The organism is Streptomyces sp. Tue6028 (genome assembly GCF_002300165.1).
Lineage (GTDB): Bacteria > Actinomycetota > Actinomycetes > Streptomycetales > Streptomycetaceae > Streptomyces > Streptomyces siamensis.
In genome coordinates, this window is sequence record NZ_MLCE01000005.1 from 1 (window position 1) to 56,128 (window position 56,128).

Annotated in this window: 53 protein-coding genes and 1 pseudogene (1 of these 54 cut by a window edge); 36 read left to right on the forward strand and 18 right to left on the reverse strand. The window is 72.2% G+C overall.

Features of this window, described 5'->3' with window-relative positions; all coding sequences use genetic code 11:
- Positions 1–85: 85 nt before the first annotated feature.
- The 4 genes and pseudogenes from BKI49_RS03755 to BKI49_RS03770 all read right to left on the reverse strand — a co-directional run bounded on the left by BKI49_RS03755 (position 86) and on the right by BKI49_RS03770 (position 5,766).
- The gene (locus tag BKI49_RS03755) at positions 86–289 is read right to left on the reverse strand and encodes a hypothetical protein (RefSeq protein ID WP_095932753.1); all 204 of its coding nucleotides are present in this window, start codon (positions 287–289) and stop codon (positions 86–88) included.
- 129 nt (positions 290–418) lie between these two features.
- Positions 419–943 (reverse strand): hypothetical protein, encoded by a 525-nt coding sequence (locus BKI49_RS03760; RefSeq protein WP_095932754.1) that lies wholly within the window; start codon positions 941–943, stop codon positions 419–421.
- A 19-nt stretch (positions 944–962) separates the two neighbouring features.
- A pseudogene (locus BKI49_RS03765) lies at positions 963–2,606 on the reverse strand (MFS transporter).
- 475 nt (positions 2,607–3,081) lie between these two features.
- Complete coding sequence (locus BKI49_RS03770) at positions 3,082–5,766, reverse strand: winged helix-turn-helix domain-containing protein (protein WP_095932755.1); 2,685 nt, start codon at positions 5,764–5,766, stop codon at positions 3,082–3,084.
- A gap of 217 nt (positions 5,767–5,983) precedes the next feature.
- Between BKI49_RS03770 and BKI49_RS03775 the strand changes: the two genes are divergently transcribed.
- The 9 genes from BKI49_RS03775 to BKI49_RS36285 all read left to right on the forward strand — a co-directional run bounded on the left by BKI49_RS03775 (position 5,984) and on the right by BKI49_RS36285 (position 14,127).
- A complete protein-coding gene (locus tag BKI49_RS03775; protein WP_179332327.1) occupies positions 5,984–6,649 on the forward strand; it encodes an SDR family NAD(P)-dependent oxidoreductase in 666 nt (221 codons plus the stop codon).
- A gap of 154 nt (positions 6,650–6,803) precedes the next feature.
- On the forward strand, positions 6,804–7,886 hold the full coding sequence (locus tag BKI49_RS03780) for an NADH-quinone oxidoreductase subunit B family protein (protein ID WP_095932757.1): 1,083 nt from the start codon (positions 6,804–6,806) through the stop codon (positions 7,884–7,886).
- A gap of 50 nt (positions 7,887–7,936) precedes the next feature.
- Entirely contained in the window at positions 7,937–9,718 is a 1,782-nt protein-coding gene (locus BKI49_RS03785; protein WP_095932758.1) for a nickel-dependent hydrogenase large subunit, read from the forward strand.
- Positions 9,719–9,740: 22 nt separating this feature from the next.
- On the forward strand, positions 9,741–10,649 hold the full coding sequence (locus BKI49_RS03790; RefSeq protein WP_095932759.1) for a NifU family protein: 909 nt from the start codon (positions 9,741–9,743) through the stop codon (positions 10,647–10,649).
- On the forward strand, positions 10,646–11,326 hold the full coding sequence (locus BKI49_RS03795; protein WP_257004607.1) for a DUF5947 family protein: 681 nt from the start codon (positions 10,646–10,648) through the stop codon (positions 11,324–11,326). The genes BKI49_RS03790 and BKI49_RS03795 overlap by 4 nt, the downstream gene beginning before the upstream one ends.
- The gene (locus BKI49_RS03800; RefSeq protein WP_095932760.1) at positions 11,323–11,964 is read left to right on the forward strand and encodes a DUF6084 family protein; all 642 of its coding nucleotides are present in this window, start codon (positions 11,323–11,325) and stop codon (positions 11,962–11,964) included. The genes BKI49_RS03795 and BKI49_RS03800 overlap by 4 nt, the downstream gene beginning before the upstream one ends.
- A 1-nt stretch (position 11,965) precedes the next feature.
- Positions 11,966–13,486: a hypothetical protein gene (locus tag BKI49_RS03805; protein WP_095932761.1), complete on the forward strand. Its 1,521-nt coding sequence runs from the start codon at positions 11,966–11,968 to the stop codon at positions 13,484–13,486.
- Positions 13,483–14,004, forward strand: coding sequence for a hydrogenase maturation protease (locus BKI49_RS03810; RefSeq protein WP_095932762.1), 522 nt, complete (start codon positions 13,483–13,485; stop codon positions 14,002–14,004). Before BKI49_RS03805 ends, BKI49_RS03810 begins: the two co-directional genes overlap by 4 nt.
- 18 nt (positions 14,005–14,022) lie before the next feature.
- Positions 14,023–14,127, forward strand: coding sequence for a DUF6893 family small protein (locus tag BKI49_RS36285; protein ID WP_373557516.1), 105 nt, complete (start codon positions 14,023–14,025; stop codon positions 14,125–14,127).
- On the opposite strand, the gene BKI49_RS03815 is transcribed toward BKI49_RS36285, so the two are convergent.
- Positions 14,103–14,741 (reverse strand): helix-turn-helix transcriptional regulator, encoded by a 639-nt coding sequence (locus BKI49_RS03815; RefSeq protein ID WP_095932763.1) that lies wholly within the window; start codon positions 14,739–14,741, stop codon positions 14,103–14,105. The two genes, BKI49_RS36285 and BKI49_RS03815, sit on opposite strands and share 25 nt — an antisense overlap.
- A gap of 88 nt (positions 14,742–14,829) precedes the next feature.
- Here BKI49_RS03815 and BKI49_RS03820 point away from each other — a divergent pair, with 88 nt between their 5' ends.
- The 8 genes from BKI49_RS03820 to BKI49_RS03855 all read left to right on the forward strand — a co-directional run bounded on the left by BKI49_RS03820 (position 14,830) and on the right by BKI49_RS03855 (position 23,060).
- A complete protein-coding gene (locus BKI49_RS03820; protein ID WP_095932915.1) occupies positions 14,830–15,267 on the forward strand; it encodes a hydrogenase maturation nickel metallochaperone HypA/HybF in 438 nt (145 codons plus the stop codon).
- Positions 15,251–16,219 carry a hydrogenase nickel incorporation protein HypB gene (gene hypB / locus BKI49_RS03825; protein ID WP_095932764.1) on the forward strand — a complete coding sequence of 323 codons (969 nt, stop codon included), beginning with the start codon at positions 15,251–15,253 and terminating at the stop codon, positions 16,217–16,219. The genes BKI49_RS03820 and hypB overlap by 17 nt, the downstream gene beginning before the upstream one ends.
- A complete protein-coding gene (gene hypF / locus BKI49_RS03830; protein WP_095932765.1) occupies positions 16,216–18,594 on the forward strand; it encodes a carbamoyltransferase HypF in 2,379 nt (792 codons plus the stop codon). The genes hypB and hypF overlap by 4 nt, the downstream gene beginning before the upstream one ends.
- 36 nt (positions 18,595–18,630) lie before the next feature.
- The gene (locus tag BKI49_RS03835) at positions 18,631–19,023 is read left to right on the forward strand and encodes a HypC/HybG/HupF family hydrogenase formation chaperone (protein ID WP_257004609.1); all 393 of its coding nucleotides are present in this window, start codon (positions 18,631–18,633) and stop codon (positions 19,021–19,023) included.
- Positions 19,020–20,138, forward strand: coding sequence for a hydrogenase formation protein HypD (gene hypD, locus BKI49_RS03840; protein ID WP_095932766.1), 1,119 nt, complete (start codon positions 19,020–19,022; stop codon positions 20,136–20,138). Before BKI49_RS03835 ends, hypD begins: the two co-directional genes overlap by 4 nt.
- The gene (gene hypE / locus BKI49_RS03845) at positions 20,131–21,201 is read left to right on the forward strand and encodes a hydrogenase expression/formation protein HypE (RefSeq protein ID WP_095932767.1); all 1,071 of its coding nucleotides are present in this window, start codon (positions 20,131–20,133) and stop codon (positions 21,199–21,201) included. Before hypD ends, hypE begins: the two co-directional genes overlap by 8 nt.
- Positions 21,202–21,398: 197 nt before the next feature.
- Entirely contained in the window at positions 21,399–21,755 is a 357-nt protein-coding gene (locus BKI49_RS03850) for a DUF779 domain-containing protein (protein WP_095932768.1), read from the forward strand.
- A gap of 75 nt (positions 21,756–21,830) precedes the next feature.
- Complete coding sequence (locus BKI49_RS03855) at positions 21,831–23,060, forward strand: phosphodiester glycosidase family protein (RefSeq protein WP_257004610.1); 1,230 nt, start codon at positions 21,831–21,833, stop codon at positions 23,058–23,060.
- Positions 23,061–23,082: 22 nt separating this feature from the next.
- On the opposite strand, the gene BKI49_RS03860 is transcribed toward BKI49_RS03855, so the two are convergent.
- The 6 genes from BKI49_RS03860 to BKI49_RS03885 form a co-directional block, all read right to left on the reverse strand.
- Positions 23,083–23,277: a hypothetical protein gene (locus BKI49_RS03860; protein WP_095932770.1), complete on the reverse strand. Its 195-nt coding sequence runs from the start codon at positions 23,275–23,277 to the stop codon at positions 23,083–23,085.
- A 315-nt stretch (positions 23,278–23,592) separates the two neighbouring features.
- Positions 23,593–24,456, reverse strand: coding sequence for a phosphatidylinositol-specific phospholipase C/glycerophosphodiester phosphodiesterase family protein (locus BKI49_RS03865; RefSeq protein WP_095932771.1), 864 nt, complete (start codon positions 24,454–24,456; stop codon positions 23,593–23,595).
- 181 nt (positions 24,457–24,637) lie between these two features.
- The gene (locus BKI49_RS03870) at positions 24,638–25,732 is read right to left on the reverse strand and encodes an acyl-CoA dehydrogenase family protein (RefSeq protein WP_095932772.1); all 1,095 of its coding nucleotides are present in this window, start codon (positions 25,730–25,732) and stop codon (positions 24,638–24,640) included.
- Entirely contained in the window at positions 25,729–26,910 is a 1,182-nt protein-coding gene (locus BKI49_RS03875; protein WP_095932773.1) for an acyl-CoA dehydrogenase family protein, read from the reverse strand. The genes BKI49_RS03870 and BKI49_RS03875 overlap by 4 nt, the downstream gene beginning before the upstream one ends.
- On the reverse strand, positions 26,907–27,884 hold the full coding sequence (locus BKI49_RS03880; RefSeq protein ID WP_095932774.1) for an NADPH:quinone oxidoreductase family protein: 978 nt from the start codon (positions 27,882–27,884) through the stop codon (positions 26,907–26,909). Before BKI49_RS03880 ends, BKI49_RS03875 begins: the two co-directional genes overlap by 4 nt.
- A gap of 118 nt (positions 27,885–28,002) precedes the next feature.
- A complete protein-coding gene (locus tag BKI49_RS03885) occupies positions 28,003–28,599 on the reverse strand; it encodes a helix-turn-helix domain-containing protein (RefSeq protein WP_095932775.1) in 597 nt (198 codons plus the stop codon).
- A 77-nt stretch (positions 28,600–28,676) separates the two neighbouring features.
- On the opposite strand from BKI49_RS03885, the gene BKI49_RS03890 reads away from it, so the two are divergent.
- The 5 genes from BKI49_RS03890 to BKI49_RS03910 all read left to right on the forward strand — a co-directional run bounded on the left by BKI49_RS03890 (position 28,677) and on the right by BKI49_RS03910 (position 33,608).
- Positions 28,677–29,615: an NAD(P)/FAD-dependent oxidoreductase gene (locus BKI49_RS03890; protein ID WP_095932916.1), complete on the forward strand. Its 939-nt coding sequence runs from the start codon at positions 28,677–28,679 to the stop codon at positions 29,613–29,615.
- Positions 29,616–29,873: 258 nt separating this feature from the next.
- The gene (locus BKI49_RS03895; RefSeq protein ID WP_095932776.1) at positions 29,874–31,412 is read left to right on the forward strand and encodes an ATP-dependent DNA ligase; all 1,539 of its coding nucleotides are present in this window, start codon (positions 29,874–29,876) and stop codon (positions 31,410–31,412) included.
- Positions 31,409–31,873, forward strand: a complete 465-nt coding sequence (locus BKI49_RS03900; protein ID WP_095932777.1) for an NUDIX hydrolase — start codon at positions 31,409–31,411, stop codon at positions 31,871–31,873. Before BKI49_RS03895 ends, BKI49_RS03900 begins: the two co-directional genes overlap by 4 nt.
- Before the next feature lie 75 nt (positions 31,874–31,948).
- Positions 31,949–33,343: an NADP-dependent succinic semialdehyde dehydrogenase gene (locus BKI49_RS03905; RefSeq protein ID WP_095932778.1), complete on the forward strand. Its 1,395-nt coding sequence runs from the start codon at positions 31,949–31,951 to the stop codon at positions 33,341–33,343.
- A 25-nt stretch (positions 33,344–33,368) separates the two neighbouring features.
- Entirely contained in the window at positions 33,369–33,608 is a 240-nt protein-coding gene (locus tag BKI49_RS03910) for a DUF6213 family protein (protein ID WP_028800367.1), read from the forward strand.
- A gap of 37 nt (positions 33,609–33,645) precedes the next feature.
- Here the strand turns inward: BKI49_RS03910 and BKI49_RS03915 are convergent, their stop codons facing one another.
- The gene (locus BKI49_RS03915; RefSeq protein WP_095932779.1) at positions 33,646–34,413 is read right to left on the reverse strand and encodes a transcriptional regulator; all 768 of its coding nucleotides are present in this window, start codon (positions 34,411–34,413) and stop codon (positions 33,646–33,648) included.
- Positions 34,414–34,533: 120 nt separating this feature from the next.
- Here BKI49_RS03915 and BKI49_RS03920 point away from each other — a divergent pair, with 120 nt between their 5' ends.
- Genes BKI49_RS03920 through BKI49_RS03930 form a run of 3 tightly spaced genes read left to right on the forward strand, consistent with a single transcriptional unit; the run spans position 34,534 to position 37,398 of the window.
- The gene (locus tag BKI49_RS03920; protein WP_257004611.1) at positions 34,534–35,649 is read left to right on the forward strand and encodes a type III polyketide synthase; all 1,116 of its coding nucleotides are present in this window, start codon (positions 34,534–34,536) and stop codon (positions 35,647–35,649) included.
- Between the two features lie 5 nt (positions 35,650–35,654).
- A complete protein-coding gene (locus tag BKI49_RS03925) occupies positions 35,655–36,869 on the forward strand; it encodes a cytochrome P450 (RefSeq protein WP_095932780.1) in 1,215 nt (404 codons plus the stop codon).
- Between the two features lie 7 nt (positions 36,870–36,876).
- A complete protein-coding gene (locus tag BKI49_RS03930) occupies positions 36,877–37,398 on the forward strand; it encodes a cupin domain-containing protein (RefSeq protein WP_095932781.1) in 522 nt (173 codons plus the stop codon).
- Here the strand turns inward: BKI49_RS03930 and BKI49_RS03935 are convergent.
- Positions 37,395–38,621, reverse strand: coding sequence for an acyl-CoA dehydrogenase family protein (locus BKI49_RS03935; RefSeq protein ID WP_095932782.1), 1,227 nt, complete (start codon positions 38,619–38,621; stop codon positions 37,395–37,397). The genes BKI49_RS03930 and BKI49_RS03935 overlap by 4 nt on opposite strands.
- Positions 38,622–38,790: 169 nt before the next feature.
- On the opposite strand from BKI49_RS03935, the gene BKI49_RS03940 reads away from it, so the two are divergent.
- On the forward strand, positions 38,791–39,438 hold the full coding sequence (locus BKI49_RS03940; RefSeq protein ID WP_095932783.1) for a TetR/AcrR family transcriptional regulator: 648 nt from the start codon (positions 38,791–38,793) through the stop codon (positions 39,436–39,438).
- Between the two features lie 271 nt (positions 39,439–39,709).
- On the opposite strand, the gene def is transcribed toward BKI49_RS03940, so the two are convergent.
- Positions 39,710–40,249, reverse strand: a complete 540-nt coding sequence (gene def / locus BKI49_RS03945) for a peptide deformylase (RefSeq protein WP_179332328.1) — start codon at positions 40,247–40,249, stop codon at positions 39,710–39,712.
- Between the two features lie 154 nt (positions 40,250–40,403).
- Between def and BKI49_RS03950 the strand changes: the two genes are divergently transcribed.
- The 7 genes from BKI49_RS03950 (at position 40,404) to BKI49_RS34630 (ending at position 49,169) form a co-directional block, all read left to right on the forward strand.
- On the forward strand, positions 40,404–41,642 hold the full coding sequence (locus BKI49_RS03950) for a MurT ligase domain-containing protein (RefSeq protein WP_095932785.1): 1,239 nt from the start codon (positions 40,404–40,406) through the stop codon (positions 41,640–41,642).
- A gap of 19 nt (positions 41,643–41,661) precedes the next feature.
- The gene (locus BKI49_RS03955; RefSeq protein WP_095932786.1) at positions 41,662–42,390 is read left to right on the forward strand and encodes a type 1 glutamine amidotransferase; all 729 of its coding nucleotides are present in this window, start codon (positions 41,662–41,664) and stop codon (positions 42,388–42,390) included.
- A 284-nt stretch (positions 42,391–42,674) separates the two neighbouring features.
- Positions 42,675–43,700: a 6-phosphofructokinase gene (locus BKI49_RS03960; protein WP_095932787.1), complete on the forward strand. Its 1,026-nt coding sequence runs from the start codon at positions 42,675–42,677 to the stop codon at positions 43,698–43,700.
- A 181-nt stretch (positions 43,701–43,881) separates the two neighbouring features.
- On the forward strand, positions 43,882–44,835 hold the full coding sequence (locus BKI49_RS03965; protein WP_095932788.1) for a cytochrome c oxidase assembly protein: 954 nt from the start codon (positions 43,882–43,884) through the stop codon (positions 44,833–44,835).
- A gap of 261 nt (positions 44,836–45,096) precedes the next feature.
- Entirely contained in the window at positions 45,097–46,623 is a 1,527-nt protein-coding gene (locus BKI49_RS03970; RefSeq protein WP_095932789.1) for a DUF6777 domain-containing protein, read from the forward strand.
- Between the two features lie 37 nt (positions 46,624–46,660).
- The gene (locus tag BKI49_RS03975; RefSeq protein WP_095932790.1) at positions 46,661–48,904 is read left to right on the forward strand and encodes a serine/threonine-protein kinase; all 2,244 of its coding nucleotides are present in this window, start codon (positions 46,661–46,663) and stop codon (positions 48,902–48,904) included.
- 106 nt (positions 48,905–49,010) lie between these two features.
- Positions 49,011–49,169, forward strand: a complete 159-nt coding sequence (locus BKI49_RS34630; protein WP_107469315.1) for a hypothetical protein — start codon at positions 49,011–49,013, stop codon at positions 49,167–49,169.
- 106 nt (positions 49,170–49,275) lie between these two features.
- Here the strand turns inward: BKI49_RS34630 and BKI49_RS03980 are convergent, their stop codons facing one another.
- The 4 genes from BKI49_RS03980 to BKI49_RS03995 are packed head-to-tail and all read right to left on the reverse strand — an operon-like array spanning position 49,276 to position 53,393.
- Positions 49,276–50,481: a sensor histidine kinase gene (locus tag BKI49_RS03980; protein ID WP_095932791.1), complete on the reverse strand. Its 1,206-nt coding sequence runs from the start codon at positions 50,479–50,481 to the stop codon at positions 49,276–49,278.
- Positions 50,482–50,506: 25 nt separating this feature from the next.
- On the reverse strand, positions 50,507–52,264 hold the full coding sequence (locus BKI49_RS03985; RefSeq protein WP_095932792.1) for a sodium/solute symporter: 1,758 nt from the start codon (positions 52,262–52,264) through the stop codon (positions 50,507–50,509).
- 3 nt (positions 52,265–52,267) lie between these two features.
- Positions 52,268–52,627: a hypothetical protein gene (locus BKI49_RS03990; protein ID WP_095932793.1), complete on the reverse strand. Its 360-nt coding sequence runs from the start codon at positions 52,625–52,627 to the stop codon at positions 52,268–52,270.
- 10 nt (positions 52,628–52,637) lie between these two features.
- A complete protein-coding gene (locus BKI49_RS03995) occupies positions 52,638–53,393 on the reverse strand; it encodes a LytR/AlgR family response regulator transcription factor (protein WP_095932794.1) in 756 nt (251 codons plus the stop codon).
- Positions 53,394–53,492: 99 nt separating this feature from the next.
- Here BKI49_RS03995 and BKI49_RS04000 point away from each other — a divergent pair, with 99 nt between their 5' ends.
- The 3 genes from BKI49_RS04000 to rocD form a co-directional block, all read left to right on the forward strand.
- Positions 53,493–53,996, forward strand: coding sequence for an Lrp/AsnC family transcriptional regulator (locus tag BKI49_RS04000; protein ID WP_095932795.1), 504 nt, complete (start codon positions 53,493–53,495; stop codon positions 53,994–53,996).
- Positions 53,997–54,119: 123 nt separating this feature from the next.
- A complete protein-coding gene (gene ddaH / locus BKI49_RS04005; RefSeq protein WP_179332329.1) occupies positions 54,120–54,932 on the forward strand; it encodes a dimethylargininase in 813 nt (270 codons plus the stop codon).
- Positions 54,929–56,128 carry the 5' portion of an ornithine--oxo-acid transaminase gene (rocD, locus tag BKI49_RS04010; protein ID WP_095932797.1) on the forward strand. 39 nt of this gene lie beyond the right edge of the window, so only the first 1,200 of its 1,239 coding nucleotides appear in the window; the start codon lies at positions 54,929–54,931; the stop codon falls past the right edge of the window. The genes ddaH and rocD overlap by 4 nt, the downstream gene beginning before the upstream one ends.

The window sequence follows — 56,128 nt, forward strand, 5'->3', positions numbered from 1 at the left end:
GCTGGAGTCACCGCCCTGCTCCCGGGTCCTCCGGGGCTGGAGTCACCGCCCCTCCAGGGCGCGGACGACGCGCCTCGCGGGCAGGTCACTCCGTCTCCGGCAGCGGGCGCATCTCCACGACGCGCAGGCCCAGCGACTGACAGCGGGCCAGGAGCGCGTACAGATGTGCCTCGTCGACGACGGGGCCGAACAGCACGGTCTGACCGGACATCACCACATGGTCCAGCTCGGGGAAGGCTTTGGTCAGCGTCTCCGACATGTGTCCTTCGACGCGGATCTCGTAGCGCATGAGCTGCTCTCCCGCATGCGGCCTGGGGGCAGGCGGACGGCGCCCTTCCATCGATCCTCCTTCCCGGCGCCCGGTCCGGCCTCACCCGGTGCAGGTGATACGAGGACCGGCTCTTGTGTGCGCCGCACGTCAGTGGGTGAGGAACAGCTTGAGCGAGATGATCACGAGGCCGAGCACCAGATTGACCGAGGCGCTGACGGCGACGAGGTTCCACGAGGCACCGGCGCGCCGTGCCGCCGTCGCCGACCAGCCGACCTGACCGGCCACGGCGACGGCCACGGACAGCCAGATGGCGCCCTGGACGCCCAGCCCCAGCAGCGGGCTGACGGCGACCGCGACGGCCGGTGGCACGGCGGCCTGGACGATCGGCCACTCCTCGCGGCACACCTCCAGGACGACACGGCCGTCGAGGCTGCGCTGTGCCAACCGCGCCCCGAACAGCTGGGCGTGCACATGGGCGATCCAGAACACGAGACCGGTGAGCAGGAGCAGCACCACCAGCTCGACGATGGGGAAGTCTCCGAGGGTGCCGGCTCCGATGACCACGGACGCCGCGAGCATGGATCCGTAGACGGCGCCCGTGTAGTTGGCGTGGGCCCTGCGCTCGGCTCTGCGGGCGCGGCGGGCTGCGGAGGGTTGGCAGGTCCTTGGCATGCAAAGTCTCCCGTGGGCATCAGCTCGTGGGGCTCGGAGTGCCGTCGCCGTGCCGCCGCGGACGGCGCGAAGCACCGGCGTCCCGCGCACCGCCGGACCGTCCGGCGGGCAGGTGCGGGGTGACGAGGAAACTGGCCAGCGTGATGCCCCCGGTGGCGAGGATCGCCGCCCGCAGGCCGTCCAGCTGCGCCGCCGCGTACGAGTCCGTGACCGCGTCGACCTGGCCCGGCGGCAGCCCGGCGTCCTCGGCCGCCGCGTGCACCTGGGCGGTGGAGACGAAGTTGACCCCGGCTTCGAGAGCGACACCGGTCTACCGGCGGGCCTCGTCGGACAGCCGCGGATTCTCCTGCACCTGTGTGGTGAAGGCGTGTGCCAGGGCGCCGATGAGGATCGAGCCGATGAGCGCGGTGCCGAGGGCCGACCCGAGGTTCTGGGCGGTGAACTGGAGTCCGCCGACCTCGCTGCGTTCCTCCTCCCCGGCGCTGGACTGGACGACGTTGCCCAGTTGCGACGCGAGCAGGCCCATCCCCACGCCCAGCACGGCCATGGCCCAGGCGAACTGGGCGTCGTCGATGGCCGGGTCGATGGTGGCCAGCAGCCAGACGATGGCCGCCGCCAGTGTCGTCAGCGCCAGCCGGACCACCAGGCGCGGACCCGCCACCCGTGCGAACGGTGAGCGGCACAGGGAGGCCACCAGCATGGTGGCAGACACCGGGAGCAGGCGCAGTCCGGTCTCGAAGGCGTCGAAACCCTGCACCACCTGGAGGTAGAGCGGGATGGTGAAGAACAGTCCCAGGAGGATCAGGTTCTGGCTCAGCAGCGTGAGCAGACCGGCGCGCAGCACGGGGCGGCGCAGGAGCGCGAGATGCATGAGCGGGTCGACGCCGAGGGCGTCCCGGCGCCGCTCCCAGCGGACGAAGACTGCCAGGACGGCCACCCCCGCTCCGACGACGAACAGCGTCGGGGCGAATCCGAGGACGGTGAAGGGCGGGTTGCGCGGCTGCACCCAGCCCCACGAGCTGCTCTGCAGCACCCCCAGGACGCCGAGCGCCAGCCCGGCCGCCGACAGTGCGGCGCCGACGCCGTCCAGCCGGGGCCGATGGCCGCTCGGTGCGGGCTCGGTGATGACCCGGTAGGTGCACAGGACGGCCGCGACGACCACGACCTCGCCGGCGAAGACGAGGCGCCAGGTGAGGTACGTCGTCACCCATCCGCCGAGGAGCGGGCCGATCGCGATGCCCGCCCCGGCGAGCCCTCCGATGACGCCGTACGCGACGGCGCGGTCGGCACCGCGGTAGGAGGCCGCGACGAGGGCCGCCATGGCGGGCAGCACCAGGGCGGCGCCGAGGCCCTCGATGATCGACCAGCCTAGCGCGAGGACCCACAGGGTGGGCGCCAGGGCGGTCAGGGCCGAACCCGTCCCGTAGACGACCATGCCGATGACGAACACGCGGCGGCGGCCCAGGATGTCGCCGAACCTGCCGCCGATGATCATGAAGGCGGCCATGACCAATGCGTACAGGGTGATCACCGCCTGGATGGCGGTGACCTCGGTGTCGAAGTCCTCGACCAGCCGGCTGATGGACACGTTCATGACGGAGGTGTCCAGGACCATGAGGAACTGGGCCGTCCCCAGCACGATCAGCGCTCGCCAGCGTCTCACTGTGTCCACCTCACCGACTCGGCCCGGGGCTCCGCGGAGCGGGCCGGGCGGCGGCCGGTGTGTACCGTGCCGTGCTCCCATCGCACCGGATGAACGCGCCCTCCGCCTCACCCGCCGCGGGCGACGGTGCGGCGCCCGGCTCGTCGCCTCCCACCTGCGGCGGGACCGCGCGGGCGGGTCGGACCGCCTCCCTGCCCCGCGCCACCACCGCGAGGGAGGATCCGACCGTCCCGCCCGACCGGCGCCACCGCCGCGGGACCGAACGCACCCGTCCGCCCGCCCGACGGCGGCAACGCGGCGAGACCGGGCTCGGCGGCCGACGGCGCCCACCCACCGCGAGAGCGCACCCGACCGTCCTCCCTCACCGGCGGCACCACGGCGAGGGACCGATCCGGCAGCCGACACCCACTGGTGTGCACCATCGCGAGACCGGGCCCGGCCTCCGGCGGCAGGTCCGCGGCGCCGGACTCCGGGTTCACAGCAGGCGCAGTTCGCGGGCCCGGCGCACGGCCTCGCCGCGCCGGTTGACGGCCAGCTTGCGGTAGACGCTCTTGAGGTGGGTCTTCACCGTGTTGACGGAGACGAACAGGTCGGCGGCGATCTCCTCCGTCGACATCATCTGTGCCAGTCGCCGGAGGACATCGAGCTCACGGGCGCTCAGGTCCTCCACGACCACCGAGGCGGGGGCGGGTTCGGCTCTCGGCGGCTCACCCGGGCGCGACGCGGCCGCCGTGAGCCAGCCCGCCGACAGTTCCTGGAGCGGAGCGGACTCCATCAGGCGCCGTACCCAGGGTCCGGCTTCGAGGAAGGGGCGCCGCAGCCGTTCGCGGCGGGCCTTGAACAGCGCCTGGGCCACCAGTCTGCGGGCGGTGTCCACGTCTCCGGCCGCCTGGGCGGCCTGTGCGCGCACCAGTGTGGCGCGGACGGTCACCGCAGGACCGGTGCGGCCCTCCGCGTGCAGGCCGTCGAGCATGTCGAGCGCCGCGCCCGGGTCACCCACGGCGAGCTGGACCCGCGCCGCCTCCACGGCGCACGCGGGCTGGTCGTCGGGCGCCTGCCGCAGCACCTGCGCCGCGGTCTCCGGTCTGCCCTCGGCCAGGTGCGCGGCGGAGGCGACGAGCGCGGCGTGGCCCTCGGCCCACGGGGACAGCACGTCGGCGGCGACGCCCGGTCCCGCCGCTTCCAGGGCGGCCCGCGGATTGCCGCGGGCCAGCAGCAGGCGCGCCGTGACCATGGCCCTGCCCGCCGCCATCACGGGGTCCTCCCGCGGGGGACGGGAGTCGGCCGCCTCGTCGAGAAGAGCCTGGGCCTGCGCGAGTTCGTTGCGGTCGACGGCCACGGCGGCCAGGACCAGCCGGCCCATGCCGGACGCGGACGGCCGGGACAGCCCGAACCGCTCGGTGTCCGTCGCGGCCTCCAGCGCCTTGCGTTCCGCCCTGCCGATCCAGCCGTCCAGGTAGTCGATCAGCGCCAGGTGGCACAGGGACTCCTCCCTGGGCAGGGCCGTGGACGCCCCGCCGGTGCTCCCGGTCACCGTGGTCAGGGCGGCGCGCGCGTCCTCGAAGCGGCCGGCCCACAGCCGTGTGGCTCCCAGGTGGGTGAGGAGCAGGGCGGCGAGTTCGGGGTGCTTCTCCACGAGGTGAGCGGGGACTTCGTGCCGCCATTCCTCCGCGGTCTCCGCCGCCTTCTCCGCGCGTACCGGCGAGCCGGTCAGCCGGGCCACGAGGGCTTCCAGCAGGGCTCGGCTCAGCTGGGCCGCCGCCAGGTCGGGCATGTCGGCGGCGAGGGCCTCCTCGGCGTGATGCAGGTGGACCAGACCGCGGTCGAGGTCGCACTGGGACAGGTCACGGGCCGCCCGTACGAGGTCGGTGGCGACGCTGGTGGCCTCCGGTCCCATCCGTGAGAACAGTTCGTCCAGTCCGTCGGAGCTCAGGCCGGTGAACAACTGCCCGATCGCCAGGTCGTCGACGAGGGCCCGCGCGGTGAACTCCCAGTCGCCCGCGGCGGCGCCGTGCGCGAGGGTCTCCTGGAGGGACCCGGAGTGGCGCAGCCACTGTGCGGCACTCCGGTGCAGTTCCGGTTCGAGTCCGGGCGAGCGCACCCGCAGATGGGCGCGGAGGATCTCCCCGAACAGGGGGTGGAGCCGGTACCAGGAGTGCCCGAGGTCCTCGACGAAGGCGTTCTCGCGGTGCAGTTCGGCCAGGATGGGTTCGGCGTCGGTCCGCCCGGTCAGCGCGTTCGCCAGGTCGGGGCAGAAGCGTTTGAGGACGCTGACGCGCAGCAGGAGGTCCTGGGTCTCCTCCGTCTGCCGCTTGAGCACCTCGGCCAGCAGGTAGTCGGCGACCGTACTGCGCCCGGCCTCGAACTCCTTCAGGTAGACGACCGGATCGGGGCTCTCCTGGGCAGCCAGGGCGCACAGGCGCAGCCCGGCGGCCCAGCCCCGGGTGCGGTCCACGAGGGAGGCCGCGGCGTCCACTGGCAGGCTCAGGCCGTGCACCTCCAGGAGTTCGGACGCCTCTTCGGGGGTGAAGGCGAGTTCCGCGTCGCGGATCTCGGTCAGGTCGCCGGCCGCCCGGTAGCGGTGCAGCGGCAGCAGCGGTTCGGTGCGGGTGACGATGAGCAGACGCATGCCGGACCCGGCGTGGTGCAGGACGAATTCCAGCTGCTGAGCGATCTCCGGGTCGGTGACGCGGTCGTACTCGTCGAGCACGACGATCGCGGGCCGGTCGCGGCCGCTGAGACCTGCGGCGAGCCGGGCCAGCAGGGTGTGGTCCACGCGGCTCGCGTCGGCGGGGAAGCCGACCTCCGCGGGCACCGGTACGCCCGAGACCCGGAGGGCCTGGAGCAGGTAGGCCCAGAACACGCCGCGCCGCTGGTCCGCGGAGTCGTTGGTGAGCCAGGCGACGGGCTGGCCGAGGCCTGCGGCCCAGTCGGCCACCAGCAGGGTCTTGCCCGAGCCCGCGGCTCCGTTGACCATCGTCAGGGGGGTCAGCAGGGCCTGGTCGAGGTGGCTGACGAGGCGCTGCCGCCGCAGGAACGTGTCGGGTCTCGCCGGGAGGGCGAACCGTGTCCGAAGGAACGGGTCACCCAGGGGATCGACACACGGAATGCCGGACCCCGCCCCCTCCTCGTCGATCGCAGCCATCGCGCTCACCACCATCGTCCGTCAGGGCATGGGCAGCGATACCCCCCTCAGGATCCCAGCTTTCCGCCGCACCCGCGCGCCGCGCAGTCGGCCGGGCACACACGGCAGCGGGCCGGCGCCGGACGCCGACGCGTCCCGCAGCGGGCCCACACCGGAGTGCCGACGCGTCCGTGAGCGGGCGCCGAGACGCGCGCGCTGGTCCTCGTGCGCGTCGTAGGGAACGCTGGGAGCCATGACGACCATCGCCATCATCGGAGCCGGCCCCGGTCTCGGCTCGGCCGTCGCGCGGCGGTTCGGCCGTGAGGGGTACGACGTCGCCCTCGTCGCCCGCGACCAGGGCCGCCTCGACGCGCTGGCCGACCGGCTCGCGGCCGACGGTGTGCGTGCCCGCGGCTTCGCCGCCGACGTGCGCGATCCGAAGGCCCTGGCGGCCGCCCTGGACGCGGCGACCGCGATGGTGGGACCGGTCGAGATCCTCCAGTACAGCCCGGTTCCGCACCGCGACTTCATGCGGCCGGTGCTGGACACCGGCCCCGAGGACCTCGTCGGGCCGATCGAGTTCTCGCTGTACGGACCGGTCACCGCCGTCCGGCAGGTGCTTCCCGGCATGCGCGCGCTCGGGAGCGGGACCGTCCTGTTCGTGAACGGCGGATCCGCCGTGGTCCCGCACGCCGAGCGCGCGGGCACGTCGATCGCGTTCGCCGCCGAGGGCGCGTACGCGCGGCTGCTGCACGACACGCTGGCGCCCGAGGGCATCCACGTGGCACAGCTGATCATCCCGGGCGCGATCGTCCCGGGGCACCACCGCAAGGACCCGACCGTGCTCGCCGACACCCTGTGGCGCCTCCATCATGAGCGGCACGGTTTCCGGCACTTCGCCGACGACCTGGATTCCTGATGCCCGGGGCGGGCCCACTGCGGGGCCCGCCCCGGGTTGGTGCGGCGGGCCGATAGGGCCGTCGCGCACTTACCGGCGAGGCGACCACGCCGTCACCATGAAAGAGGCAGTTTGGCCAGTGATGCCTTAAATGCGTTGATCCTTAGGAGGGCTCATGGACGCCCCGACCGCCACAACGGCAGACGCCGCCCCGCGGGACGACGTACAGGAAGAGCCGACCGTACACATCCTCTGGATCAACGCGGGGCTGAGCTGCGACGGGGACTCCGTCTCGCTGACCGCCGCGAGCCAGCCGAGCATCGAGGAGCTGGCGCTGGGCGCCCTGCCCGGACTGCCCAAGATCGCGGTCCACTGGCCCCTGATCGACTTCGAGTGCGGGCCCGCGCAGGGTGCCGACAACTTCGTCGACTGGTTCTTCAAGGCCGACCGCGGCGAGCTGGAGCCCTTCGTCCTCGTCGTCGAGGGCTCGATCCCCAACGAGCGGGTCAAGCCCGAGGGGTACTGGTGCGGCTTCGGCGACGACCCGGAGACGGGCCAGCCGATCACCACCAGTGAGTGGCTGGACCGGCTGACGCCCAAGGCGCTGGCCGTCGTGGCGATCGGCACCTGCGCGACGTACGGCGGCATCCACGCGATGGCGGGCAACCCCACCGGGGCGATGGGCGTCCCGGACTACCTGGGCTGGGAGTGGAAGTCCAAGGCGGGCATCCCGATCGTGTGCGTCCCGGGCTGCCCCGTGCACCCCGACAACGCCTCCGAGACCCTGCTCTACCTGCTCTACCAGGCGGCGGGCGCTGCCCCCATGATCCCCCTGGACGAGGAGCTGCGGCCGTCCTGGCTGTTCGGCGCCACGGTCCACGAGGGCTGCGACCGGGCCGGCTACTACGAGCAGGGCCAGTTCGCCACCGAGTACGGCTCTCCCGAGTGTCTGGTCAAACTCGGCTGCTGGGGCCCGGTGGTGAAGTGCAACGTGCCCAAGCGCGGCTGGATCAACGGCGTGGGCGGCTGCCCGAACGTGGGCGGCATCTGCATCGCGTGCACCATGCCCGGCTTCCCCGACAAGTTCATGCCCTTCATGGACGAGCCGCCGGGCGGCCATGTGTCGGCGACGGCGAGCGGCATCTACGGCTCGGTCGTCCGACGGCTCAGGCACATCACGGAGAAGACCGTCGAGAAGGAACCGAAGTGGCGCGGCAAGGGCGAGAAGCTCACGACCGGCTACAAGGCCCCGTGGTGACACCGGTTCCCCGCTGAGGAAGACACCCGACAGGAAGGCGGCACGGCACCATGGCGACGGCGACGAACAAGCCGGCCGGTGACGGCCTGATGGAGATGTCGTGGGACCCGATCACCCGCATCGTGGGCAGTCTCGGCATCCACACGAAGATCGATTTCGCCGCGAAGCGCGTCGCGGAGTGTTACAGCACCTCGTCCGTCTTCCGCGGCTACAGCGTGTTCATGCGCGGCAAGGACCCGCGGGACGCGCACTTCATCACCAGCCGGATCTGCGGCATCTGCGGCGACAACCACGCCACCTGCTCCGTCTACACCCAGAACATGGCCTACGGCGTCGCGCCCCCGCACCTCGGCGAGTGGATCATCAATCTCGGCGAGGCCGCGGAGTACATGTTCGACCACAACATCTTCCAGGAGAACCTGGTCGGCGTGGACTACTGCGAGCGGATGGTCCGCGAGACCAATCCGGGCGTGCTCGAACTCGCCGAGCGCACCGAGGCCCCGCACGCGGCCGATCACGGCTACCGCACCATCGCAGACATCATGCGCTCGCTCAACCCGCTGGAGGGCGAGTTCTATCGCGAGGCGCTCCAGGTGAGCCGCTACACGCGCGAGATGTTCTGTCTGATGGAGGGCCGCCACGTGCACCCCTCCACCCTGTATCCCGGAGGCGTCGGCACCGTCGCCACCGTGCAGTTGTTCACCGACTACCTCACCCGGCTCACCCGCTACGTGGAGTTCATGAAGCGCGTCGTCCCGCTCCACGACGACCTCTTCGACTTCTTCTACGAAGCGCTGCCCGGCTACGAGGAGGTCGGCAAGCGCCGTGTGCTGCTGGGCTGCTGGGGCTCGCTGAACGACCCCGAGTACTGCGACTTCCGGTACGCGAGCATGGAGGACTGGGGCCGGCGGATGTTCGTCACCCCCGGCGTCATCGTGGACGGCAACCTGGTCACCAACAGCCTCGTCGACATCAACCTCGGCATCCGCATCCTGCTCGGCAGCTCCTACTACGAGGACTGGGCGGGCATGGAGAAGTTCGTCGAGCAGGACCCCCTGGGCAACCCGATCGACGAGCGGCACCCATGGAACCAGCACACCGTCCCCGCGCCGCAGAAGCGCGACTTCGACGACAAGTACAGCTGGGTCATGTCGCCGCGCTGGTTCGACGGCACCGACTACCTGGCCCTCGACACCGGCGGCGGCCCGCTCGCCCGGCTGTGGTCCACGGCCCTGTCCGGACTCGTCGACATCGGCTACATCAAGGCCACCGGCCACAGCGTGCAGATCAACCTGCCGCGGACGATGACCAAGCCGGAGATGTCGCTGGAGTGGCGGATCCCGCAGTGGAGCAACGCCATCGAACGCAACCGCGCCCGAACCTACTTCCAGGCGTACTCCGCCGCCGCGGCCCTCCACTTCGCCGAGCAGGCCCTGGAGGAGGTGCGCGCGGGACGGACCCAGACCTGGGAGAAGTTCGACGTGCCGGACGAGTCGATCGGCTGCGGCTTCACCGAGGCGGTCCGCGGAGTGCTCTCCCACCACATGGTGATCAGGGACGGCAAGATCGCGAACTACCACCCGTACCCGCCGACTCCGTGGAACGCCAGTGTGCGCGACAGCTACGGCACACCGGGCCCGTACGAGGACGCGGTGCAGAACACGCCCATCTTCGAGGAGAACCCGCCCGAGAACTTCAAGGGCATCGACATCATGCGGGCCGTCCGCAGCTTCGACCCGTGTCTGCCGTGCGGCGTGCACATGTACGTCGGCGGCGGCCGGACCGTCCAGCAGACGCACATGCCGACGGGGCTGAGCGGCCTGGCCGTCTGACCTTCCGAGGAGAGGGGATCCGATGGCCGGACAGGAAACGGGTGAGCGGATCGCCGCGCTCCTCGACGAACTGGCGCGGCAGGCGGGACCTGAGGCGCGTGACACCGCGGACGAACTCGTGCGCTGCATCGTGGAGTTCTACGGCGAGGGACTCGCGCGGACGGTACGGCTGCTGCGCTCCGCACCGGACGGCGCGGATCCCCTTGCCGTCCTCACCGCCGACGAACTCGTGAGCGACCTGCTGATCCTGCACGACCTGCACCCCGAGAACACCCTCACCCGGGTGGGCCGCGCGCTCGACAGGGTGCGGCCCTACCTCGGTTCGCACGCCGGCGACGTCGAGGTCGCGGGGCTCGACCCGGAGGGGGCGGACGGGCCGACGCTGCGGCTCCGGCTGCGCGGCAGCTGCGAGGGCTGCCCGTCGTCCACCCAGACCGTGCGCTGGACGATCGAGGAGGCGATCGCCCGGACCGCTCCCGAGATCGCGCACATCGAGGTCGAGGGGATGACCGAGGACACCCACGAGGCACCCCTGCTGCAGATCCTTCCGCACCGCCCGGACGACGCTCCCGGCGGTTCCTTCTCCCCCGCAGCCGACGGCCCGGCGCACTGGTACACCGTGGGCCCGCAGGCCCTGCCCGCGCACGACCGGGCCACCCGTGCGACGCGGGTGGCCGGGCAGGCCCTGCTGCTCGTACGGCTGCCGGGACAGCTCTACGCCTACCGCGACCGCTGTCCGGCCTGCGGCACTGGCCTCGCCGACGCGGCCCTCGACGGCGAACGGCTGCGCTGCTCGCAGTGCGCCGCGGAGTTCGACGTCCGGACGGCGGGCCGCGGCGCACTCGGACACCTGGAGCCGGTACCGCTGCTGGAGGAGAGCGGATCGGTGCGGGTGGCGCTGCCCGGTGAACTGCTGGGGGCGGGGCCGTGACCGCGGACGTGCTGCGGCAGTTCACCCGCCGGCCGCCGCCCCCCGGGGAGCGGTGCGACCTGTGCGGGGAGCCGCTGCCCGCCGAGCACCGCCATCTCGTCGACACGACCCGGCGGTCCCTCAAGTGCGCCTGCCCACCGTGCCATCTGCTCTTCACCCGGCCCGGCGCGGGACTCGGCCGCTTCCGCGCCGTCCCCGACCGGTACCTCACCGACCCGGACTTCGCCCTCGACGAGGGCGACTGGACCCGGCTCCAGATCCCCGTGGGGCTCGCCTTCTTCTTCCGCAACTCCGCCGTCGACCGGCTCGTGGCCTTCTATCCGAGCCCGGCGGGCGCGACCGAGAGCGAACTCGATCCGCAGACCTGGGACGCGGTGCTCGGCCGCACCCCGCTGACCGGCCTGCTCGAACCCGACGTGGAGGCGCTGCTGCTGCGCTACGAGCGCGGCGGCCCGGTGTCCTGCACCCTCGTGCCGGTCGACGTCTGTTACGAACTCGTCGGCCGGATGCGGCTGCACTGGAAGGGGTTCGACGGCGGCGCGGAGGCACGCGCGGACATCGACGCGTTCTTCCGCCGGATCGCGGCCGCGGCCAGGCCCCTGGACGCGGAGTCCCCTGCCACCCCGTCCCCCGCGGCGCCCGGCGACCCGCCCCCGGAGACCGGGGGCGCACCATGACGGACCTCCACTTCCAGTGCACCGGCGTACGGCCGGAGCCGTTCGGCGCCGGGCCCACCCTGCTGTTCGGGCTGCGGATCGAGGAGGCCGACCATCAACCGGTGCACGCCATGGCCCTGCGCTGCCAGATCCGCATCGAGCCGGCCCGGCGTCAGTACGAACCGGAGGAAGTCGGCATGCTGGGCGACCTGTTCGGTGAGCCCGACCGCTGGAGCAGCACCCTCAAACCGCTCCAGTTCGCCCACGCCTCGATCACGGTGCCGGGCTTCACGGGCACGACGCACGTCGACCTCCCGGTGCCCTGCACCTACGACACGGAGGTCGCGTCCGCGTCGTACTTCCGGGCGCTCTCCCGGGGCGAGGTCCCGCTGCTCCTGCTCTTCTCCGGCACGGTCTTCACCGGCCGCGACGGCTTCCGCGCGGAGCCCATCCCCTGGCACAAGGAGACGTCGTTCCTGATGCCGGTGGACGTGTGGCGGAGCATGATCGAGCAGTACTTCCCGCACACGGGCTGGCTGCGGATCCGCCAGGACGTGCTGGAAGCCCTGCGGCGCTACCGCTCGGCACGTGCTCTGCCGTCCTGGGAGCAGGTCTTCGAGGAACTTCTCGCCACCGCCGACGCGAAGGGGGGCGAGTGAGATGCGCAATCCCCTGGAGGACGGCTTCGGACAGGCCCGCGCGGTCGCCGACGCCGTCCTGTTCGAGGGGTACGTCCTGTACCCGTACCGCGCCTCGTCCGCCAAGAACCAACTGCGCTGGCAGTTCGGCGTCCTGGTGCCACCCGCCTGGGCCGCCACCGGCGGGGAGCACGCCGTCCAGCGCACCGAGGTCCTGCTGGAGCCCCGGTCCGGTGACCGGCTCCACGCCGAGCTGCGCTTCCTGCACGTGCGGCGGCGCACGGTCGAACGGCTCGGTTCCGACGGCCGCTACACGGAGGTGGCCGAACTGGAGCTGCCCGACCGGGTGCTGGTCCCCTGGGACGAGGGCCACGAGGAACGCGTCCTGATCCACGCGCCCTTCGACGAGCTGACGGAACCTCAAGCAGCCGCCCGCGTGGTGAAGTTCGACCTGCCGCCCGCCACCGAGCGCGAGCCCATCACGGACGCCGAGGGCCGGACCGTGGGCCGGCTCGTCCGGCACCGGGAGCGGCTGTCCGGCGAGCTGCGCCCCCTCGTCGAGGAACTCCCTGGCCCCTACCGGGTGTTGCGGCTCACGGTCGGCGTGCACAACACCACGGACGCCGACGTCGCCGACCGTACGGAGGCACTCGCCCACAGCATGATCGGCACCCATCTGCTGCTCGGCGTGCCCGGCGGACGGTTCCTGTCGATGACGGACCCGCCGGAGTGGGCCCGCCCGGCCGTCGCGGAGTGCCACAACGAACACACCTGGCCGGTGCTGGCGGGGCCGCCCGGCGCGGAGGAGATCATGCTCTCCTCGCCGATCATCCTGGAGGACCATCCGGCCCTCGCCGACGAGAGTCCGGGCCCGCTGTACGACGCCACCGAGATCGACGAGATCCTCTCGCTGCGCACGGCCGCGCTCACCGAGCGGGAGAAGCGCGAGGCACGTGGCACGGACGCGCGCGCCGCCGAGGTCGTCGACCTGGTCGACAGCATGCCGCAGGCGGTGCAGGAGCGGCTGCACGGGGCGATCCGTGGTCTGCGCGAGGTCACGGGGGAACCCGGTCCCGAAGAATTCGCCCCGGCCGGGCCGGTCCCCGCGCGGGCCGGGCCGGGCCTCGCGACGGCCGGTGCGAGCTCCGGAGCCGCCGATACGTACCCGGCGCCGGCGGAACCGGGATTCTCGCCCGCCGCGACCGGCCTGACCCTGCCGGACGGCCCCGGACACCCCTGGTGGGACCCCGCGCAGGACCCCGCCGAGGAGGAGGTGCCGGCCGCCGTCGTCATCGACGGCCGGACCGTGCGCGCCGGAAGCAGGGTGCTGCTCACGCCGGGCACCCGGCGCTCGGACGCCCAGGACGAGTTCCTCTTCGGCCGGCGCGCCACGGTCGAGGCGGTCGTCGGAGACTTCGACGGCGAGACACATCTCGCGGTGGTCGTGGACGACGACCCGGGCACCGACCTGCGCCGCGCACAGGGCCGCTTCCTGTACTTCCGGCCCGACGAGGTGGCCCCGCTGGAGGAGGAGACACCATGACCGAGCCGGACAGGACACGCCGGATCCTGGTGGCGGGAGTCGGCAACGTGTTCCTTCAGGACGACGGATTCGGCGTGGAGACGATCCGGCGGCTCGCGGACCGTGCCGGTGAACTGCCACCCGGCACCGAGCTCATGGACGCCGGCATCCGGGGTGTGCACCTCGCGTACCGCCTGCTGGAGGGCTATCACACCCTCGTGCTCGTGGACGCCGTCAGCCGTGGCGGCCGGCCCGGCACGCTGTACACCGTCGACGTCGGACCCGAGCCGCCCGCCGCCCCGTCCGCGCCGATGGACAGCCACGCCATGGACCCCGCGAGCGTCCTGGCGCTGCTGCACGACCTGCACGCCGGTGCGGGCGGCACCCTCCCCGAAGCGGTCTACGTCATCGGCTGCGAACCGCGCGCCACGGACGAGGGCATGGGTCTGACCGCGCCGGTGGCCGAGGCGGTGGAGACCGCCGCGGACCTGGTGCTCGACCTGGTGCGCCGCGACACCTCCGTACCCCAGAGGAGCTGACGAACGATGGAGGCAACCATGGAATGGACATGGGTGGGCGTCGCCGCGGGCCTCGTACTGGCCTACGGAGTCGCCAGGAACCTGCCGGACATGCGCCGTTACCTGCGCATGCGGCGCATGTGATCCCTGATCAGCGCCTCGGTCTCCCGCAACTGCCCGTCGGTGGGCCGCGATCCGTCGACGGGCCGGGGACCACCGGGACGCGATCCGTCGACGGGCCGGGCACCATCGGCGGGCCGGGGGCCGTCGGCGCCCCGCGTGCCTCGCGCGCGTCCGTCGGCCGCCGCCCCGGGCCCGCCCGCACCCGGCGCCCGCCGGCCGGTACCGGACCCGGACGCGTCGGCGGACGGCCGGCGCGCGGCGGGGCCGGGGGCTCCACCGCGCCCGTCCCGGCCGCCGACGTCCTCAAGCTGCACATACCGTTCGAGGAAGAGGTGGAGGGTGCTGTGCAACTCCCCCAGGCGCACGAACCACAGCGCGAGGTCCATCGCACCCTGCTGGGTGATCGCGTAGACACGGCGCGCGGGACCGCTCGCGGAGGCGTGCCAGCGCGAGGTGACCTCGCCGCTGCTCTCCATGCCGCGCAGCAGCCGGTACACGTGTGCCGGATCGGTGTCGGCGCAGCCGAATCCGCCCAGGCGTTGCACCAGCTCGTAGCCATGGCCTTGACGCTCGGCCAGGAGCAGGAGAAGCACCGGGGTGAGCAGAGCGCGCCGTTCGACGTCATGCCCAGTCATGGTCCTCTCAGCCTAGCCAGCCGGGCGCGACCCACAATTTCGCAGAGCGCGCGGCCGGCCCGCGCAGGGACCCGGGCGGGTGTCGCCGGTGCATGAGCTCTCCATCGCCGTCGCGGTCGTCGAACAGGTCGAGGAGGCCCTGCGGGGACAGGGCTCCGCGGTCGAGTCGCTGACCCTGCGGATCGGCGAACTCGCCGGTGTGGTGCCTGAGGCCCTGGACTTCTCGTTCGGGCTCGCCACGGAGGGAACCGCGCTGGCGGGGGCACGGCTGCTGATCGAGACTGTTGAGGCGCGGGCGCGCTGCGACGGGTGCGGCCGCGAGGCCCCCACCGGGATGCCTCCCGTGCTGTGGTGTGCCGACTGCGGGAGCACGCTGACCCTGCTCGGCGGCCGGGAGCTGGAGATCGTCCGGGTGGTGGTCGCCGACGGAAGCCCGGACGGTGGAACCCCGCGCGGCGGGCCGCGGGCCACCCCGGCGACGGACCGGACGGACGACCAGGAGACGAGCCATGTGCCGCACCGTTGACCTTCATCAGGCCGTCCTCGCCAAGAACGACGAGAACGCGCTGACCCTGCGGGGCTATCTGGGCGACCGGGGCACCACCGCGGTGAACCTGCTGTCCAGTCCCGGCAGCGGCAAGACGGCCCTCCTGGAGCGGCTGTTGGCCCGTGCCGTGGCCGAGGGCACTCCCGCCGCGGCGGTCACCGCGGACCTGGCCACCGAGAACGACGCGACCCGGCTCGCCCGTTCGGGTGCCCCGGTGCGGCAGATCCTCACCGACGGGCTCTGTCATCTGGAGGCGGGCATGCTCCAGCGGCAGCTGGACGGCTGGCTGCCCGAGGGCACCCGGATCCTGTTCGTCGAGAACGTCGGCAATCTCGTCTGCCCCGCCTCCTACGACCTCGGCGAGACCCTGCGCATCGCGCTCGCCTCGGTGACCGAGGGCGAGGACAAGCCCGTCAAGTACCCGACGGCCTTCGGGCTCGCGCATCTCGTGGTGGTGACCAAGACCGACATCGCGGACGCCGTCGGCTTCGACCGTGAGGCGTTCCTGCGCGGCGTCGAGCAGGTCAATCCCGGGGTGCCCGTCCTGGAGACCTCCGCGCGCACGGGCCGGGGCGTCGACGCGCTGCTGGCCCACGTGCTGCGCTGCGCGGCCGGCGACGCGCCGCACACGCCCGTGCTCGCGCGGGAGCACGCCCGGCACCTGCACAGCCACGAGCACGAAGCCGGACCCGCACAGTCGAACGGACACCACCCGCAGACGGCGGGGCAGCCGCCGTCCGGCCCTGGGCACTCGCACCCGACGGATCACGGGCCGCACGGCCCTGAACACTCGCGCGCGGACAATCACCGGCCGCACAGCTCTGAGGCCCCGCACCCGACGGATCACCACGCGTCCGGCCCGGGAGACCCGCACACCGCGGACCACCCCGTCGGCCCGGGACGCCCGCACGAGCAGGAGCCCGCCAGGTGAGTCCGTCCCCGGGGCGCGAGCGCAGGCACATCACCGTCAGGGGCGTCGTCCAGGGAGTCGGCTTCCGGCCGTTCGTGTACACCCTCGCCGAGCAACTCGGCCTGACCGGCTGGGTCACCAACAACGCGCAGGGCGTCGAGGCCGAGGTGGAGGGGCCGGCCGCCGCCGTCGCGGAATTCTGCGAGCGCGTCGGGACCCGGCCCCCGCCGCTCGCCGTCGTCGAGTCGGTCGAGCAGCGTGTCGTGCCGCCGGAGAACGACGGCTCGGTGTTCACCATCCGGCCCTCCGCCGGCGGCCCGGGCCGCACACTGGTCTCTCCGGACACGGCCACCTGCGACGCCTGTCTGAGCGAGCTCGCCGACCCGGCCGACCGGCGCCACCGGCATCCGTTCATCACCTGCACGCACTGCGGTCCGAGGTTCACCATCGTCACCTCGCTGCCCTACGACCGGGACCGGACCACCATGGCCGGGTTCCCGATGTGCGCCGACTGCGCGGGCGAGTACACCGATCCGGCCGACCGGCGCTTCCACGCCCAGCCGATCGCCTGCCCGGCCTGCGGCCCGCGGCTCACCCTGCGGACCGGGCCGCACGACGTCGACGGGCCGCGCGACGCGGCGGCACTGGCCGAGGCCCGCCGGATGCTGGCCGAGGGCGCCGTGGTCGCGGTGAAGGGGCTCGGCGGCTACCACCTGGCGTGCGACGCGGGCGACCCCTCGGCCGTGCGCACCCTGCGCAAGCACAAGAACCGGGGCGACAAGCCGTTCGCCGTGCTGGCGGACTCCCTGGAGACCGTGGAGCGGCTGGCTCTGGTGGGCGACGCCGAGCGGGAGTTGCTGCTCGGGCCGCGCAAGCCGGTCGTCCTCCTGCGGCGCCGGACGTCCGCGTGCGCCGACGTGGCCGCGGCGGTCGCCCCCGGCAGCCCCGACCTCGGGGTCATGCTGCCGTACACGCCGCTGCACCGGCTGCTGCTCGGGCTGCCCGGAGATCCTCCCGGCCCGGCCGTCCTGGTCATGACCAGCGGCAACCGGTCGGGCGAGCCGATCGTCACGGACGACGCCGAGGCGCTGACCCGGCTGGAGGGGCTGGCCGACGCCTGGCTCGCCCACGACCGCCCCATCCACGTACCGTGCGACGACTCGGTGGTGCGGGTGTGCGCCGGCGCCGAACTACCGGTGCGCCGCTCACGCGGGTACGCCCCGTTCCCCATCGCCCTGCCGGTACCGGTGGTCCCGGCCCTGGCCACCGGCGGCGACCTCAAGAACACCTTCTGCGCCGGTGACGGCCGCTACGCCTGGCTGTCCGCACACGTCGGCGACATGGACGACCTGGCGACGCTGAACGCCTTCGAGCGGGCCACCGGGCAGCTGACGGACCTCACCTCCGTCGCACCGCGGCTGCTGGTCGCCGACCGCCACCCCGGCTACCGCTCCACCCAGTGGGCGCACCGCGAGGCCCGGGCGCGTGACCTGCCGCTGCGTCAGGTGCAGCACCACCACGCCCATGTCGCCTCCGCCATGGCCGAGCACGGGCTGGACGGCTCCGAGCCGGTCGTCGGGATCGCCTTCGACGGGACGGGGTACGGCGACGACGGTGCCGTGTGGGGCGGCGAGGTGCTGCTCGCCGACTACGACGGATACCGCAGGTTCGCCCATCTGGGCTATGCGGCCCTGCCGGGCGGCGACGCCGCCGTGCGCAACCCCTACCGGATGGCGCTGTCCCACCTGCGTACGGCGGGTCTGCCCTGGTCGGAGGAGCTGCCGTGCGTCGGGGCCGCCACGCCGGAGGAACGCCGGCTGCTGCGACGGCAGCTGGAGCGGAACCTCAACTGCGTGCCCACCTCCAGCATGGGCCGGCTGTTCGACGCGGTGTCCTCGCTGGCGGGCGTCTGTCACCGGGTGGAGTACGAGGCGCAGGCGGCGATGGAGCTGGAGAACGCCGCGCTGGAGGACCTGTCCGGCGCCTCCGGGTCGCCCGCCTGCCTCCTCGACGACGGGCGAAAAGGCGCGTACCGGTTCATGCTGAGACCGGTCCGTCAGGACCCGGAGGCACCGTTGGTCGCCGATCCGGCGCCGGTGCTGGCCGCTGCCGTCGCGGATGTCCGCGCCGGGGTCGCGGCCGGTCCGGTGGCGCGTCGGTTCCACGCGGCGGTGGTCTCCCTCGTCCAGGAGGTGTGCGCGGTGGCACGGGAACGCACCGGCATCGGCACGGTCGCCCTCAGCGGTGGCGTGTTCTGCAACGCCCTGCTGACCGAGGGCTGCTGCGCCGTTCTGGAACGGGACGGCTTCTCCGTCCTGCGGCACCACAGGGTTCCCCCCAATGACGGCGGTCTCGCGCTCGGGCAGCTGATCGTCGCCGCCCGCGCCACGCGGTAGCGCGGGAGTACTGCACGAGCGAGGCAGGAGCGACTCATGTGTCTGGCCGTACCCGGCCGAGTGCTGAAGATCGAGGAACGTGACGCGACGCGGATGGCCAAGGTGGACTTCGGCGGTGTCGTCAAGGACGTGTGTCTGGAGTACGTGCCGGACATGCAGGTCGGTGACTACGCCATCGTTCATGTCGGGTTCGCCCTGCAACGGCTGGACGAGCGGTCGGCGAAGCAGACCCTGGAGCTCTTCGAGAGCCTCGGGGTCCTGGAGGAGGAGTTCGGCGACGCCTGGGGCAAGGCCGCCAGGGATGCGGGCACCCAACGCCCCGCCGGTACCGAACTCCCGGACACCGGAACCGCCCCCACCAACGGCGCCCGGCCCGGCCACGACGGGCCCGCCGCCGAGGACAGTGCCGACAAGGAGGCGCGGTCATGAAGTACCTGGACGAGTTCAGCGACCCGGTCCTCGCCAAGCGGCTCTTCGACGACATCAGGGCGGTCACCACACGGCCCTGGTCCCTCATGGAGGTCTGCGGCGGGCAGACGCACTCGATCATCCGTCACGGCATCGACCAGCTGCTGCCCGAGGAGATCCAGCTGATCCACGGGCCGGGCTGTCCGGTGTGCGTGACGCCTCTGGAGATCATCGACAAGGCGCTGGAGATCGCCTCCCGCCCGGACGTGATCTTCTGTTCCTTCGGGGACATGCTCCGAGTGCCCGGCAGCGGACGTGACCTGTTCAAGGTCAAGAGCGAGGGCGCGGACGTTCGGGTCGTGTACTCCCCGCTGGACGCGCTGAGGATCGCCCAGGAGAACCCGGACCGTCAGGTCGTCTTCTTCGGCATCGGCTTCGAGACCACGGCCCCGCCCAACGCGATGACCGTCTACCAGGCCAAGAAGCTGGGCATCACCAACTTCAGCCTGCTGGTCTCCCACGTCCGGGTGCCGCCGGCCATCGACGCGATCATGAATTCTCCGGACTGCCGGGTCCAGGCGTTCCTCGCCGCGGGCCACGTCTGCACGGTCATGGGCACCGCCGAGTATCCGGAACTGGCCGAGCGGCACCGGGTGCCCATCGTGGTGACCGGCTTCGAGCCGCTCGACATCCTGGAGGGCATCCGCCGGGCGGTGCGGCAGCTGGAGTCGGGCCGGCACACCGTGGAGAACGCCTACCCCCGGGCCGTTCAGGCCGACGGCAGCCCCGCGGCGCGCGCCATGCTGGCCGACGTCTTCGAGGTGACCGACCGGGCGTGGCGCGGCATCGGCACGATCCCGCAGAGCGGCTGGCGGCTGTCGCCCAAGTACCGCGACTACGACGCCGAGCACCGCTTCTCGGTCACCGGCATCGAGACCGAGGAGTCGACGGTGTGCCGCAGCGGCGAGGTCCTCCAGGGCCTCATCAAGCCGCACGAGTGCGCGGCGTTCGGCAAGGAGTGCACACCGCGCAATCCGCTGGGCGCGACCATGGTCTCCAGCGAGGGCGCGTGCGCCGCCTACTACCTGTACCGGCGGCTGGACGCCCCGAACAAGGAGGCGAGCAGCGTTGTCTGACACCGCTTCGGCACCCGTCGACTTCTCGTCCTGGACCTGCCCGGCGCCGCTGCGCGACCACGACAGGATCGTGATGGGGCACGGCGGTGGCGGCACGCTCTCCGCCGAGCTGGTGGAGCACCTGTTCGCGCCGGCCTTCGGCAGCGACGTACTCGCCGAACTGGGCGACTCCGCGCGGCTCCACCTGGACGGCGCCCGCCTGGCGTTCTCCACCGACTCCTTCGTCGTCCGTCCGCTCTTCTTCCCGGGCGGCAGCATCGGGGACCTCGCGGTGAACGGCACGGTCAACGACCTGGCGATGGCCGGGGCCGTGCCCGCCTACCTCTCCTGCGGGTTCATCCTGGAGGAGGGCGTCGAACTGGCCGTCGTGGGACGCGTGGCCGAGGCTCTCGGCGAGGCGGCCCGTACCGCCGGGGTGACCGTGGCGACCGGTGACACCAAGGTGGTCGACGCGGGGCACGGGGACGGCATCTTCATCAACACCGCCGGGATCGGTGTGATCCCGGCGGGCGTGGACATCCGTCCGCAGCGCGCGACCCCCGGAGACGTGGTGCTCGTCAGCGGCCCCATCGGGGTGCACGGCGTGGCCATCATGAGTGTGCGGGAGGGGCTGGAGTTCGGCGTCGAGATCCAGAGCGACACGGCGTCGCTGGCCGGTCTGGTCGCGGAGATGCTGGCCGTCTGTCCGGACCTCCATGTGCTGCGCGACCCGACCCGCGGCGGCCTGGCCACCTCCCTGAACGAGATCGCGGGAGCGGCGAACGTCGGTGTCAGGCTCGACGAGCGCTCACTGCCCGTGCCGGACACGGTCGCCAACGCCTGTGCGTTCCTGGGCCTGGACCCGCTGTACGTGGCCAACGAGGGCAAGCTGGTGGCGTTCGTGCCGCCCGAGCACGCCGATGCCGTGCTCGCGGCCATGCGCGCCCATCCGCTCGGCAAGGAGGCCGTGGCGATCGGCCACTGCGTCCCGGATCATCCCGGCATGGTCGTGACGGCCACCGGGCTGGGCGGCACCCGCGTCGTGGACATGCCGCTGGGCGAGCAGTTGCCCCGCATCTGCTGACGACCGGCACATCAGGTCCCGAGGCCGGCCTCGGTGACGTCTCCCGCGCACGGCGGGCGTCACCGGGGCCGGTCTCTTGTGGAACCGGCCCCGTGTGCAACCCTCTCGCAACCTCCCGGATGGTCGGCTGAGCGGTGGCCCGGCCGTGGTGCGCCGTCGGTGGGGTCACCGCATCCGTGACCCGACGGGGAGAGCCGATGGATGTCGTCCCGCGCGTGGAGCTGACGCCCGCCGCAGCCGAGCTGGTACGGCGGCTGAGCGCCCTCCACGGACCGTTGATGTTCCACCAGTCGGGCGGCTGCTGCGACGGCAGTGCGCCCATGTGTTATCCGAACGGCGAGTTCCGCACCGGCGGCTCCGACGTCCTGCTCGCCGATCTGGAGGTCGAGGGCCTCGACGACCCGGTGTCCTTCTGGATGTCCAGGAGCCAGTACGAGCTGTGGAGCCATACGCGGCTGATCGTGGACGTCGTGTCGGGCCGGGGCAGTGGCTTCTCCCTGGAAGCACCCGAAGGAGTGCGTTTCCTGATCCGTTCCCGGGTCGTCGGCGCCTAGCCATCGGCGCGGGCGCCGCCGTCTGGTGCAATTCCCCTGAGTCCTGCGAAAGTTGACGAGACCTCAGGGGGCACTGTGACGCGTCGTGACGGACGGCTCAGAACGGCACTGACGGTATTCACGGCATGCGGAGCGCTGGCCGGTGCCGCCCTGGTGGGGGCGGCACCGGCCAGCGGCGCGGAGGACGGCACCGCGATCGCGCCCGGCGTGGAGTACACCCAGCTGGACATCCAGGGGGCCAAGGGGGTGACGCACGCGCACGTGCTCGACATCGACCTGCGCGACCCCCGTGTACGCGTCGGACTGCTCCACCCGGGCGCCGTGGCGTCCCGGGCACCGGTCTCCCGGCTCGCCGACGCGCAGGGCGCCGTCGCGGGAGTCAACGGCGACTTCTTCAACATCACGGAGACCCAGCATCCGGGTGTGGAGGCGACCGGCGCGACCGTGGGCCCGGCGATCGCGGGCGGTCACGCGCTCAAGGCGGCCGTGCCGAACGGGCAGCGCTTCGGCCCAGCGCTGCCGCCCGGCACGACCACCGAGGACGTGTTCGGCGTGGGCGTCGACCGCAGGGCCCGGCTGGACGGTCTGGCGCTCGACGGCTCCGTGCGCAGCCACGAGGGACGGTGGCCGCTGGGCGGGCTCAACCAGTACGCGCTGCCGGAGGGTTCGATCGGCGCGTTCACATCGGACTGGGGCAGTGTCTCCCGGGTGCGGGCCACGTGCGGCACGGACGCCGAGCGGGCGGCGCCGTGCAGCACGGACACGTACGAGGTGACGGTCGAGGGCGGACGGGTCGTGTCGGCGGCCGACGCCCCTGGTGCGGGTCCCGTCGCGTCGGGCAGCACGGTGCTGGTGGGCCGGGAGGCGGGCGCCCAGTTGCTGCGGAAGCTGTCCGTGGGCGAGCGGGTCACGGTGCGGCACCGCCTGGTGGCGGAGGCCTCTCGCATCCCGTACCGCATGGCGCTGGGCGGCTACCCGATGCTCGTCGACGGCCGTCCGCTGCCGGGGCTGGACGACACGGCCGCGGCGGTGCGGACCGCGGTGGGCATCGCGGACCACGGCCGGCGGATGCTGCTCCTCGCCCTGGACGGCGCGCCCGAGTACCGCAACGGGCTCACGATCGCGGAAGTGACGGAGACGATGCGGCAGTTGGGCTCGCAGGACGCGTTCAGCCTGGACGGCGGGGGATCCAGCACGATGGTCGCCCGGCAGCCGGGGGCGGACGCGGTCGGTGTCCTCAACCATCCGAGCGGTGGCGCCGAACGCCCCGTGCCGAACGGCATCGGCGTGTTCTCGCGTCCCTGACCACCGGGTCCGCCGGAGCGGGTCAGGGCCGCAGGCTGCCCACGATGTCCGCGGTGGCCGTGAGCCCGCTGAGGATGGTCGGGGCCATGCTCGTGCTGGCCAGGTAGAAGCCGAGCAGCACACAGACCAGGGCGTGGGAGATCTTCAGTGCGCCGTTGCGCAGGAAGACCACCGCCAGGATCAGGAGCAGCAGCACCACAGAGATGGAAATCGCCATCGTCAACCTCCTCCACCACGTCCGCTTCGCGGCGTTCGGCCGTAAGTGTGGCGTAGCGAAGGGTTCGTCCGGGCGGCTGACCTGTCCTCCGAACGAGTGGTTCTCGCACCCGGCCGCCCGGCGGCGGGCGACCGGGTGCGCGGGTGGTGACTAGGGGGTTTTCGTTTTTTTCAGGTCGGATCAGTCTGCGGCGTCCGGTGCGGTGCATCGCAAGACGGAGGACCACCCGCGTACTGGGCGTACTCGGGTGGTCCGACAACGCGGCGAGGTGCCGTGCCGGGCCCCGCGGACCCGGGCCGATCCAAACGAAACCCCCTAGGCCCGCCGGCGGGCGTCCAGGAACGTCTCCAGGCCTGCCAGGTCGTCCGTGTTCAGATAGTCGACGTCGGCGGCGAGCAGTTCGCCCCACAGCGCGTCACGGGCCGGGCCCGCCAGATCGGGTGTCGCCCAGAAGCGGACCTTCTGCCGGCGTCCGTGCGCCGCCGCGATGATGCCGCGCAGCTTCTCGCGTTCGGCCGCCGGGAACGGGCCGTCACCCAGCCAGCTGAAGTTCAGGGTCCAGTTGTCGCTGATCAGCGGGACGAACGAGGCGGGGGCCGTGGTGCCCAGGTCGCTGAGGCGCCCGTCGTAGAAGGCGCGCCGCACGGTCTGGGCCTCCATCGGCGCGCGGGCGGCCCGGTCGCCGGAGATCACCGCCGTGACCGGTCCGGGGTGCACCCGGCCGTGCGCGTAGGTGGTGAACAGATGGCGGTAGCGGCGCAGGTGACGGTCGAGTTCGAGGTACGTCGACGCGCCCTCGGTCTTGATGTCGACGAGCAGTTGCAGGGGTTCGCGGTAACCGCGGTACACCGAGCCGTGGTTGGACTTGACGCGGGCGGCGAGGGGTTCGAGGTACAGGGATTCGAGGGTGCGGGTCGGGTCGAGGTCGACGGGGTCGTGGGCGACGAGGAGCTGATCGCCGACGAGGTAGATGTCGGCCTCGACGCTGCCGAACCGGTGGTCGAGGGCGTCGTACAGGGGGCGCGGGTGCTCGTAGTCGTTGTGGGCGTGAGCGCGCCACAGCGGGCGGGGGCCGTGGTGGCCGCCGCCCGCCCACGCCTGCGTGGCCGGCAGTGCGACCGCGCCGGCGAGGGCGGCGCCGATGGTGGTGAGGGCTCTGCGACGGGTGGTGAGGGCCATGCTCTGCCTCCCTTTGAGGGCCGGGTGGGACCGAAGCGAGTATGCGTTCGGTCGGGGCCCAAGAGGCCTCATCGTGCGGGGAGTTGGCTGGACTGCCGCCCTCTGTTCACTTCTCGGGGCAGCCCGCACGACAAAGCCCGCCCCAGGTGGGGCGGGCTTTCCCGGACGGGCCGGCGGCAGGTCAGGGCGCGCGCAGGTCGACCAGTTCGGCCAGCGCCTCGCGGTGGGCGCCCGCCGTGCCGTACGCCAGGGAGTCGGCCTTGGCCCGCTTCAGATACAGGTGCACGGGGTGCTCCCAGGTCATGCCGATGCCTGCGTGCAGCTGGAGCGCCTCCTCGGCGGCGTGCACCGCGACCGGAGCCGCGTAGGCCTGGGCCACCGCGACCGCGACGTCGGCGTCCCCGCTGCCGGTGGCGAGAGCGTCGGCGGCGTTGCGGGCGGCGGCACGCAGGTTGACGACCTCCAGCCACAGCTGTGCCAGCCGGTGCTTGAGCGCCTGGAAGCCGCCGACGGGCCGGTTGAACTGCTTGCGCTCCTTCAGGTAGCGCACCGTCTCCGTCAACGACCATTCGGCCAGGCCGAGTTGTTCGGAGGCCAGCAGTCCGGCACCGGCGCGCAGGGCCCGTCGCACGGCCGGCTCCGCGTCGCCCAGCCGTCGGCCCTGGGCCCCGTCGAGGCCGACGGTGGCGACGGGCCGCGTCAGATCGAGGGACACCCGCGGGGTGACCGTCGCGGACTCCGCGTCCACGGCGTACAGCCCGCCGTCCTGCGCGGGCACCAGCAGCACGTCCGCGGCGACGGCGTCCGCGATGCCGGTCAACTCGCCGTGCAGCAGGCCGTCTTCCAGCCGTACGGTGCTGAAGGCGGCGCCCGGCGCGGTGCCGAGGCTCACGGCGAGCACTCCGACGGTCCGTCCGGAGGCCAGCCGGGCCGTCAGCTCGTCGTCCTCGCAGGCCAGCACGGCCTCGGTGGCCACCACCGCGCTGCTCAGATAGGGCACGGGGGCGACGGCGCGCCCGAGCTCCTCCAGGACGACGGCGGCTTCACGGTGCGTGGCGCCCTGGCCGCCCCGGGCCTCGGGCACCAGGAGGCCCGCCAGCCCCATCCCGGCCGACAGCGCCTTCCACAGCTCGGGGTCGTGCGGTGTGTGCGACTCGGTGCGGGCGATGACGCCCGCCGCGTCGCAGCGGTCGGTGAGGAGGTCGCGGACGGCGGCGCGCAGCGCCTCTTCCTCCTCCGAGTAGAGCAGATCGGGCTGGGTGCTCTGCGTTGTCATCGGGCGAGGTCCTTCCACGCGACGTCCTTGTCCGTGCGCGGCTCGGACGGCAGTCCCAGGACGCGTTCGGCGACGATGTTGAGCAGGACCTCGCTGGTCCCGCCCTCGATGCTGTTGCCCTTGGAGCGGAGATAGCGGTAGCCGGCGTCGCGGCCGGTGAAGTCGACGAGCTCGGGCCGTCGCATCGTCCAGTCGTCGTAGAGCAGGCCCTCCTCGCCGAGGAGTTCGACCTCCAGGCCGGAGATCTCCTGGTTGAGCCGGGCGAAGCCCAGCTTCATGCCGGAGCCCTCGGGGCCGGGCTGGCCCGCGACGAGCTGCTGGCGCAGCCGCTCGCCGGTGATGCGGGCGACCTCGGCCTCCACCCACAGCTTCAGCAGCCGCTGATGCAGGTCGTGGGTACGCAGTTCGGGGCGCTCGCGCCAGGTCCTCGAGACCGGCCCGATCATGCCGCCCTCGCGCGGGATGCGCATCCCGCCGATGGACACGCGCTCGTTCATGAGCGTGGTCTGCGCGACCTTCCAGCCGTCGCCGACGTCGCCGAGGCGCCGAGAGTCGGGGATGCGGACGTCGGTGAGGAAGACCTCGTTGAACTCGGCCTCGCCGGTGATCTGGCGCAGCGGCCGGACCTCGACGCCCGGGTCGGTCATGTCGCAGACGAAGTAGGTGATGCCCCGGTGCTTGGGCACGTCCGGGTCGGTGCGGGCGATGAGGATGGCCCAGCGGGCCACATGGGCGCTGGACGTCCACACCTTCTGCCCGTTGACCACCCAGGTGTCGCCTTCGCGGACCGCCCGGGTGCCGAGCGCGGCGAGGTCGGAACCGGCGCCGGGCTCGCTGAAGAGCTGGCACCAGACCTCCTCCCCGGTCCACAGGGGCCTGAGGAAGCGTCGCTTCTGTTCCTCGGTGCCGAAGCCGAGGATCGTGGGCGCCGCCATGCCGAGGCCGATGCCGATGCGCCGCGGGTCGTTGTCGGGGGCTTCGGCAGCCTCCAGTTCGGCGTCCACGACGGCCTGGAGGGTGCGCGGGGCACCGAGTCCGCCGAGGCCCTCCGGGTAGTGCACCCAGGCCAGGCCGGCGTCGAAGCGCGCCCGGAGGAAGTCCGTGCGGTCGGTCGTGGCGGGCGGGTGCGCGGCCAGCAACTCCTGAGTGCGGCGGCGCAGTTCGGCTGCGTCGGTCATGCTGCGGCTCCATTCTCCAGTGCGGGGAGCACGGCGATCCGTCCGGTGGTGACACCGTCGGCGACGCGCTGCACGGCGGCTGCCGCCCCGCTCAGCGGCACGCGCTCGCTCACCAGCGGCTTGACGGCACCCCGGGCGGCGAGCTCGGTGAGCTGCTCGTGGCAGTGCTGGACCAGCTTCGGGTTCTTGGTGTTGTACAGACCCCAGTGCAGGCCGAGGATCGAGTAGTTCTTCACGAGGGCGTGGTTCAGCGCGGGGCTGGGGATCGTGCCGCTCGCGAAGCCCACGACGACGATCCGGCCCTCGAAGGCGACGACCTTCGTGGACTGGGTGTAGGCCTCGCCACCGACGGGGTCGTAGACGACGTCGGCACCCCGGCCGCCGGTGGCCTGCTTGACCGCGGCGACGACGTCCTCGGCGCGGCGGTCGATCACCACGTCGCAGCCCAGCTCGCGGGCCACGGCGGCCTTGTCGGCGCCGCCGACGACGCCGATGACGGTGGCGCCCGCCGCCTTGCCGAGCTGCACGGCCGCGCTGCCGACCCCTCCTGCGGCAGCGTGGACGAGCAGGGTCTCGCCGGCCTCCAGGCGGGCGCGGCGGTGCAGGCCGAACCATCCCGTCTGGTAGCCGATGTGCAGCGCGGCGGCCTCGGCGTCGTCGAGGGCCTCCGGCGCGGGCAGCAGGGCGGCGGCGTCCGCGATCGCGTACTCGGCGAATCCGCCGTGCGGCAGGGCCGGGTTGGCGATCACGCGGCGTCCGTCCTCGGTCTCGCCGCAGATCTCCACGCCGGGGGTGAAGGGCAGCGGCGGCCTGACCTGGTACTGGCCGCGGCAGAGCAGCGCGTCCGGGAAGTTGATGTTCGCGGCGCGCACCTTCAGCAGGACCTGGCCGTCACCGGGCGTGGGCCGCTGCACCTCCTGGAGGCGCATCGCCTCGCTCGGCTCGCCGTTCTGGTGCACTTGCCATGCCTGCATGCGGGGCCTCCAGGGGATGCGTCTCGGTGTCCGGCGTCTGGACCGCGGTCGATCGCATACTAAGCGGTCGCTTGCCCACCTGGGAACAGGCGGCGCCGGTCCTCTTCGACACGCTCCGTCAGTCGCCCCGCCCGCGCCGGGAGGGCCGCGCCCGGACATGCATCCGCTCCCCCTGCGCGCCGAACAGGCTCAGGAACTCCACGGGCCCCTCCCCCGTGGACCCGAACCAGTGCGGTACGCGGGTGTCGAACTCGGCGGCCTCGCCCGGCCCGAGCACCACGTCGTGCTCGCCGAGCACCAGCCGCAGCCGCCCCGACAGCACGTACAGCCACTCGTAGCCCTCGTGGACCCGTGGGTCCGGCTCCATGCGCCGCTTCGGTTCGAGCACCTTGTAGGCCTGGAGCCCGCCGGGCTGACGGGTCAGCGGCCAGTGGGTGCGCCCGTACCGCACGATCGGCTCGGCCCGAACGCGCGGGTCGCCCACCGGCGGCGCGCCGACGAGCTCGTCCAGCGCCACCTGGTGCGCCCGCGCGATCGGCAGCAGCAGTTCCAGGCTGGGTTTGCGCAGCCCGGACTCCAGGCGGGAGAGCGTGCTCACCGAGATGCCCGTCGCCTCGGACAGTCCCGCGAGGGTCGCGCCCCGCTCCTTGCGGATCCGCCGCAGCCGCGGCCCGACCTCGGCCAGCACCTCGTCCGTCTCCGTGTCCTCACTCATGCTCGTATTGCAGGATCGGCAAAGCCATTTGTCAATTCGGCGGGACTCGCGGGACCTTCTCGGTGGAGGTGGTCACCATGACCGAGAGGTACGAAGTCGTCGTCGTGGGCGGCGGCACGGCGGGACTGTCCGCGGCGCTGGTCCTCGGCCGGGCCCGGCGCCGCACGCTGGTCGTCGACGCGGGCGAGCCCCGCAACGCGCCCGCCGCGCACATGCAGGGCTATCTGTCGCGGGACGGCATGCCGCCCGCCGAGTTCCTCGCCGAGGGACGGCGCGAGGTCGAGGGGTACGGGGTCGCACTGGTCCGGGACCGCGTGGTGGACGTGGCCCGGGACGGCGCCGGCGAGTTCGACGTCACGCTCGCGGACGGGCGGCCGGTGCACGCTCGCCGGCTGATCGTCACGACCGGACTGGCCGACGAACTGCCGTCGGTGCCGGGGGTCGCCGAGCGGTTCGGGCGGGACGTGCTGCACTGCCCGTACTGCCACGGCTGGGAGGTGCGCGACGAGGCCTTCGGCGTGCTCGCCACCACGCCCATGAGCGTGCACCAGGCGCTGATGGTGAGCCAGTGGTCGAAGGACGTGACGCTCTTCCTGCACACCGTCCGCGAGGACGAGCTGACGGACGACGACCTGCGCCGGCTGGCCGCGGCGGGCGTCGCCGTGGTGCCGGGCGAGGTCGCGGAACTGGTGGTCGGGGGCGACCGGCTCACCGGGGTGCGGCTCGCGGACGGCACGACGCACGCCCGTTCGGTGCTGTTCGTCGCACCGCGCGCCGTCCCGCGGACCGGCCTGCTGGAACGACTGGGCGCCGAGCTGCGGGAGACCCCGTTCGGAACGTATCCGGTGATCGACGAGACGGGGCTGACGAGCGTGCCCGGCGTCTGGGCCGCGGGCAACGCGATCGGCTTCGCGGAACAGGTCGTGAACGCGGCGAGCGGCGGCTACCGGGCGGCGGCCACGCTCAACGGCGAGCTGCTCTTCACGGACCTCGACGCGGCCGTGGCGCGGGGCTGAACCAGGGAGCGGCCACCCGCCGTGGCGCGGGGCTGAACCGGGGAGCGGCCACCCGCCGTGGCACGGGCCTGAACCAGGGAGCGGCCACCCGCCGTGGCACGGGCCTGAACCAGGGAGCGGCCACCCGCCGTGGCACGGGTCTGAGGGGCGGCCCGCCCGCCGTGACGGGCCTGAGCCCGGCCGGACGCCGACAGGAGCCGCCCGCACGGCGTGCCCCGCAGGGGTGTGCCCGCGGCGTGTGCGTTGCACCATGGCTGCATGCTGCTGAGCCGGCTCGCCCAAGTCTCGCAGGAGGTCGCCGCCACCTCGGCGCGGTCCCGGAAGATCGGGCTGCTCGCCGAGCTGTTCCGGGACGCCGACGCGGACGACGTCCCGATCGTGATCCCGTACCTCGCGGGCCGGCTGCCCCAGGGGCGGCTCGGCGTCGGCTGGAAGGTGCTGAGCCGGCCCGTCGCCCCGGCCGCCGAGCCCGCACTCACCGTGCGGGAGGTGCACGCGCTGCTCACCGAGCTGGGTGAGATCTCCGGCACCGGCGCGCAGGAGCGCAGGGCACGCCTGGTGGGGGAACTGATGGCGGCGGCCACCGTCGAGGAGCAGCGCTTCCTGCTCGGGCTGATCACCGGGGAGGTGCGGCAGGGCGCGCTGGACGCGGTCGCCGTGGAGGGGCTCGCCCGGGCGACCGGGGCGCCCGCCGCCGACGTCCGGCGAGCGGTGATGCTCGCCGGTTCGCTGCAGACGGTGGCGCAGGCCCTGCTGGCACAGGGCACGGCGGCCCTGGAGGAATTCCGGCTGACCGTGGGCCGCCCGGTCCTGCCGATGCTGGCGCACACGGCGGCCTCCGTGTCCGAGGCCGTGGACAAGCTGGGCGTGTGTGCCGTCGAGGAGAAGCTCGACGGCATCCGCGTCCAGCTGCACCGCGACGGCGACGACGTACGCGTGTACACCCGGACCCTGGACGACATCACCGACCGCCTGCCCGAGCTCACCGGGGCCGCGCTGGACCTGAAGGGCGAACGGTTCATCCTGGACGGCGAGGTGATCGCGCTGGACGGGGCGGGGCGCCCGCGGTCCTTCCAGGAGACGGCCGGACGCGTGGGCTCCCGCGTGGACGTGGTCACGGCCGCGCGGACCGTGCCCGTCTCTCCCGTCTTCTTCGACGCGCTGTCCGTCGACGGACAGGACCTGCTGGACCTGCCGTTCGCCGAACGGCACGCGGAGCTGGCGCGGCTGGTGCCCGAGCCGATGCGGGTGCGGCGCACGCTCGTCGACGGCCCGGCGGACCTCTCCGCGGCGGAACGGTTCCTCGCCGACACGCTGGAACGCGGCCACGAGGGGGTCGTGATCAAGGCGCTCGACGCCCCCTACAGCGCGGGCCGGCGCGGTGCGTCCTGGCTGAAGGTCAAGCCGGTGCACACCCTCGACCTGGTCGTCCTGGCGGCCGAGTGGGGCCATGGACGGCGCACCGGCAAGCTCTCGAACCTGCACCTGGGCGCGCGGGACGCGGACGGGTCCTTCGCGATGCTCGGCAAGACCTTCAAGGGCATGACCGACGTCATGCTCGCGTGGCAGACCGAGCGGCTGCGGGAGCTGGCCGTCGAGGACGACGGTCACGTGGTGACCGTACGGCCCGAACTCGTCGTCGAGATCGCGTACGACGGTCTCCAGCGGTCCACCCGCTACCCGGCCGGTGTCACCCTGCGTTTCGCGCGCGTCGTGCGATACCGCGAGGACAAGGCCGCGGCCGAGGCGGACACGGTCGCGACGCTGCTGGCCACGCATCCGGAGGTCACGCGATGAGGGGGAGGCACAGCGCGGGGCTGCTGCTGTTCCGACGCACCGACGACGGCCTGGAGGTCCTGCTCGGCCACATGGGCGGCCCGTTCTTCGCGCGACGCGACGCCGGGGCCTGGACCGTCCCGAAGGGCGAGTACGAGGCCGACGAGACCCCCTGGGCCGCGGCGCGCCGTGAGTTCCAGGAGGAGCTGGGGCTGCCGCCGCCGGACGGGCAGGCGCTGCCGCTCGGCGAGGTCACCCAGACCAACGGCAAGGTCGTCACGGCCTGGGCGATCGAGGCGGACCTGGACCCGGCGTCCGTCGTCCCCGGCACCTTCGAGATGGAGTGGCCGCCCAAGTCGGGCCGGCGGCAGGAGTTCCCCGAGCTGGACCGGGTGGAGTGGCTCGGCCTGGACCGGGCGCGGACGCTGATCGTGAAGGCGCAGGGGGAGTTTCTCGACCGGCTCGCCGAGCACTCGTCCTGAGCGGCGCACTCTGCGTTGCGGTGTCGGGTGCGGCGCGGGAGGGTCGAAGACACAACCCGCTCCAGGAGGTCGGCCATGCCCATCGCGACGGTGAACCCGGCGAACGGCGAGACGCTCAAGACGTTCGACGCCCTGAGCGCGGAGGAGATCGAGCGCAGGCTCGCGATCGCCGAGTCCGCGTTCCGCACCCACCGCACCACGTCCTTCGCCGAGCGGGCCAGGTTGCTGCACCGGGCCGCCGACCTCCTCGACGAGGACCTGCAGACCATCGGCCGGGTGATGACCACGGAGATGGGGAAGCCGGTCAAGCAGGCCCGCGCGGAGGCCGCGAAGTGCGCGAAGGCGATGCGCTGGTACGCGGACCATGCCGAGCGTCTGCTGGCCGACGAGGAACCCGACCCGTCCGACGCCAAGGACTCCGGTGCCTCCCGGGTCCTGGTGCGGTACCGGCCGCTGGGCCCCGTCCTGGCCGTCATGCCGTGGAACTTCCCCCTGTGGCAGGTCGTCCGGTTCGCCGCGCCTGCGCTGATGGCGGGCAACGTGGGCCTGCTCAAGCACGCCTCGAACGTCCCGCAGACCGCCCTGTACCTGGAGGACCTGTTCCGCCGGGCGGGCTTCGCCGAGGGCTGCTTCCAGACGCTGCTGATCGGCTCGGGCGCCGTCGAGGGCGTCCTGCGCGACCCGCGTGTGAAGGCGGCCACGCTGACCGGGAGCGAGCCCGCGGGCCGGGCGGTCGCGTCGGTGGCCGGCGACGAGGTGAAGAAGACGGTCCTGGAGCTTGGCGGCAGCGACCCGTACGTCGTCATGCCGTCGGCGGACATCGACCGGGCGGCGCGGATCGCGGTGACGGCCCGGGTGCAGAACAACGGGCAGTCGTGCATCGCGGCGAAGCGGTTCATCGTGCACGCGGACGTGTTCGACGCCTTCGCCGAGCGGTTCACGGCGGGCATGGAGGCGCTGAAGGTCGGCGACCCGCTGGACGAGGACACGGACGTCGGTCCGCTCTCCACCGAGCAGGGCCGCAGCGACCTGGAGGAACTGGTCGACGACGCCGTGGAGAACGGCGCGAACGTGCTGTGCGGCGGCGAACGTCCCGAGGGATACCGAGACCGGGGCTGGTTCTACGCGCCGACGATCCTCGCCGACATCACCCCGCAGATGCGCATCCATCAGGAGGAGGCCTTCGGGCCGGTGGCCACGCTCTACCGCGTGGCGGACCTCGACGAGGCGGTGGCCGTCGCCAACGACACGCCGTTCGGGCTGAGTTCGAACGTGTGGACTCGTGACGAGGGCGACGTGGACCGGTTCGTCCGCGACCTGGAGGCCGGCGGGGTGTACGTCAACGGGATGACGGCGTCGCACCCGGCGTTCCCGTTCGGCGGGGTGAAACGGTCCGGCTACGGACGTGAGCTGTCCGAGCACGGAATCCGCGAGTTCTGCAACATCACCACGGTATGGCACGGAGCGTGAGCGTTCCGCAGTTACGATCCCCTCTGTGAACCGCGAAGTGACCCTGCCTCTGATCGTCGACGACCGCGGAACGTTGCAGGTGGCGGCCGCCGACGTCAGCAAGCTGCTGCGCACGGTGGGCGGCCGGTGGCTGCATCTGGTGGAGGCCGGCCAGGACGGGCTCGACGAGGACACCGTGGCCGCGCTCACGATCGAACTGGCCAAGCTGGCCGACCGCATCGACGTGGCCTGCATCGCGCACAGCAGCGGCACGAGGGGCGACTGACGCACCCTCGGGCCCGGCCGCGCGGGCCGGGCCCGGCTCAGGCGACCCGCTGGTCCAGCTCCCACAGGGCGTGCCAGAACCTCGACTCGTAGGCCTGGAGCAGCCGGCCGAAGCGGTGCACCTCCTCCTCCGAGATCCGCCCGGCGTCGAGCCCTTCCTGCACCGCGGCCAACGCGCGCCGCTCCAGCTCGGGAGCGGGCTCGGCGAAGAGGTCGAAGAAGCCGCAGGCCTCGTCGTCCAGTCCGTAGTGACGGCGCAGCGCATCGGCGATCGTGCCGCAATAGCCGCCCCACGCGGCGAAGTTGGCGCTGAGCGCCAGGACCACGTCGACCGGGGAGCCGTTCAGGGCGAGCCACGCGACATAGGCCGGATAGGCCTGGCAGTCCGGCAGCCACTCGTGCGCCGCCCGCTCCTCGTCGGCCCCGACCGCGGCGGCGTAGGCGCCCAGCCGATCCTGGGCCAAGGCCTCACCTTCGGCGAGCAGCGTGAAGTACGCGGCGCTCGCCGGGGCCGCGCCCTCGCCCGCCGTGGCCGAGCCCCGGGGGCCCGGCTCTCCGCGCACCGCCGCCTCCTGGGCCGCGCCTGCCGGCACCGCGGACGTCGCCGCCCCCGCCGACCGTTCGGCCAGATGCAGGAAGGCGCGCCGGTCCGCGGCGATCACATGGGACTGTTCGAGGGCCAGCGCGGCCAGCGTGGTCCGCCGCGCGGCGCCCCGCGCGATCAACGGCAGAAGACGGTTGGCACGAGGGTCCGGGGCGAGCTTCCCGGTCGTGCTCTCCAGCAGTTCCCTGGCCGTCCGCATCATCGGGCACCCCTTCGGTTTCGACTGCTCCGAGGCCCTTTCCAACAGGGTCCCACGCCCACACAAAGATCCCCTCAATGGAGTAACCCGACGAGATATCGCCGCTCGGACGGGTGATCGTGGGTGAACCACCCGGAGGGCGCAGCGCCCACCGGAAGGCGAAAGAAGGCGCGCACCATGGCGACTTTGTGCAGACCCTCGGTATCGGTCCCGGAGTACGTGATCACGATGGAGGAGACGCTGGAGCTGGCGCGCTCCCGTCACGAGGATCACCCCCAACTGCCGCTGGCACTCAGGCTCATCGAGAACACAGGCGTCAAGACCCGGCACATCGTCCAGCCCATCGAGGAGACGCTGAAGCACCCGGGTTTCGAGGAGCGCAACAAGGTCTACGAGAGTGAGGCCAAGGCGCGGGTACCCGCCGTCGTACAGCGGGCACTTGACGACGCCGAGCTGCTCACCACCGACATCGACGTGATCATCTACGTCTCGTGCACCGGGTTCATGATGCCCTCGCTCACGGCGTGGCTGATCAACTCGATGGGCTTCAGCAGCGACACACGGCAGATACCCATAGCCCAGCTGGGCTGCGCCGCGGGAGGCGCCGCGATCAATCGGGCGCACGACTTCTGCACGGCGTACCCCGACGCCAACGCACTCATCGTGGCCTGCGAGTTCTGCTCGCTGTGCTACCAGCCGACCGACCTCGGCGTCGGATCCCTGCTGTCCAACGGCCTGTTCGGCGACGGCATCGCCGCCGCGGCCGTCCGAGGCAACGGCGGCACCGGCATCGAGCTGGAGCGCAACGGCTCGTACCTGATCCCCAAGACCGAAGAGTGGATCATGTACGACGTCCGCGCGACGGGCTTCCACTTCCTGCTCGACAAGCGGGTGCCCGGCACGATGGAACCGCTCGCCCCCGCCCTGCACTCGCTCGCGCGGCAGCACGGCTGGGACGCCTCCGACCTGGACTTCTACATCATCCACGCGGGCGGTCCGAGGATCCTCGACGACCTCAGCAAGTTCCTCGAAGTCCCGCCGGACGCCTTCCGGTTCAGCCGGGCGACCCTCACCGAGTACGGCAACATCGCCAGCGCCGTGGTGCTGGACGCGCTGCGCCGGCTCTTCGAGGAGGGCGGCGCCGAGCACGCCTCGCGCGGACTGCTCGCGGGCTTCGGTCCCGGCATCACCGCGGAGATGTCCCTGGGTCGCTGGAACACCGGCGACAGGACGGCGTGAGGGCCATGGCCGAGGACATCCTCACGGAGGCGTTGCCTCCCGTCCGGCACTGGCCCGCCCTCGACCTGAAGGGCGTGGATTTCGACCCGGTCCTCACGGATCTCATGCGTGAGGGCCCGGTCACCAGGATCCAGCTGCCCAACGGCGAGGGCTGGGCCTGGCTGGTGACCCGGCACGACGATGTGCGCGTGGTCGCCAACGACCCCCGGTTCAGCCGTGAGGCGGTCATGGACCAGCGGGTCACCAGGCTCGCCCCGCACTTCATCCCGACGCGTGGCGCGGTGGGCTTCCTGGACCCGCCCGACCACACCCGGCTGCGCCGCTCGGTGGCCGCCGCCTTCACGGCGCGCGGCGTCGAGCGGGTGCGGGCGAAGTCCCGGCAGGTGCTGGACGGGCTGGTCGACGATCTGCTCCAGGGCGGTCCGCCCGCCGACCTCACGGCGACGGTCCTGAGCCCGTTCCCCATCGCGGTCATCTGCGAGTTGATGGGGGTCCCGACCGCCGACCGGCACCGTATGCACGCCTGGACCCAGCTGATCCTGTCCTCCTCGCACGGCGCCGACGTCAGCGAGCGGGCCAAGGAGGAGATGAGCGCGTACTTCGGGAAGCTGATCACGGACCGGGCCGGGAGCACCGGCGAGGACGTCACCTCGCTGCTCGGCGCCGCCGTGGGACGCGAGGAGGTGACGCTGGAGGAGGCCGTCGGGCTCACCGTTCTCCTGCAGATCGGCGGCGAGGCGGTCACCAACAACAGCGGACAGCTCTTCTACATCCTGATGACGCGCCCGGATCTGGTGGCACGGCTGCGGGCCGAGCCGGAGATCCGCCTCCAGGCGATCGACGAGCTGCTGCGTTACATCCCGCACCGCAACGCGGTCGGGCTGTCGCGGATCGCGACCCAGGACGTGGAGATCAAGGGTGTACGGATCCGGGCGGGCGACGCGATCTATGTGTCGTACCTGGCCGCGAACCGCGACCCGGACGTCTTCCCGGACCCGGACACGATCGACTTCTCACGCAGCCCCAATCCGCATGTGGCGTTCGGCCACGGCCCGCACTACTGCCCCGGCGGAATGCTGGCCAGGCTGGAGTCCGAGCTCCTCGTCGACGCGCTGCTCGACCGGATCCCGGGCCTGCGGCTCGCCGTGCCCCCCGATCGGGTCTCCTTCAGGAAGGGTGCGCTGATCCGTGGTCCCGAGGCCCTGCCCGTGATGTGGTGAGCGACCCATGACGAAGACCGAAGGACTGCTTGTGCCACCGGGTCACGGCCGGGTGGTGCGCACACCGGCCCAGCACGTGACCTTCAAGGTGACCGGCTCGCACTCGCGGGCGGCCTCCACCTTCGAGGTGGAGGTCCCTCCGGGCTTCGACGTCGGCGCCCATGTGCACACACGCAGCGAGGAGTTGTTCTACGTGCTCGAGGGCGAGCTGGACGTGCTCGCCTTCGAGCCCCGCGTGCGGACACCCGACAACTGGCAGAAGTGGGAGTCCACTTCAGGCAAACGGGTGGTCCGCGCGACACCGGGCACGGTGATCGTCGTACCGCCCGGGTGTCCGCACGCATTCGCCAACCCGACGGACAGCCAGGCCAAGATGTTCTTCCAGGCCTCCCCGCCGCCCGACCACGAGCGGTACTTCGAGGAGTTGCTGGAGATTCTCGACTCTGGCGGTCCGCCGGACCACGAGGCGATCGAGGAACTGCGCGGCCGCTACGACATCGAGCAGCTCACGCCGCTCCGGATCCGCTAGCGGATGGGCATTCCCGCGAGGGTGCGGGCGATGACCAGTCGCTGGATCTCGCTCGTCCCCTCGAAGATCGTGTAGATCGCGGCGTCCCGGTGCATACGCTCCACCGGGTACTCGCGGGTGTAACCGTTGCCGCCCAGGATCTGGATCGCCTGGGCGGTGACCTTCTTGGCGGTCTCGCTGGCGAACAGCTTCGACATGGAGCCCTCGGCCGCCGTGAACGGCTTGCCGTTGACCGCCATCCAGGAGGCACGCCAGACCAGCAGCCGGGCCGCGTCGATCGACGTCCGCATGTCGGCGAGCTGGAAGGCGACACCCTGGTTGTCGATGATCGGCCGGCCGAACTGCTCACGGGTCGTGGCGTACTCGAGGGCGACCTCGTACGCGGCCCGCGCGGTGCCGACCGCCATGGCGCCGACGGCCGGGCGGGAGGCCTCGAAGGTGGCCATCGCGGCGTTCTTCACGCGCTCGCCGCCCGTCCTCGCGCGCTCACGGGCGCGGGCGAGGCGCTCGTCGAGCTTCTCCTTGCCGCCGAGGAGGCAGGACCCGGGGACGCGGACGTCCTCCAGGACGACCTCGGCGGTGTGCGAGGCACGGATGCCGTGCTTCTTGAACTTCTGGCCCTGGGAGAGACCGGGCGTGTTCGGCGGGACGATGAAGGACGCGTGGCCCTTGGAGCCGAGCTCGGGGTCGACGACCGCGACGACCACGTGGACGTTGGCGATGCCGCCGTTGGTCGCCCAGGTCTTGGTGCCGTTGAGGACCCACTCGTCCTTGGCCTGGTCGTACACGGCACGGGTGCGCATGGAGGCGACGTCGGACCCGGCGTCGGGCTCCGAGGAGCAGAAGGCCGCGACCTTGACATCGTTGACATCGCCGTACATCTGGGGGATCCAGGTGCCGATCTGCTCCTCGGTGCCGTTGGCGAGGACGCCCACGGCGGCGAGGCCGGTGCCGACGATGGAGAGGGCGATGCCCGCGTCGCCCCAGAACAGCTCCTCCATCGCCATCGGTATGCCGAGGCCGGTGGAGTCGAAGTACTGCTGGGCGTAGAAGTCGAGCGAGTAGATTCCCACCTTCGCGGCTTCCTGGATGACCGGCCAGGGAGTCTCTTCGCGCTCGTCCCATTCGGCGGCCGCGGGGCGGATGACGTCGGCGGCGAAGCCGTGCAGCCAGTCCCGGACCTCCCTCTGTTCGTCGTTGAGCTCCATGGTGAACTCGGCCATGACCCCTCCAGCACTGCACTAATCTGTTACTTGCGGTAACGGGAGTGTGTTACTGACCAGTAGGAAAAGTCAACTCCCGGATCGAGCTCGGCAGCCCGTTCGATACGCATCCGCCGATGAGTGTTAGTTTGCGCAGGCGTCACCGAAACACCACGGGTGGGGAGAGCACATGGACACCACACAGCGGACCGATCAGCAGAGGTCCGCCGACCGCCGCCGGCGTGAACTGCTGGAGGCCGCCGACAGGGTGGTGCTCCGCGACGGCCCCGGGGCCTCGATGAACGCCATCGCCGCCGAGGCGGGCATCACGAAGCCGATCCTGTACCGCCACTTCGGCGACAAGGGCGGGCTGTACGCGGCGCTCGCCAAGCGGCACACGGACGCCCTCCTCGGAGCGCTGCGGGCCGCTCTGGACGCACCGGCCGGACGCCGTGAGCGGGTCGAGTCGACGCTCGACACCTATCTGGCGGCCATCGAGGCCCGTCCGCAGGTGTACCGCTTCCTGATGCATCCGGCGGAGGGTGCCCAGCCGCCCGGCGACGCGGGCTTCGACGTCGGCAAGCACTCCGCCCCGCTGCTGCGCCGCATGGGCGAGGAGCTGGCCGAGGTCATCGAGGAGCGCGTCGACCTGGGCCCGGGCAGCCAGCAACTGGCACGGGTGTGGGGACACGGGATCGTCGGCATGATGCATGCCGCCGGAGACTGGTGGCTCGGCGAACGCCCCTGCTCGCGCGCCGAGTTGGTCCGCAGCCTGGCCGATCTCCTGTGGGGCCGCCTGGCCGCCGCCGGCGACCGCGTCGGCGGTCCCGGCTTCTGACCCACCTCGCAAGGGGCGCGGGAAACCGCGCCCCCAGCCACAACCAACCCGCGCCCGAACAACCGGGACCAGCCCCACAAGGGGCGCGGGGAACTGCGCGCCCAGCCAAGACGAACCCGCGGCCGAACGACGGGGCTCGCCCCGCAGAGGGTGCCGCCCCGCAAGGGGGCGCCGCCCCGCAGAAGGTGCGGCCGCGCAAGGGGTACCGCCGAGGGCCGAAGCTGCGGCCCACCGGCCCACAGGGCACCGCCCCGGCCGGCGAGGGCCGACCTCAACCACCCCAGGAAGCCCGCGCCGCCTGCCGCAGCACCCGGCGACGGCGCCATCCCCGCAGCCGGTCCACGTACACCTCGCCGGCCAGGTGGTCGCACTCGTGCTGGAGGCAGCGGGCGAACCAGCCGGTGCCGTGCAGCCGCACCGGCTCGCCGTCCGCCGTGAACCCCTCCACGACCGCGTGGTCGTAGCGCTCGGTGCCGGCCTCCAGCCCCGGCAGCGACAGACATCCCTCCGGTCCGCGCAGCACGACACCGTCCGCCTCGACGAGGCGCGGGTTCACCACGTGTCCCCGATGGCGGACGTCCTCGTCGTCCGGGCAGTCGTACACGAAGACCCGCAGCGGTACGCCGACCTGGTTCGCGGCCAGGCCGACGCCCTCGGCGGCGTACATCGTCGCGAACATGTCCTCGACGAGCCGGGCGAGTTCGGGACCGAAGTCGGTGACGTCCTCGCACGGCGTGTGCAGGACGGGGGCGCCGAGCAGGGTGAGAGGCCGGACGCGCCCGTGGGTGCCCGGGATGGAGCCGTGTCGCATGGCGGCAAGGGTACGGTCCTGGAAGGAACGCGAACGTCGCACGGGCACCGTGGTGGTGCCGCGATTCGGGCACCTGAGTGGATCTCGATAGGCTGAGGCCCACACGGTGCCGGGGGCAGAGGCGCGGCGCGTACGCAAGGAGGATCGAGAAACGATGTCAGGCAACTCGGACCCGCTGACGCCGCGGGCCAAGCTGGCCGTGACGGCGGGCAAGGCGGCAGCGGCCGTCTCGCGTGCCGCCGGACGCGGCAGCGGATCGGTGATCGGCGGCCGGGTGGCACTCAAGCTCGACCCAGACCTGCTGGCACGGCTGGCCACCCACCTGGACGTGATCCTGGTCTCGGCCACCAACGGCAAGACCACGACGACCCGGCTGATCGCGGAGGCGCTGCGCGCCGCGGGCCCGGTCGTGTCCAACGCGCTGGGCGCGAACATGCCGGCCGGCATCACCTCGGCGCTCGCCGGCGGCTCGGACGCCAAGTTCGCGGTGATCGAGGTCGACGAGAAGTACCTCTCCGGTGTCGCGCGCGACACCGACCCGAAGTGCATCGCCCTGCTCAACCTCTCCCGTGACCAGCTCGACCGGGCCGCCGAGACCCGCATGATGGCCGAGCACTGGCGCGAGGGGCTGGCCGGCTCCAAGGCCGTCGTGGTCGCCAACGCCGACGACCCGCTCGTCGTGTGGGCCGCCTCCTCCTCACCGAACGTGATGTGGGTCGCCGCCGGCCAGATGTGGAAGGACGACGCCTGGTCCTGCCCGTCCTGCGGCGGTGTCATGCAGCGCCCCGGCGACGACTGGTTCTGCGGGGAGTGCGGCTTCCGCCGCCCCACGCCCACCTGGGCGCTGTCCGGCGACCACGTGCTCGACCCGCACGGTTCCGCCTGGCCGATCCACCTCCAGCTGCCGGGCCGCGCCAACAAGGCGAACGCCGCGTCCTCGGCCGCCGTCGCCGCGGTCTTCGGCGTGCCGCCGCAGGTCGCCCTGGAGCGCATGTACCAGGTGCAGGCGGTGGCCGGACGCTACGACGTGGTGCAGTTCATGCAGCGCGACCTGCGTCTGCTGCTCGCCAAGAACCCCGCGGGCTGGCTGGAGACCTTCTCGCTGATCGACCCGCCGCCGACGCCGGTCATCCTCTCCGTGAACGCGCGTGGCGCCGACGGCACCGACACCTCCTGGCTGTGGGACGTCGACTACACGCGTCTGACCGGGCATCCCATCTTCGTTCTCGGCGACCGCAAGCTGGACCTCGCCGTGCGCCTCGAGGTCGCGAACCAGCACTTCCAGGTCTGCGAGAACCTCGAACAGGCCGTACAGATGGCGCCGCCCGGGCGCATCGAGGTCATCGCCAACTACACCGCATTCCAGGACCTGAGGCGTCGTGTCGGCAACTGAGCCACGGAGGACGAAGAGAATGAGCGACAACAGCCTGCGTCTGGTGTGGATCTACCCTGACCTGCTGAGCACCTACGGCGACCAGGGCAACGCCCTCGTCGTGGAGCGCCGGGCCCGCCAGCGCGGTCTCGACGTGGCCCGTCTCGACGTGCGCAGCGACCAGCCGATCCCGACCTCGGGCGACATCTACCTGATCGGCGGGGGCGAGGACCGGCCGCAGCGGCTCGCCGCGGAGCGTTTGCGCCGCGACGGCGGCCTGCACCGCGCGGTCGCCAACGGCGCGATCGTCTTCTCGGTCTGCGCCGGCTACCAGATCCTCGGCCACGAGTTCATCAACGACCTCGGCCAGCGCGAGCCGGGTCTCGGGCTGCTCGACGTGGTCTCGGTGCGCGGCGAGGGCGAGCGGTGCGTCGGTGACGTCCTCGCGGACATCGACCCGCGCCTCGGGCTGCCCCAGCTGACGGGCTTCGAGAACCACCAGGGCGTCACCCACCTCGGCCCCTCCGCGCGCCCGTTCGCGAACGTGCGGCTCGGCAAGGGCAACGGCACCGGCGACGGCACCGAGGGCGCGTACAACGACACCGTGTTCGGCACGTACATGCACGGGCCCGTCCTCGCCCGCAACCCGCAGATCGCGGACCTGCTGCTGAAGCTGGCGCTGGACGTGAACGCGCTGCCGCCGATCGACGACCGGTGGTACGAGGCGCTGCGCACCGAGCGCATCGCGGCCGCGACGCAGCCCGCGTGAACACTGCCGCCCGGCAGCCCTCCTGAGCCGGCACGGAAACGGTTCGGCAGACCCCGGCGAGGACCCCGCACGACGGTCCCGCCGGGGTCTTCGCGTCCGCTCCCCCACCGCTGGAGTTCCGCTCCGCGGGGGCCCGTCTGACAAGGCCTCCGCTCACCTGTGCGGGCGCGTCCAGCAGGCGGACGCAGGTTACGGAAGGGCCCCCTCCCGCCGGTAGGGTGGCGGGGATCCTGCCGGACAACGTGGTCCGGTCCCCGGCCCACGTTGAGAAGGTATTTCGGGCTATGCGCATTGGTGTCCTCACGTCCGGCGGCGACTGCCCCGGTCTGAACGCCGTCATCCGGTCCGTCGTGCACCGTGCCGTCGTCGACCACGGCGACGAGGTCATCGGCTTCCGGGACGGCTGGAAGGGCCTCCTGGAGTGCGACTACCTCAAGCTCGACCTCGACGCGGTGAGCGGCATCCTGGCTCGCGGCGGCACGATTCTCGGCTCCTCCCGGGTCCAGCCCTCCCACCTGCGGGACGGCGTGGAGCGGGCGAAGGGGCACGTCGAGGAGCTCGGCCTCGACGCGATCATCCCGATCGGGGGCGAGGGCACGCTCAAGGCGGCCCGCCTGCTCTCGGACGGCGGCCTGCCGATCGTCGGCGTGCCGAAGACCATCGACAACGACATCGCGGTCACGGACGTCACCTTCGGCTTCGACACGGCCGTCGGTGTCGCCACCGAGGCGCTCGACCGGCTGAAGACCACCGCCGAGTCCCACCAGCGCGTCCTGGTCGTGGAGGTCATGGGCCGCCACACCGGCTGGATCGCGCTGCACTCGGGCATGGCGGCGGGCGCCCACGCCATCGTCGTACCGGAACGCCCCTTCGACATCGAGGAATTGGCCGCCAAGGTCGGCGAGCGCTTCGAAGCGGGCAAGCGGTTCGCCATCGTCGTGGCCGCCGAGGGCGCCAAGCCGCGTGCCGGCACGATGGAGTTCGACGAGGGCGGCAAGGACATCTACGGGCACGAGCGCTTCGCGGGCATCGCCCGGCAGCTCTCCCTCGAACTGGAGGAGCGCCTCGGCAAGGAGGCCCGCCCGGTGATCCTCGGACACGTCCAGCGCGGCGGCACCCCGACCGCGTACGACCGTGTCCTCGCGACCCGTTTCGGCTGGCACGCCGTGGAGGCCGTGCACCGCGGCGAGTTCGGCAGGATGACCGCGCTGCGCGGCACCGACATCGTGATGGTCTCGCTCGCCGAGGCGGTCGAGACGCTCAAGACGGTGCCCGACGAGCGGTACGCCGAGGCGGAGTGCGTGCTCTGACACCACCTCCGGCATGGGCCGACCCGCCCGGTCGTCGCCCGCAGCCGTCGTACGTGGAAGGAACCGCCCCCGGTCGCAGCCGCGACCGGGGGCGGTTCTACTCTGGTGCGGACAGACAGCGCACAACCTCCCCCAGTGGCCCAAAAGCCTGGGAGGCCCCCCACGAAACAGGAGCCGGCGGATGGATCACAGCGGGCACGGCATGACCATGGATCTGCCGCCGTTCACGCTGGGGCGGGGGCTCGAATGGTCCGCGGACCCGTTCTTCCTCGTCGCGTGCCTCGTCGGGCTCGGCCTGTACGGATGGGGGGTCGTACGGCTCGCGCGGCGCGGCGACAAATGGCCGGTCGGCCGGACCCTCGCGTTCGTCGTCGGTGTGCTGACCGTGATGCTCGTCATGTGCACCGGCCTGAACGACTACGGCATGGTCATGTTCAGCGTGCACATGGTGCAGCACATGGTGATCAGCATGCTGTCACCGATCCTGATCCTGCTCGGGGCGCCTATCACCCTGGCGCTGCGCGCGCTGCCGGTCGCCTCGACGCGAGGCAGCAAAGGCCCCCGTGAACTGCTGCTGATGTTCCTGCACAGCCGGTACATGCGGATCGTCACCCATCCCGCGTTCACCATCCCGCTGTTCATCGCGAGCCTGTACGCGCTGTACTTCTCGCCCCTCTTCGACTTCCTCATGGGCTCCAGGGCCGGGCACATCGCGATGATGTGCCACTTCCTCGCGGTCGGTCTGGTCTTCTTCTGGCCGATCATGGGCGTGGACCCGGGGCCGCACCGCCCCGGCCATCTGATGCGCATGCTGGAACTGTTCGCGGGCATGCCGTTCCACGCGTTCTTCGGCATCGCCCTGATGATGGCCTCCGAGCCGATGGTCTCGACGTACAAGCACCCGCCCGCGTCGCTCGGCATCGACGCGCTGGCCGACCAGAGCGCGGCGGGCGGCATCGCCTGGGCGTTCAGCGAGATTCCGTCGGTCCTCGTGCTGCTCGCCCTGCTCTTCCAGTGGTACCGGTCCGAGCAGCGGCAGGCGAGGCGCAAGGACCGGGCCGCGGACCGGGACGGCGACAAGGAACTCGAGGCGTACAACGCCTATCTGGCCTCACTGAACGCGCGCGGTCGCTGAATTAACTTTCCTTTTCTCCTTGCGGGAAAGGCATTTCCATTCAGTAGCATGGGGGAGCGAAGTTCCGCGTCCGGTCGCACGCCCGCCCGCGCCGCGGAGTCCACGGGGGAAACCGCAGGGGGAGCGGTCATGACAATTCGCGTTTCCATGCACAGGGCCGTGATATCCACGGTCCGCAGGGCCGCTCTACTGCTGGTTTTCGTGCTGATAATCGGCGGCTGCGGCACATCCGATCAGGTGTTCGCGGTTCGCGCCGTGGCCATGGGCATTTCACAGGCCGATCCCTTCTTCGAGGAGGACGGCCGGCTCGGCCGGGACACCAAGGTTCCCGAGGCGCCGCCGAGCGGCGGGGTGCAGGCCAGCAACAGCCCGGGGCTGTACGGCGGCACACCGGACGACGGCAGTGACCGGGGCGGGGACGACTCCGGTGGTGAAGGTCCGTCCGGAGACGGCACCGGCGACGACTCCGGCTCCGGGGGCGGTTCCGGTGGGGACGGCTCGGGCGGGAGCACTGCCGGGCAGAACGGCGGCTCACCGGGGCAGGATGCGACCGGTGGGGCCACCGGTGAGTTCGGCGGTTCGACGAAACCCGGAACCTGTGCCGTGGCGAAGCTGAAGCAATTCCTCACCGCGCCCGAGAACTCCGCCAAGGCGAAGGAATGGGCACGCGCCCTGCATATTCGCCCGGATCAGATCCCGGGTTATATCGATCACCTCACACCCGTGGTACTGCGCCACGACACGCTCGTGACGAACCACCAGTACAAGCGCGGCAAGGCCGTCCCCTTCGACGCCTTGCTCCAGGCCGGAATCGCCGTTCTGGTCGACAGGCAGGGACTGCCCGCCGTGAAGTGCTCCTGCGGCAATCCGCTGCGCCCTTCGAAGGTGAACGTCAAAAAGGCGTCCGTGCGGTTCGAGGACGGCAACAAGAAGTGGTCCGAGTACCGGCAGGACCACATCGTCGTCGTCGAACCGCCGCCCGGCGACCACCGGATCGACCGGCTCCAGCTCATCGACGTGCAGGACCCGGACCGGGGCATCGCCCGTCGGCTCGGCACCGACGGCAGCGACGACGAGGCCTTCGACCCGCACGCGGAACACACCGTCCCGACCGTCACCGGCCTGTCCTTCGCCGAGGCGACGCAGGCGCTGGCCGGGGCGGGGCTGGCGATGGCGTACGACGGTGACGCGCTCCCGCCCGACGACGCCCAGGTCACCGCCTCGCAGCCCGTCGAGGGCAGCACGCTGGAATGGGGTGCGCCCGTGACCCTGTCCGTCGCCGGGGACGACAGCGAGGACGGGAGCACTCCTACGGACTCCGGCGGGCTCGGTCCGGACCCGAGCGATTCGGGAACCGGCGCCGGCCCGAGCGGGACCAGCACCGGAACGGGCGGCACGCCGACCGACACGGCCGGCACGACCACCGGGACCGGCGGCACGCCCACCGACACCGCGGGCACGACCACCGGGACCGGCGGCACGCCCACCGACACCGCGGGCACGACCACCGGGACCGGCGGCACGCCCACCGACACCGCGGGCACGACCACCGGGACCGGCGGCACGCCCACCGACACCGGGGGCAGTACGGGCTACACCAGCGCCGGTACGAGCGGGGCGACGTCGTCCTCGCCGCCTCCTGGCACCCCCGAGGGGTCCCTCTCCGCCGACCCGGGGCCGAGCGACTCGGCGCCGTCCGGATCCGGTGGTGAGGACTCCGTCCCGGCCGACCCGGGTGTCGGCGACTCCGCGACCGACTCCGGTGGGACCACCGGGGACACGTCCTGACCCGCCACGAACCAGCGCAGAACCCGGGGGCAACCGGATGGCATCAGGATCACCGCAGTCAGGGGTGGGCCGGCTCATCGCCGGCCGGTATCTGCTCGTGGACCAGGTCGGCTCGGGCGGCATGGGACATGTGTGGCTGGCCCACGACCAGCGGCTCGACTGCGACGTGGCACTGAAGGAGATCCGCTTCCGCAATGTGCCGGAGGGCAGCGAGGAGCACGAGGCGCGTATCGCGCGGGCCCGCGCCGAGGCACGGCACGCGGCGGTGCTGCGCGGGCACCCGCACGTGGTGACGGTGCACGACGTCCTGGAGCACGAGGGACTGCCGTGGATCGTGATGGAGTACGTGGCGGGCGCGGAGGACCTGCGCGGCCTGCCGGCCCGGCGCGGCCCGCTCGCCCCCGACGCCTGCGCCCGCGTGGGCCTCGCCGTCCTCGACGCACTCACCGCCGGGCACGAGCGCGGGATCATGCACCGCGACGTGAAACCGGCCAACATCCTGCTCGCGCCGGACCGCACGGGCGCACCGGGCACCCGGATCCTGCTGACCGACTACGGCATCTCCGTCCAGCCGGACTCCCTGGAGACCCGCTGGACCAGGACGTCCGTCCTGGTGGGCACGGCCGGATATCTGGCGCCGGAACGTGCCACGGGCGGGCCGCCGACCGCCGCGGCCGACCTGTTCTCGCTGGGCTGCACGTTGTACTTCGGCGTGGAGGGGCGCGGACCCTTCGACCGTGACTCCGATCTCGCCGCGATCACCGCCGTGGTCCTGGAGGAACCGCCCGTGCCGCGACGGGCCGGCGCGCTGTGGCCGGTCATCGAGGCCCTCCTGGTGAAGGATCCCGCCCGGCGGATCTCCGCCGAGGACACGGCGGCCGCCCTGGCCCGGATCATCACACCCCAGCCGCATCCGCCGACCCGGCTGGACACGGGCTCGCAGCCGCCGTGGGCGGGGCCCGCAGGTGCCGGCCGGGGGCCCGAGTCCGGGGTGCCTGCGGGCGACCGGGGCTTCGCCCTGCCGTCCGCCTACCCGCAGACGGCCGCGGGCCCCGGTCCCGACCGGGGTCCGGCGGCGCCCTCCGGGTACGCCCCGACGTCCCCGGCACCACAGGCGTACTCCCCCACGGCCCACGAACCGCCAGCGCCCTCGCCCCACGAACCGGTCCTCCACCCACCCACAGCACAGGCGCAGGGCCCGTACGCACCCACAACGCCGGCGCCGGGCCCGTACTCACCAACGGCTCAGGCGCAGGGCCCGTACTCACCGAAGGCTCAGGCGTCGGGCCCGTACGCCTCCTCCGCGCGGACGTCCGGCCCGTACGCCCCGACGGCCTCGACGCCGGGCACGTACGACCCGCGGGCAGCGCGGGAGTTCCCGTCGCGGTCTCCGGGCCCGACCGGACCGGCGCAGGGCTTCGGCCCGCCCGGCTCCGGAGGGCCGGCTCAGCCGACCGCCTCTCCCCCGCCGCACCGGCGCAGGCGGCGCCGCGTCCTCCGGGCGATGACGGCGGCGCTGCTCGCGCTGGGGCTGACGGCCGGCGGGGTCTGGTACGCGATGGCGCACAAGGTGGTCCGGCCGTACGGCGCGCGGGTCGGCCTCGCCGAGCCGCTCGAACTGCGCGACTGCGTGGTGGCCGCGCGGTCCGGCGGGCAGGTCACCGGCACCTCGCGGCTGGAGGTGGACCCCGGTTGCGGCCAGGGAACCGACGGACAGGTGCTGGCCCTGTACAAGGCTCCCTCCCTCGCGGCGGCACGGTCCGGCGGGCCTCGGCGCTGCGCCGAGGCCACCGACGCGACGGCGGCGGGGCTGGCACGGAACGTCGCATCGGTCCCCGTCATCCCCACGAGCGAGGGCTTCGCGCAGACGGGCGGCCGCGTCGCGTGCCTGCTGGTCGGGAAGTACGGTCCGGTCGGAGGTCCTCTCGGCGCGTACCGGGCGTACGGGTCGGCCATCAACGACGCGGGGCAGCTCCAGAAGGGCGACTGCCTCGGCCACATCAGCGGGGACGCGCGCACGTCGAACCACTTCGAGCTGGTCGCCTGCGACAAGAAGCACCAGGAGAAGGTCGTGGGGATGACCCACCTCGACGGCCCCGTGGCCGCGAAACGGCTCGACGCGGCAGCGGACGCGCAGTGCGAGGAGGACGCGGCGGCCGGGCTGTTCGGCGACGGAACGGGACGGGAGGTGAACCATGGCCTCCACAACGAACGCCCCTGGCCCAATGGACGGTTCCTGGTCGTCTGCACCGTCGCGGGCCGCTTCGACGGCACGCAGTGAGGGCGACGGCTGTCCTACCGGCCCTGGCGAACCTCCTCCCTTCGGGTGAAAATGTCCCCAAGGCCACGGGCCGCGTCGCGGACCCCGCCTGGAGGAGGGTGCTGCGATGCCCGGTACGACGAAGACGATGGGTGTGCTCACCGTGGGCGGACTCGTCGTGGTGACCGCCTACACGGTGGCGCTCGGCAGCAACGGCTGGCTGTGGTTCGGCTGGGTCGTCCTGGGTCTGATCACCGTGGCGATGGTGGCCTCACGGGGCACGTGACGGCGCGATCAGCGATCCGTGCGGCCCGTGACCGGCGCCGGCCCCCGTCGAGGTGATCCTCGGGGTGGCCTCGGCCGCGGGCCGTCGCGGTGTCCGGGTGTGCCCGTCACTGCCTGGGCAGCCGCCCCGCCGAATGCACGCCGGGCTGGTACTTGGGCAGCCTGGCGGTGATCTTCATGCCCGCGCCCACCGCGGTCTCGATGACGAGCCCGTGGGCGTCGCCGTAGACCTGACGCAGTCGTTCGTCGACGTTGGAGAGTCCGATTCCCCCGGAGGGGCTGCCTTCCCCGGCCAGGATGCGGCGCAGCCGCTCCGGATCCATGCCGGCGCCGTTGTCCTCGATGACGACCAGCGCCTCGGCGCCCGCGTCCTGGGCCGTGATGCTGATGTGGCTCTTGTCGGTCTTGCCCTCCAGACCGTGTTTGACGGCGTTCTCCACCAGGGGCTGGAGGCACAGGAAGGGGAGGGCGACCGGCAGCACCTCGGGCGCGATCTGCAGGGTGACGGAGAGCCGTTCCCCGAAGCGCGCCCTGACGAGCGCCAAGTAGTGGTCGATGGCGTGGAGTTCGTCGGCGAGCGTGGTGAAGTCACCGTGCCGACGGAACGAGTAGCGGGTGAAGTCGGCGAACTCCAGCAGCAGTTCGCGAGCCCGCTCGGGGTCCGTCCGCACGAACGAGGCGATGACCGCGAGCGAGTTGAAGATGAAGTGCGGTGATATCTGTGCCCGCAGCGCCTTGATCTCGGCCTCGATCAGGCGGGTGCGCGACCGGTCGAGGTCGGCCAGCTCCAGCTGGACGGAGACCCACCGGGCGACCTCGCCCGCGGCACGGACGAGGACGGCGGACTCGCGGGGCGCGCAGGCGACCAGCGCTCCGTGCACCCGCTCGTCGACGGTGAGCGGCGCGACGACGGCCCAGCGCAGCGGGCAGGCGGGCTCGTCGCAGCCGAGCCGGAAGGCTTCGCCGCGGCCGGTCTCCAGCGGGCCGCCCAGCCGTTCCATGATCTCGGTGCGATGGTGTGCGCCGATGCCGTCCCAGGCGAGGACCGTCTCCCGGTCGGTGAGGCACAGCGCGTCGGTGCCGAGGAGGCTGCGCAGCCGTCGCGCGGAGCGGCCGGCCGTCTCCTCGGTGAGGCCGGCGCGCAGCGGGGGCGTGGCGAGCGACGCGGTGTGCAGGGTCTGGAAGGTGGCGTGTTCGACGGGGGTGCCGAGTCCGCCGAGGCTCTCGGGCCGCGCGGTGCGTCGGCCGATCCAGAACCCCGCGGCCAGCAGCGGCAGGACGGCGACGCACAGCCCGGCGAGGAATCCGCTCACACCGTCGCCTCTCCCCGGGACCGCCTCATGCCTGCATCTCCTTCGCGTCGGCGCCCGTCCGCGGCGGGCCGGCGGGCAGTGGACCGCCGGTCAGCTCCTCGGGCAGATGGAACCGGGCCAGGATCGCGGCGGTCCCCGCGGGCACCCGGCCGGGCGTGGCCAGCGAGACCAGGACCATGGTGAGGAATCCGAGCGGTACCGACCACAGCGCGGGCCAGGCCAGGAGCGCGTGCAGGGTGCCGGTTCCGGGATAGCCGGCCATGGTCGCGGCGACCGCGACGAAGGCCGCGCCGCCGCCGACGAGCATGCCGGCCGCCGCACCCGGTGGAGTCAGGCGCCGCCACCAGATGCCCAGCACCAGCAAGGGGCAGAACGAGGACGCGGAGACGGCGAACGCGAGCCCCACGGCATCGGCGACGGGCAGTCCGCCGGCCAGCACGCTCGCGGCGAGCGGCACCGCCATCGCGAGGACCGTGCCGAGCCTGAAGTGCCGTACTCCGCGGGAAGGGAGCACGTCCTGGGTCAGTACGCCCGCGACCGCCATGGTCAGGCCGGACGCGGTGGACAGGAAGGCGGCGAAGGCGCCGCCCGCGACGAGCGCGCCCAGCAGGTCGGCGCCGAGCCCGCCGATCATCCGGTCGGGCAGCAGGAGCACGGCGGCGTCCGCGTCCCCGGTGATGCTGAGTTCCGGGGCGTACAGCCTGCCCAGCGCGCCGTAGACGGGCGGGAGGAGGTAGAAGGCGCCGATCAGACCGAGGACGGCGACGGTGGTGCGGCGGGCGGCGACACCGTGCGGGCTGGTGTAGAAGCGGACGACGACGTGCGGCAGGCCCATGGTGCCGAGGAAGGTGGCGAGGATCAGTCCGTACGTGGCGTACAGCGGGCGTTCCTCCCGGCCCGCCGCCAGTGATGTCGACATGCCGCCGTTGCTGCCGCGCTCGGCCACCGGGACCGGGTCCCCCTCGGTGAAGGTGAGCCGGGTGCCGCGCTCGATGCGGTGGACCCCCGCGGGGAGCCGGATCCGCTCGTCCGTGTGGGGCCGGGCGTCGACCATGCCGGTCGCCGTGACGTCCAGGGGCCGGGCGAGTTTCAGGTCGAGGGTGTCGTCGACCCGGACGACCCGCTGTTCGCGGAAGGTCGCCGGTTCGTCGAAGGCGTCGCGGGGCGCGCCGTGCGACTGCCAGGCGAGGACCAGGAAGAGTGCGGGGACCAGCAGGGCGGTGAGTTTGAGCCAGTACTGGAAGGCCTGCACGAAGGTGATGCTGCGCATGCCGCCCGCGGCGACGGTGGCGACCACGACCACGGCGACGAGTACGCCGCCGAACCGGTCGGGGGCGTCGGTGAGCACGGCCAGGGTCAGGCCGGCGCCCTGGAGCTGGGGCAGCAGGTACAGCCAGCCGACGCCGACCACGAAGGCGCCGGCGAGGCGTCGCACCGCCTGGGAGCCGAGCCGGGCCTCGGCGAAGTCGGGCAGCGTGTAGGCGCCGGAGCGGCGCAGCGGGGCCGCGACGAACAGCAGGAGGACGAGGTAGCCGGCCGTGTAGCCGACCGGGTACCAGAGCATGTCCGGGCCCTGCACCAGGACGAGTCCGGCGATGCCGAGGAAGGAGGCGGCGGAGAGGTACTCGCCGCTGATCGCGGCGGCGTTGAGCCGCGGGCCGACGGTGCGCGAGGCGACGTAGAAGTCGGAGGTGGTCCGGGAGATGCGCAGGCCGAACGCACCGACGAGGACGGTCGCCACGACCACGAGGGCGACCGCGGGGACGGCGTAGTTCTGGTTCACGGGTCAGCGGTCCTCGACGAGTCGCACGAAGTCCTTCTCGTTGCGCTCCGCGCGGCGCACGTACCAGCGGGCGAGCAGGACCAGCGGCGGGTACACGCCGAAGCCGAGCACGCCCCATTCGAGACCGGCGCCGTCCGGCATCGCGGCGAAGACCAGCGGCAGTGGTCCGACGAGCAGCACGAGTACGGCGAAGACCAGCAGGGCGACGCGGAGCTGACTGCGCATCAGGGAGCGGACGTAGGTGTGGCCGAGCGTGGTCTGTTCGTCGATCTCGGTCCTGGGCCGGTAGTAGCCGGACGTTCTGCGGGTGTGCCGTGGCACCCCGGTGACGACCACGCGGCGTTCGGTCGGGTCCTGTGGCACGCGGCCCTCCTCAGCTCGTGGTCCGGCGCAGCAACAGGTCGCGCAGTTCGCGCGCGTGGCGGCGGCTGACCTGGAGTTCCACGGGGCCGACGAGGACGCTCACCGTGCCTGCGTCCAGCCGGAGTTCGCCGATGTGCCGCAGGGCGACGAGGTGACGGCGGTGGATGCGGACGAAGCCGCGGGAGCGCCAGCGCTCCTCCAGGGTGGACAGCGGGATGCGGACGAGATGACTGCCCTGGGGCGTGTGCAGACGGGCGTAGTCTCCGTGGGCCTCGACGTGGGTGATGTCCTCGACGGCCACGAAGCGGGTCACTCCGCCGAGTTCGACGGATATGTGGTCGGGGTCGGGTTCGTGCACGGGTATCAGGGGGGCGGCGTCCCTGAACTGGGCGGCCCGTCGGACGGCCTCGGCGAGCCGCTCGCGGCGTACGGGCTTGAGCACGTAGTCGACGGCCTTCAGGTCGAAGGCCTGCACGGCGAAGCCCTCGTGCGCGGTCACGAAGACGACGAGCGGGGGGTTGGCGAAGCCGGTGAGCAGCCGGGCCAGGTCGAGTCCGTCCAGGCCGGGCATGTGGATGTCGAGGAAGACGACGTCGATGGCCTCGGGGCCGCCGGGTCCGGACTCCAGGGCCCGGTTGATCCGGCGCAGTGCCTCCGTGGCGTCGCTCGCGCCCTCGACGCTGCTGACGCGGGGATCGGCGTTCAGCAGATAGAGGAGTTCCTCGAGGGACGGTTGTTCGTCGTCGACGGCGAGCGCGCGCAGCATGAGAGTGGAGTGTAAGAGCGATCGGTCCGCCTGGACATGTCGCGGAGCGTCCGCGTTCTCGCTGGATGCGTGGGCGTTGACGCTGGATACAGTGCGGTCATGAGCAGCAAGCCCGCGATGTTCGACGAACTCGACCGCAAGATCATCACGGCCCTGATGGCCAATGCCAGGACGAGCTTCGCGGAGATCGGCGCGGCGATCGGCCTGTCCGCCACCGCGGTCAAGCGGCGCGTCGACCGGCTGCGCGAGACGGGTGTGATCACCGGTTTCACGGCCACGGTGAAGCCGGCCGCGCTCGGCTGGCGCACGGAGGCGTACGTGGAGGTGTACTGCGAGGGCGCGGCCCCGCCGCGGCGGCTCGCGGAGGTGGTGCGCAACCATCCCGAGATCACCGCCGCGATGACCGTGACGGGGGGCGCGGACGCGCTGCTGCACGTACGGGCGACCGATGTGGAGCACTTCGAGGAGGTGCTGGAGCGGATCCGTACGGAGCCGTTCATCCGGAAGACGATCAGCTACATGGTGCTGTCCCACCTGCTGCCGGAGGCTCCTGAGGCCGGGGCGACCCACGCCGTCCCGGACGACGCAGGAAACGTGCGCTGACTCCTCCGATCACGCATCATTGCTGCGCAATCACGCAGCTCTCCGCGCTTGTCGCCCGTATCCCCCGTTTCTTACCGTGGAGGAACCCCCAGCCGACACCGCAGGAAGCGGAGGTACCTCTCTGTGCCCGACAGCCGTGTGCCGCGCCCCCGGCGCTTTCTGGTCTGCGAACCCAGACACTTCGCCGTGCAGTACGCGATCAACCCGTGGATGCATCCCGACACGCCCGTGGACGTCGACCTCGCCCGCGGCCAGTGGGAGGCGCTGATCCGCGCCTACCGTGCGCACGGCCACACCGTCGACTCGGTGGAACCGGTCGCCGGACTTCCCGACATGGTGTTCGCGGCGAACTCCGCGCTCGTCCTGGCGGGCCGGGTCTTCGGCTCGCTCTTCCACGCACCGCAGCGCCGTCCCGAGTCCCTCGCCTACGACACCTGGTTCAAGGCGGCCGGCTTCGACGTCTACCGGCCCGAGTCGGTGTGCGAGGGCGAGGGCGACCTGGTCCCGACGGGCCGGTACGTCCTGGCCGGCACCGGATTCCGTACGACCCCCGAGGCGCACCGCGAGGTGCAGGAGTTCTTCGGCGTCCCGGTGATCGGTCTCCGCCTGGTCGACCCGCGCTTCTACCATCTGGACACGGCGCTGTTCGTCCTGGACGACGACAACATCGCGTACTACCCGGAGGCGTTCTCGCCCGGCAGCCGCGAGGTGCTCGCCCGGCTGTACCCGGACGCGGTGCTCGCCACCCGCGAGGACGCCATGGCGTTCGGCCTCAACTCGGTCTCCGACGGCCGCCACGTCTTCATCGCGCCGCGCGCCGAGTCCCTCGCCGAGCAGCTCGACCGCCACGGCTACGTCCCCGTCCCCGTCGACCTCTCGGAGTTCCACAAGGCCGGCGGCGGCATCAAGTGCTGCACTCAGGAGATCCGTTCATGACGGCACCCACCCGCATCCCCGCCCGTACGCGCACCTCCGACGAGCTGATCCGCGCGGAGGCGCCGGTCCTCGCGCACAACTACCACCCGCTGCCCGTCGTCGTCGCCCGCGCCGAGGGCACCTGGGTCGAGGACGTCGAGGGCCGTCGCTACCTGGACATGCTGGCGGGCTACTCGGCCCTCAACTTCGGGCACCGCAATCCGGTGCTGATCGAGGCGGCGCACCGTCAGCTGGACCAGCTCACCCTGACCTCGCGCGCCTTCCACAACGACCGGCTGGCCGGGTTCGCCGAGTCCCTGGCCACGCTGACGGGCCAGGACATGGTCCTGCCGATGAACACGGGCGCGGAAGCGGTGGAGAGCGCCATCAAGGTGGCCCGCAAGTGGGCGTACGAGGTCAAGGGGGTCGCCCCGGACCGGGCGACGATCGTCGTGGCCGCCGACAACTTCCACGGCCGTACGACCACGATCGTGAGCTTCTCCACGGACGAGACCGCCCGGACCGGCTTCGGGCCCTTCACCCCCGGCTTCCGCGTGGTCCCGTACAACGACCTCGCCGCGCTCGAAGCGGCCGTCGACGAGACCACCGCGGCCGTGCTGATCGAGCCCGTCCAGGGCGAGGCCGGCGTGGTCATCCCGGACCAGGGCTATCTGACCGGGGTGCGCGAGCTGACCCGCCGGGCCGGCTGCCTGTTCATCGCCGACGAGATCCAGTCGGGTCTCGGCCGCACGGGCACCACCCTCGCCGTGGAGCACGAGGAGGTCGTGCCGGACCTGCTGCTTCTCGGCAAGGCGCTCGGCGGCGGCATCGTGCCGGTCTCCGCGGTGGTGGGGCGCCGGGACGTGCTGGAGGTGCTGCGCCCGGGCGAACACGGCTCGACGTTCGGCGGCAATCCGCTCGCCGCGGCCGTGGGCTCGGCCGTCGTCGGCCTTCTGGAGACCGGGGAGTACCAGCGCAGGGCGGCGGAACTGGGCGTGATCCTGCGCGGCGGGCTCGCGAACCTGGTCGGCAAGGGCGTCGAGGGCTTCCGGGCGCGCGGACTGTGGGCGGGCGTCGACATCGACCCGGCCATCGGCACGGGCCGCGAGATCAGTGAGGGCCTGATGCGCGAGGGGATCCTCGTCAAGGACACCCACGGTTCGACGATCCGTCTCGCACCTCCGCTGACCATCACCGGCGAGGAACTGCAGTCGGCT

Coding starts and splice junctions, on each gene's coding strand:
- BKI49_RS03965 (WP_095932788.1), top strand. CDS start 43,882: ATGGATCACAGCGGGCACGGCATGACCATGGATCTGCCGCCGTTCACG.
- BKI49_RS03940 (WP_095932783.1), top strand. CDS start 38,791: ATGGACACCACACAGCGGACCGATCAGCAGAGGTCCGCCGACCGCCGC.
- BKI49_RS03775 (WP_179332327.1), top strand. CDS start 5,984: ATGACGACCATCGCCATCATCGGAGCCGGCCCCGGTCTCGGCTCGGCC.
- BKI49_RS04000 (WP_095932795.1), top strand. CDS start 53,493: ATGAGCAGCAAGCCCGCGATGTTCGACGAACTCGACCGCAAGATCATC.
- BKI49_RS03885 (WP_095932775.1), bottom strand. CDS start 28,599: ATGAGTGAGGACACGGAGACGGACGAGGTGCTGGCCGAGGTCGGGCCG.
- BKI49_RS03785 (WP_095932758.1), top strand. CDS start 7,937: ATGGCGACGGCGACGAACAAGCCGGCCGGTGACGGCCTGATGGAGATG.
- hypD (WP_095932766.1), top strand. CDS start 19,020: ATGAAGTACCTGGACGAGTTCAGCGACCCGGTCCTCGCCAAGCGGCTC.
- BKI49_RS03755 (WP_095932753.1), bottom strand. CDS start 289: ATGCGCTACGAGATCCGCGTCGAAGGACACATGTCGGAGACGCTGACC.
- BKI49_RS34630 (WP_107469315.1), top strand. CDS start 49,011: ATGCCCGGTACGACGAAGACGATGGGTGTGCTCACCGTGGGCGGACTC.
- BKI49_RS03995 (WP_095932794.1), bottom strand. CDS start 53,393: ATGCTGCGCGCGCTCGCCGTCGACGACGAACAACCGTCCCTCGAGGAA.
- BKI49_RS03950 (WP_095932785.1), top strand. CDS start 40,404: ATGTCAGGCAACTCGGACCCGCTGACGCCGCGGGCCAAGCTGGCCGTG.
- BKI49_RS03975 (WP_095932790.1), top strand. CDS start 46,661: ATGGCATCAGGATCACCGCAGTCAGGGGTGGGCCGGCTCATCGCCGGC.
- BKI49_RS03865 (WP_095932771.1), bottom strand. CDS start 24,456: ATGGCCCTCACCACCCGTCGCAGAGCCCTCACCACCATCGGCGCCGCC.
- BKI49_RS03880 (WP_095932774.1), bottom strand. CDS start 27,884: ATGCAGGCATGGCAAGTGCACCAGAACGGCGAGCCGAGCGAGGCGATG.
- BKI49_RS03800 (WP_095932760.1), top strand. CDS start 11,323: ATGACGGACCTCCACTTCCAGTGCACCGGCGTACGGCCGGAGCCGTTC.
- hypB (WP_095932764.1), top strand. CDS start 15,251: ATGTGCCGCACCGTTGACCTTCATCAGGCCGTCCTCGCCAAGAACGAC.
- BKI49_RS03875 (WP_095932773.1), bottom strand. CDS start 26,910: ATGACCGACGCAGCCGAACTGCGCCGCCGCACTCAGGAGTTGCTGGCC.
- BKI49_RS36285 (WP_373557516.1), top strand. CDS start 14,023: ATGGAATGGACATGGGTGGGCGTCGCCGCGGGCCTCGTACTGGCCTAC.
- BKI49_RS03900 (WP_095932777.1), top strand. CDS start 31,409: ATGAGGGGGAGGCACAGCGCGGGGCTGCTGCTGTTCCGACGCACCGAC.
- BKI49_RS03835 (WP_257004609.1), top strand. CDS start 18,631: ATGTGTCTGGCCGTACCCGGCCGAGTGCTGAAGATCGAGGAACGTGAC.
- BKI49_RS03870 (WP_095932772.1), bottom strand. CDS start 25,732: ATGACAACGCAGAGCACCCAGCCCGATCTGCTCTACTCGGAGGAGGAA.
- BKI49_RS03905 (WP_095932778.1), top strand. CDS start 31,949: ATGCCCATCGCGACGGTGAACCCGGCGAACGGCGAGACGCTCAAGACG.
- BKI49_RS03960 (WP_095932787.1), top strand. CDS start 42,675: ATGCGCATTGGTGTCCTCACGTCCGGCGGCGACTGCCCCGGTCTGAAC.
- BKI49_RS03810 (WP_095932762.1), top strand. CDS start 13,483: ATGACCGAGCCGGACAGGACACGCCGGATCCTGGTGGCGGGAGTCGGC.
- BKI49_RS03925 (WP_095932780.1), top strand. CDS start 35,655: ATGGCCGAGGACATCCTCACGGAGGCGTTGCCTCCCGTCCGGCACTGG.
- BKI49_RS03915 (WP_095932779.1), bottom strand. CDS start 34,413: ATGATGCGGACGGCCAGGGAACTGCTGGAGAGCACGACCGGGAAGCTC.
- BKI49_RS03930 (WP_095932781.1), top strand. CDS start 36,877: ATGACGAAGACCGAAGGACTGCTTGTGCCACCGGGTCACGGCCGGGTG.
- BKI49_RS03780 (WP_095932757.1), top strand. CDS start 6,804: ATGGACGCCCCGACCGCCACAACGGCAGACGCCGCCCCGCGGGACGAC.
- BKI49_RS03760 (WP_095932754.1), bottom strand. CDS start 943: ATGCCAAGGACCTGCCAACCCTCCGCAGCCCGCCGCGCCCGCAGAGCC.
- BKI49_RS03895 (WP_095932776.1), top strand. CDS start 29,874: ATGCTGCTGAGCCGGCTCGCCCAAGTCTCGCAGGAGGTCGCCGCCACC.
- BKI49_RS03935 (WP_095932782.1), bottom strand. CDS start 38,621: ATGGCCGAGTTCACCATGGAGCTCAACGACGAACAGAGGGAGGTCCGG.
- BKI49_RS03805 (WP_095932761.1), top strand. CDS start 11,966: ATGCGCAATCCCCTGGAGGACGGCTTCGGACAGGCCCGCGCGGTCGCC.
- BKI49_RS03770 (WP_095932755.1), bottom strand. CDS start 5,766: ATGGTGGTGAGCGCGATGGCTGCGATCGACGAGGAGGGGGCGGGGTCC.
- def (WP_179332328.1), bottom strand. CDS start 40,249: ATGCGACACGGCTCCATCCCGGGCACCCACGGGCGCGTCCGGCCTCTC.
- BKI49_RS03790 (WP_095932759.1), top strand. CDS start 9,741: ATGGCCGGACAGGAAACGGGTGAGCGGATCGCCGCGCTCCTCGACGAA.
- BKI49_RS03970 (WP_095932789.1), top strand. CDS start 45,097: ATGGGCATTTCACAGGCCGATCCCTTCTTCGAGGAGGACGGCCGGCTC.
- BKI49_RS03815 (WP_095932763.1), bottom strand. CDS start 14,741: ATGACTGGGCATGACGTCGAACGGCGCGCTCTGCTCACCCCGGTGCTT.
- BKI49_RS03890 (WP_095932916.1), top strand. CDS start 28,677: ATGACCGAGAGGTACGAAGTCGTCGTCGTGGGCGGCGGCACGGCGGGA.
- BKI49_RS03860 (WP_095932770.1), bottom strand. CDS start 23,277: ATGGCGATTTCCATCTCTGTGGTGCTGCTGCTCCTGATCCTGGCGGTG.
- BKI49_RS03850 (WP_095932768.1), top strand. CDS start 21,399: ATGGATGTCGTCCCGCGCGTGGAGCTGACGCCCGCCGCAGCCGAGCTG.
- BKI49_RS03955 (WP_095932786.1), top strand. CDS start 41,662: ATGAGCGACAACAGCCTGCGTCTGGTGTGGATCTACCCTGACCTGCTG.